Annotated in this window: 57 protein-coding genes, 1 tRNA gene and 1 pseudogene (1 of these 59 running past the window's edge); 26 read left to right on the forward strand and 33 right to left on the reverse strand. The window is 32.6% G+C overall.

Annotated features, from left to right (window positions below; translation table 11 throughout):
- Positions 1-134: 134 nt before the first annotated feature.
- Genes LQU93_RS05675 through LQU93_RS05695 form a run of 5 tightly spaced genes read right to left on the reverse strand, consistent with a single transcriptional unit; the run spans position 135 to position 7,718 of the window.
- The gene (locus LQU93_RS05675) at positions 135-980 is read right to left on the reverse strand and encodes a class I SAM-dependent methyltransferase (protein ID WP_229932918.1); all 846 of its coding nucleotides are present in this window, start codon (positions 978-980) and stop codon (positions 135-137) included.
- An 11-nt stretch (positions 981-991) separates the two neighbouring features.
- Complete coding sequence (locus LQU93_RS05680) at positions 992-2,146, reverse strand: MFS transporter (protein ID WP_229932919.1); 1,155 nt, start codon at positions 2,144-2,146, stop codon at positions 992-994.
- Positions 2,139-3,905 carry an ABC transporter ATP-binding protein gene (locus LQU93_RS05685; RefSeq protein ID WP_229932920.1) on the reverse strand — a complete coding sequence of 589 codons (1,767 nt, stop codon included), beginning with the start codon at positions 3,903-3,905 and terminating at the stop codon, positions 2,139-2,141. The genes LQU93_RS05680 and LQU93_RS05685 overlap by 8 nt, the downstream gene beginning before the upstream one ends.
- On the reverse strand, positions 3,895-5,637 hold the full coding sequence (locus tag LQU93_RS05690) for an ABC transporter ATP-binding protein (protein ID WP_229932921.1): 1,743 nt from the start codon (positions 5,635-5,637) through the stop codon (positions 3,895-3,897). The genes LQU93_RS05685 and LQU93_RS05690 overlap by 11 nt, the downstream gene beginning before the upstream one ends.
- An 8-nt stretch (positions 5,638-5,645) precedes the next feature.
- The gene (locus LQU93_RS05695) at positions 5,646-7,718 is read right to left on the reverse strand and encodes a TonB-dependent receptor (protein ID WP_229932922.1); all 2,073 of its coding nucleotides are present in this window, start codon (positions 7,716-7,718) and stop codon (positions 5,646-5,648) included.
- A 109-nt stretch (positions 7,719-7,827) separates the two neighbouring features.
- Here LQU93_RS05695 and LQU93_RS05700 point away from each other — a divergent pair, with 109 nt between their 5' ends.
- Complete coding sequence (locus tag LQU93_RS05700) at positions 7,828-8,787, forward strand: helix-turn-helix transcriptional regulator (RefSeq protein WP_229932923.1); 960 nt, start codon at positions 7,828-7,830, stop codon at positions 8,785-8,787.
- Between the two features lie 60 nt (positions 8,788-8,847).
- Here LQU93_RS05700 and LQU93_RS09940 read toward each other — a convergent pair whose 3' ends face one another.
- From LQU93_RS09940 to LQU93_RS05725, 6 genes are all read right to left on the reverse strand, one after another.
- Positions 8,848-8,970 (reverse strand): hypothetical protein, encoded by a 123-nt coding sequence (locus LQU93_RS09940; protein WP_268250048.1) that lies wholly within the window; start codon positions 8,968-8,970, stop codon positions 8,848-8,850.
- 566 nt (positions 8,971-9,536) lie between these two features.
- Positions 9,537-11,258, reverse strand: a complete 1,722-nt coding sequence (locus tag LQU93_RS05705; RefSeq protein WP_229932924.1) for an ATP-binding protein — start codon at positions 11,256-11,258, stop codon at positions 9,537-9,539.
- A complete protein-coding gene (locus tag LQU93_RS05710) occupies positions 11,258-12,871 on the reverse strand; it encodes a fatty acid--CoA ligase (protein ID WP_229932925.1) in 1,614 nt (537 codons plus the stop codon). Before LQU93_RS05710 ends, LQU93_RS05705 begins: the two co-directional genes overlap by 1 nt.
- 8 nt (positions 12,872-12,879) lie before the next feature.
- Entirely contained in the window at positions 12,880-14,178 is a 1,299-nt protein-coding gene (locus LQU93_RS05715) for an OmpP1/FadL family transporter (protein ID WP_229932926.1), read from the reverse strand.
- Entirely contained in the window at positions 14,171-15,022 is an 852-nt protein-coding gene (nfo, locus tag LQU93_RS05720; RefSeq protein WP_229932927.1) for a deoxyribonuclease IV, read from the reverse strand. The genes LQU93_RS05715 and nfo overlap by 8 nt, the downstream gene beginning before the upstream one ends.
- The gene (locus LQU93_RS05725) at positions 15,022-15,489 is read right to left on the reverse strand and encodes a hypothetical protein (RefSeq protein WP_229932928.1); all 468 of its coding nucleotides are present in this window, start codon (positions 15,487-15,489) and stop codon (positions 15,022-15,024) included. Before LQU93_RS05725 ends, nfo begins: the two co-directional genes overlap by 1 nt.
- Positions 15,490-15,653: 164 nt before the next feature.
- Between LQU93_RS05725 and LQU93_RS05730 the strand changes: the two genes are divergently transcribed.
- The 7 genes from LQU93_RS05730 (at position 15,654) to sodB (ending at position 21,430) form a co-directional block, all read left to right on the forward strand.
- A tRNA-Glu gene (locus LQU93_RS05730) sits at positions 15,654-15,728 on the forward strand.
- A gap of 96 nt (positions 15,729-15,824) precedes the next feature.
- A complete protein-coding gene (locus LQU93_RS05735; RefSeq protein ID WP_229932929.1) occupies positions 15,825-16,463 on the forward strand; it encodes a carbonic anhydrase in 639 nt (212 codons plus the stop codon).
- Complete coding sequence (locus LQU93_RS05740; protein ID WP_229932930.1) at positions 16,460-18,283, forward strand: mechanosensitive ion channel domain-containing protein; 1,824 nt, start codon at positions 16,460-16,462, stop codon at positions 18,281-18,283. Before LQU93_RS05735 ends, LQU93_RS05740 begins: the two co-directional genes overlap by 4 nt.
- Before the next feature lie 33 nt (positions 18,284-18,316).
- Positions 18,317-18,484 (forward strand): hypothetical protein, encoded by a 168-nt coding sequence (locus LQU93_RS05745; RefSeq protein ID WP_229932931.1) that lies wholly within the window; start codon positions 18,317-18,319, stop codon positions 18,482-18,484.
- A gap of 3 nt (positions 18,485-18,487) precedes the next feature.
- Entirely contained in the window at positions 18,488-19,555 is a 1,068-nt protein-coding gene (locus tag LQU93_RS05750) for a GGDEF domain-containing protein (protein ID WP_229932932.1), read from the forward strand.
- Positions 19,552-20,595 carry a GGDEF domain-containing protein gene (locus LQU93_RS05755; protein WP_229932933.1) on the forward strand — a complete coding sequence of 348 codons (1,044 nt, stop codon included), beginning with the start codon at positions 19,552-19,554 and terminating at the stop codon, positions 20,593-20,595. The genes LQU93_RS05750 and LQU93_RS05755 overlap by 4 nt, the downstream gene beginning before the upstream one ends.
- Before the next feature lie 211 nt (positions 20,596-20,806).
- Positions 20,807-21,430 carry a superoxide dismutase gene (sodB, locus tag LQU93_RS05760; RefSeq protein WP_229932934.1) on the forward strand — a complete coding sequence of 208 codons (624 nt, stop codon included), beginning with the start codon at positions 20,807-20,809 and terminating at the stop codon, positions 21,428-21,430.
- A 23-nt stretch (positions 21,431-21,453) separates the two neighbouring features.
- On the opposite strand, the gene LQU93_RS05765 is transcribed toward sodB, so the two are convergent.
- From LQU93_RS05765 to ruvC, 9 genes are all read right to left on the reverse strand, one after another.
- The gene (locus tag LQU93_RS05765; protein WP_229932935.1) at positions 21,454-22,398 is read right to left on the reverse strand and encodes a hypothetical protein; all 945 of its coding nucleotides are present in this window, start codon (positions 22,396-22,398) and stop codon (positions 21,454-21,456) included.
- Positions 22,399-22,685: 287 nt separating this feature from the next.
- On the reverse strand, positions 22,686-23,018 hold the full coding sequence (locus LQU93_RS05770) for a YnfA family protein (protein ID WP_229932936.1): 333 nt from the start codon (positions 23,016-23,018) through the stop codon (positions 22,686-22,688).
- Between the two features lie 128 nt (positions 23,019-23,146).
- On the reverse strand, positions 23,147-23,872 hold the full coding sequence (locus tag LQU93_RS05775) for an NAD-dependent epimerase/dehydratase family protein (RefSeq protein ID WP_229932937.1): 726 nt from the start codon (positions 23,870-23,872) through the stop codon (positions 23,147-23,149).
- A 291-nt stretch (positions 23,873-24,163) separates the two neighbouring features.
- Entirely contained in the window at positions 24,164-24,850 is a 687-nt protein-coding gene (ung, locus tag LQU93_RS05780; RefSeq protein ID WP_229932938.1) for a uracil-DNA glycosylase, read from the reverse strand.
- A 57-nt stretch (positions 24,851-24,907) separates the two neighbouring features.
- The gene (locus LQU93_RS05785) at positions 24,908-25,558 is read right to left on the reverse strand and encodes a tRNA threonylcarbamoyladenosine dehydratase (protein WP_229932939.1); all 651 of its coding nucleotides are present in this window, start codon (positions 25,556-25,558) and stop codon (positions 24,908-24,910) included.
- 16 nt (positions 25,559-25,574) lie between these two features.
- Entirely contained in the window at positions 25,575-26,207 is a 633-nt protein-coding gene (locus LQU93_RS05790) for a protein-L-isoaspartate(D-aspartate) O-methyltransferase (protein WP_229932940.1), read from the reverse strand.
- 16 nt (positions 26,208-26,223) lie between these two features.
- Positions 26,224-26,724 carry a hypothetical protein gene (locus LQU93_RS05795; protein WP_229932941.1) on the reverse strand — a complete coding sequence of 167 codons (501 nt, stop codon included), beginning with the start codon at positions 26,722-26,724 and terminating at the stop codon, positions 26,224-26,226.
- Complete coding sequence (locus tag LQU93_RS05800; protein ID WP_229932942.1) at positions 26,714-27,736, reverse strand: ribonucleotide-diphosphate reductase subunit beta; 1,023 nt, start codon at positions 27,734-27,736, stop codon at positions 26,714-26,716. The genes LQU93_RS05795 and LQU93_RS05800 overlap by 11 nt, the downstream gene beginning before the upstream one ends.
- Positions 27,737-27,800: 64 nt before the next feature.
- Entirely contained in the window at positions 27,801-28,271 is a 471-nt protein-coding gene (ruvC, locus tag LQU93_RS05805) for a crossover junction endodeoxyribonuclease RuvC (RefSeq protein WP_229932943.1), read from the reverse strand.
- Positions 28,272-28,380: 109 nt separating this feature from the next.
- On the opposite strand from ruvC, the gene dnaA reads away from it, so the two are divergent.
- The 16 genes and pseudogenes from dnaA (at position 28,381) to LQU93_RS05885 (ending at position 43,895) form a co-directional block, all read left to right on the forward strand.
- A complete protein-coding gene (gene dnaA, locus LQU93_RS05810; RefSeq protein ID WP_229932944.1) occupies positions 28,381-29,700 on the forward strand; it encodes a chromosomal replication initiator protein DnaA in 1,320 nt (439 codons plus the stop codon).
- A gap of 131 nt (positions 29,701-29,831) precedes the next feature.
- Positions 29,832-30,899, forward strand: a complete 1,068-nt coding sequence (gene dnaN / locus LQU93_RS05815; RefSeq protein WP_229932945.1) for a DNA polymerase III subunit beta — start codon at positions 29,832-29,834, stop codon at positions 30,897-30,899.
- 12 nt (positions 30,900-30,911) lie between these two features.
- Positions 30,912-33,233 (forward strand): DNA topoisomerase (ATP-hydrolyzing) subunit B, encoded by a 2,322-nt coding sequence (gyrB, locus tag LQU93_RS05820; protein WP_229932946.1) that lies wholly within the window; start codon positions 30,912-30,914, stop codon positions 33,231-33,233.
- Positions 33,233-34,606: an EAL domain-containing protein gene (locus tag LQU93_RS05825; protein WP_229932947.1), complete on the forward strand. Its 1,374-nt coding sequence runs from the start codon at positions 33,233-33,235 to the stop codon at positions 34,604-34,606. Before gyrB ends, LQU93_RS05825 begins: the two co-directional genes overlap by 1 nt.
- Before the next feature lie 10 nt (positions 34,607-34,616).
- A complete protein-coding gene (queF, locus tag LQU93_RS05830) occupies positions 34,617-35,261 on the forward strand; it encodes a preQ(1) synthase (RefSeq protein WP_229932948.1) in 645 nt (214 codons plus the stop codon).
- Positions 35,261-36,508: an HD domain-containing protein gene (locus tag LQU93_RS05835; RefSeq protein WP_229932949.1), complete on the forward strand. Its 1,248-nt coding sequence runs from the start codon at positions 35,261-35,263 to the stop codon at positions 36,506-36,508. The genes queF and LQU93_RS05835 overlap by 1 nt, the downstream gene beginning before the upstream one ends.
- Before the next feature lie 6 nt (positions 36,509-36,514).
- A complete protein-coding gene (locus LQU93_RS05840; protein WP_229932950.1) occupies positions 36,515-36,937 on the forward strand; it encodes a Sua5 YciO YrdC YwlC family protein in 423 nt (140 codons plus the stop codon).
- A gap of 170 nt (positions 36,938-37,107) precedes the next feature.
- Positions 37,108-38,465, forward strand: a pseudogene (gdhA, locus tag LQU93_RS05845) (NADP-specific glutamate dehydrogenase).
- A gap of 308 nt (positions 38,466-38,773) precedes the next feature.
- Positions 38,774-38,887 carry a DNA methyltransferase gene (locus LQU93_RS05850; RefSeq protein WP_418884066.1) on the forward strand — a complete coding sequence of 38 codons (114 nt, stop codon included), beginning with the start codon at positions 38,774-38,776 and terminating at the stop codon, positions 38,885-38,887.
- A gap of 243 nt (positions 38,888-39,130) precedes the next feature.
- A complete protein-coding gene (moaC, locus tag LQU93_RS05855) occupies positions 39,131-39,598 on the forward strand; it encodes a cyclic pyranopterin monophosphate synthase MoaC (protein ID WP_229932951.1) in 468 nt (155 codons plus the stop codon).
- Complete coding sequence (locus LQU93_RS05860; protein WP_229932952.1) at positions 39,573-39,839, forward strand: HP0495 family protein; 267 nt, start codon at positions 39,573-39,575, stop codon at positions 39,837-39,839. Before moaC ends, LQU93_RS05860 begins: the two co-directional genes overlap by 26 nt.
- Positions 39,840-39,847: 8 nt before the next feature.
- The gene (locus LQU93_RS05865; RefSeq protein WP_229932953.1) at positions 39,848-41,092 is read left to right on the forward strand and encodes a hypothetical protein; all 1,245 of its coding nucleotides are present in this window, start codon (positions 39,848-39,850) and stop codon (positions 41,090-41,092) included.
- A complete protein-coding gene (gene ruvX, locus LQU93_RS05870; RefSeq protein WP_229932954.1) occupies positions 41,089-41,472 on the forward strand; it encodes a Holliday junction resolvase RuvX in 384 nt (127 codons plus the stop codon). Before LQU93_RS05865 ends, ruvX begins: the two co-directional genes overlap by 4 nt.
- A 203-nt stretch (positions 41,473-41,675) precedes the next feature.
- The gene (locus LQU93_RS05875) at positions 41,676-42,233 is read left to right on the forward strand and encodes a YceI family protein (RefSeq protein WP_229932955.1); all 558 of its coding nucleotides are present in this window, start codon (positions 41,676-41,678) and stop codon (positions 42,231-42,233) included.
- Positions 42,234-42,481: 248 nt separating this feature from the next.
- Entirely contained in the window at positions 42,482-42,985 is a 504-nt protein-coding gene (locus LQU93_RS05880; protein WP_229932956.1) for a hypothetical protein, read from the forward strand.
- Between the two features lie 346 nt (positions 42,986-43,331).
- Positions 43,332-43,895: an outer membrane beta-barrel protein gene (locus LQU93_RS05885; RefSeq protein ID WP_229932957.1), complete on the forward strand. Its 564-nt coding sequence runs from the start codon at positions 43,332-43,334 to the stop codon at positions 43,893-43,895.
- A gap of 579 nt (positions 43,896-44,474) precedes the next feature.
- On the opposite strand, the gene LQU93_RS05890 is transcribed toward LQU93_RS05885, so the two are convergent.
- The 6 genes from LQU93_RS05890 to LQU93_RS05915 all read right to left on the reverse strand — a co-directional run bounded on the left by LQU93_RS05890 (position 44,475) and on the right by LQU93_RS05915 (position 49,460).
- Entirely contained in the window at positions 44,475-45,137 is a 663-nt protein-coding gene (locus LQU93_RS05890) for a hypothetical protein (RefSeq protein ID WP_229932958.1), read from the reverse strand.
- Positions 45,101-46,018, reverse strand: a complete 918-nt coding sequence (locus LQU93_RS05895) for a disulfide bond formation protein B (protein WP_229932959.1) — start codon at positions 46,016-46,018, stop codon at positions 45,101-45,103. The genes LQU93_RS05890 and LQU93_RS05895 overlap by 37 nt, the downstream gene beginning before the upstream one ends.
- Before the next feature lie 9 nt (positions 46,019-46,027).
- Positions 46,028-46,195 (reverse strand): hypothetical protein, encoded by a 168-nt coding sequence (locus LQU93_RS05900; protein ID WP_229932960.1) that lies wholly within the window; start codon positions 46,193-46,195, stop codon positions 46,028-46,030.
- 420 nt (positions 46,196-46,615) lie between these two features.
- On the reverse strand, positions 46,616-48,340 hold the full coding sequence (locus tag LQU93_RS05905; protein WP_229932961.1) for a response regulator: 1,725 nt from the start codon (positions 48,338-48,340) through the stop codon (positions 46,616-46,618).
- Positions 48,341-48,438: 98 nt separating this feature from the next.
- The gene (locus LQU93_RS05910) at positions 48,439-48,651 is read right to left on the reverse strand and encodes a hypothetical protein (RefSeq protein ID WP_229932962.1); all 213 of its coding nucleotides are present in this window, start codon (positions 48,649-48,651) and stop codon (positions 48,439-48,441) included.
- 74 nt (positions 48,652-48,725) lie between these two features.
- Positions 48,726-49,460 (reverse strand): hypothetical protein, encoded by a 735-nt coding sequence (locus tag LQU93_RS05915; RefSeq protein WP_229932963.1) that lies wholly within the window; start codon positions 49,458-49,460, stop codon positions 48,726-48,728.
- A 380-nt stretch (positions 49,461-49,840) separates the two neighbouring features.
- On the opposite strand from LQU93_RS05915, the gene LQU93_RS05920 reads away from it, so the two are divergent.
- Both LQU93_RS05920 and LQU93_RS05925 read left to right on the forward strand, forming a co-directional pair.
- Entirely contained in the window at positions 49,841-50,512 is a 672-nt protein-coding gene (locus LQU93_RS05920) for a helix-turn-helix domain-containing protein (RefSeq protein WP_229932964.1), read from the forward strand.
- 133 nt (positions 50,513-50,645) lie between these two features.
- On the forward strand, positions 50,646-51,254 hold the full coding sequence (locus tag LQU93_RS05925) for an acetate uptake transporter (protein WP_229932965.1): 609 nt from the start codon (positions 50,646-50,648) through the stop codon (positions 51,252-51,254).
- Here the strand turns inward: LQU93_RS05925 and LQU93_RS05930 are convergent.
- The 7 genes in view from LQU93_RS05930 to LQU93_RS05960 are tightly spaced (at most 21 nt apart) and all read right to left on the reverse strand, a layout consistent with a single transcriptional unit that may run on beyond the window.
- Positions 51,244-52,155: a DMT family transporter gene (locus tag LQU93_RS05930; RefSeq protein ID WP_229932966.1), complete on the reverse strand. Its 912-nt coding sequence runs from the start codon at positions 52,153-52,155 to the stop codon at positions 51,244-51,246. The two genes, LQU93_RS05925 and LQU93_RS05930, sit on opposite strands and share 11 nt — an antisense overlap.
- Before the next feature lie 10 nt (positions 52,156-52,165).
- Positions 52,166-52,828: a thiaminase II gene (gene tenA, locus LQU93_RS05935; RefSeq protein WP_229932967.1), complete on the reverse strand. Its 663-nt coding sequence runs from the start codon at positions 52,826-52,828 to the stop codon at positions 52,166-52,168.
- A 9-nt stretch (positions 52,829-52,837) separates the two neighbouring features.
- Positions 52,838-53,521: a DUF4230 domain-containing protein gene (locus LQU93_RS05940; protein WP_229932968.1), complete on the reverse strand. Its 684-nt coding sequence runs from the start codon at positions 53,519-53,521 to the stop codon at positions 52,838-52,840.
- A gap of 21 nt (positions 53,522-53,542) precedes the next feature.
- Positions 53,543-54,754, reverse strand: coding sequence for a threonine ammonia-lyase (gene ilvA / locus LQU93_RS05945; RefSeq protein ID WP_229932969.1), 1,212 nt, complete (start codon positions 54,752-54,754; stop codon positions 53,543-53,545).
- Positions 54,738-55,136 carry a CoA-binding protein gene (locus tag LQU93_RS05950; protein WP_229932970.1) on the reverse strand — a complete coding sequence of 133 codons (399 nt, stop codon included), beginning with the start codon at positions 55,134-55,136 and terminating at the stop codon, positions 54,738-54,740. The genes ilvA and LQU93_RS05950 overlap by 17 nt, the downstream gene beginning before the upstream one ends.
- A gap of 2 nt (positions 55,137-55,138) precedes the next feature.
- On the reverse strand, positions 55,139-56,236 hold the full coding sequence (trmA, locus tag LQU93_RS05955) for a tRNA (uridine(54)-C5)-methyltransferase TrmA (RefSeq protein ID WP_229932971.1): 1,098 nt from the start codon (positions 56,234-56,236) through the stop codon (positions 55,139-55,141).
- Positions 56,233-57,671, reverse strand: partial view of a Na+/H+ antiporter NhaC family protein gene (locus tag LQU93_RS05960; protein ID WP_229932972.1) — the 3' portion only. The gene runs 250 nt beyond the window's last position; the window shows 1,439 of its 1,689 coding nt (coding positions 251-1,689); the start codon falls outside the window, past its right edge — the gene reads right to left on this strand; the stop codon is at positions 56,233-56,235. The genes trmA and LQU93_RS05960 overlap by 4 nt, the downstream gene beginning before the upstream one ends.

The following is a 57,671-nucleotide window of genomic DNA, read 5'->3' on the forward strand; positions in this document are numbered from 1 at the left end:
TCCCATTTTATCGCTATACTTGCCTTTGCCTAAATTTATAGCTATGACTTCGCACTCATCATCTTTAAAGCTTTTAAATTTTAAATTCATCTGGCTTCTACCGCCGATATATGCTGCGTTTGGATTGCGTATGACTAAGATTTTACAACATTTAAGTTTTTCTTTTTTAGCTCAAATACAAACATCTTGTTTGCATTTACTATCTGCGGTATAAAACACCCAATAAATCCGCCAACTCCCCAGTGACTTTTATACATATTCATCATCTTTGCAGTTTTTATATGAGATAACTTATCACTCCACGCTAAGGCCTCAGAAATGTCATCAATACCGTAAAAATCAAACTTATTTTTCATAAATTTTATCACATCATGCCTACCCTTACTCATCTGTTTTGCCATAAATTTATTTAAAAAATCAAGCATGATCACCCCATCAAACCTCTCGCCTAAATTTCTAAAAAATCCGCTCATCATCTCATTATTAAAATACATCGCAATGCCCTCAAGTATAAAACAAAACTTAGCCCCCTTGTGCTTACTAGCAAGCTCGTCCATCCAAGCCGTTTCAAACATCGATGAGGCTATGTAGAAGTTATTTTTCGCTTTTGGTATGAGATTTTCTCTAAGTGTAATGACATCTGGCAAATCTATATCATAAAAATAGGCGTTTTTGCAAATCCCCTCAAGCCTAAGCGGTCTAGTATCAAGCCCAGAGCCAACTTGCACGATGACAACATTTTCATTTTGTAGATAAAATTTCACGGCCTCATTATCAAAAAATTTAGCCCTTATGACTATGCCGACCCTACTCATCTTGCTTTTGTTAAATTTAGTAAAATCATAGTCAATCCCGCTTACGACATCGCCTGAAAAAGCGTCACTTAATATAGGCTCATCGCTTTTAAAATCAAGACTTCGCATATATAAATTTATAAGCAAAGTTTCAGAAATGCCATCACTAAAATCGATTTTATACATAATGTTTCCTTTTAAAAATATCTATAAATTTTTACAAAATAAAAAAGAGTAATGAGAGAAAACACGCACGAACCTACCACAACCGTAGCGTATCCAAACAAACTCGCTAAAACCATGCCAAGGTAAAATGCAATAAACTGAAAAAACAAATTTGCACTGCTTTGGATAGAGTACTCACTAGCTAGTGCGTTTGGCGATTTTTGCATCATTATAGTTGAAAGCATCGTCATACCAGCCACATAAACGCTATACATCAACGCACAAACTAAAAGCACTTGATAGTATTTGGTGTAACCATTTAGCATAAATAAAATGCTTAATATGCTAAAACTTTGAAAAAATACTAAAATTATAAGGCTATTTTTTGCCCCAAATTTACCAATCAAAAATCCAGCCAAAACGCTTCCAAAAAAGCCAAATGCCATACCATAGATGTGAAGGACTTGACCGATAAGCTCTAGCTCCCAGCCTATATCAACAAGCATAGGATTTAAAAGTCCAAAGGCTGAGCATATGCCAATTGACTGTAAAAATAAAACGCTAAGCCACGCCTTTTTACCCTTGAAAAATAATATCATCTCTTTAAATTTCAAGCTTTCGTTAGTTAGAATTTGAGTATTTTCTTTATAAAATAATACATTTATCGCAGAAATCGCCGTTATCACAGCCAAAAAACACACAGTGGCATTCCAGCCAAATTTTGCGTAAATAATAAGCGTAAGTCCGTTGCCAACGATATGCCCTAGCATAGTGCCTGCAAATTTAGACGCATTTATCTTTTCTAGTCCGAAACTATCAGAAATTTTCATAAAAAACGCATTTGAAGCGACTGTGCTACCCATACTAATAAATGATATCATTAATGCTAGCAAGATGATACTAGCTAGGTTTTGCCCGATATCCAAAAAGCTAATCACAGCCAAAATCGCCACCACCAAGCACTGAGCTGCGATGATTATCTTTTTGTATCTGCCGTTTGCGATTTTATCGATTAAGGGCGCAAACAAAAAGCCAAAAACAAGGCTAAATCCCATAAATCTCAAAAGTCCAACTTGTTCCAAGCTCATGCCATCTTGCCTAAGTATAGCGATAAGCCCCTCGCTAAAAAAGCCGATACTAATATACTGAGCGATACACAGAGTGCAAATAAGCGAAGCTTTATACATCATTGCTCGATATTTTCCAGCTTTTTGCACTTTGGGTTGATTGCCACATTTGATAATATTTGCCAGTTGTATCTTTTATAAGTTCATCGTGAGTGCCTTTTTGAACGAGCCTTGATTTATCAAAAACTAAAATTTGATCCGCTTTCATTATCGTTGATAGGCGGTGAGCGATGATGAGTATGGTTTGATCCTTGACAAGGGCATTTATCGCCTTTTGCACTCCAGCTTCACTTTGCGTATCAAGTGCGGCTGTTGGCTCATCAAGCATGATGATGGGAGCATCTTTTAGTATGGCTCTTGCTATACTTATGCGTTGTTTTTCTCCACCACTTAAATTTTTACCCATATCGCCAACCACGCTATCATAGCCATCTTTTAGCCTAGATACAAACTCATCGCAGTTTGCACTAATACCAGCTTGTTTTACAGCATTTTCATCGGCGTTTAAATTTGCCATTAAGATGTTGTTTTTTATGCTATCATCAAACAAATAAACATCTTGAAACACCACAGAAAGAAGTTTAAAAAGATCATTTTGTGGGATATTTTTTATATCAATTCCACCTATTTTTATGCTTCCTTGATCACAGTCTGCATATCTCATCAAAAGCTTAGTTATCGTGCTTTTACCACTCCCACTAGCTCCTACGATAGCGGTGAGCGAGTTTTGCGGGATTTTAAAGCTCACATTTGTTAAAGCGTTTGCGTTTGATTTTTCATAAGCAAAACTTACATCATCAAACTCTATGTCAAAATTCTTAGGAACTGAGTGTGGCTTGCTAGTTTGTAGCTCTTTTAAATTTAGTATCTCATTTGTATGCTTAAATGCCATGTCTATTAGATCAAAGAGCGACGCAACGGGCAATAAAACAGACATCGGCTCTATCACGCTTGAACTTATCACAAGCACTGCTATCACCACGCCCACACCAACTAGCTCAGCTTGATTTAGATAGACCCCAACACATAAGGCTATCATCATAACGCCAATGCCTATAAACCCAAAGGCTATCGTTGGCAAGGCACTTATGTTGGCTGCTTTTTGCTGTATGAGCTTTACATTTTCTATGCTTTTGTTTAAATTTTTTGAGTTTGCTCCGACTAAATTTAGTGAGCGTAAAACGCCGATACCTTGGATGTATTCGATGATTTGAGATTCGAGCTTTGCATTTGCTTTGATAAACTCATCTTTTTCCGCGATGGCTAGTTTTCGCCTTAACTTATAAAGCCAAAAAGCTATGGGAAAAGCTATGGCAACTATCAAGGATAGATAAGGTGCGTAAAAAAGCGAGACTAAAAATATACTAATAGCTATGATTACAGGCTCTAAAAACATAGAAGGTATCATATTCATAAACATCACAGCCTCATCAACGCTACTTGAAAGCATGGCATTTAACTCGCCTGTTTTATATCTTGTTAGCGTTTGAAGTGGTAAATTTGTAAGCTTTTTACCAAGCTTTTTACGAAAATCATAGCCAACATCTATAAACACACCACCATGATCATAGTCTGCACTTTTAAATTTAAACACCATAAAAAGTAAAAATACCACGCTCATAATGGCTAAAACGATAGTTAAAATTTTATGATTATTTTGCGTTAAAGCTATAAAAAACTCAAAAAAACAGAGCAAAAACGCACTCTCAAATAAGATCGCTAAAATGCTACTAAATAGGCTTTTTTTATAGGCCTTTTCGTGGTTGGCTGAAATTTGCAAAAATGTCTTGTATAAAGATAGGATTGATTTAGTTTGCATTTTTGCCCCTTATGTTCCAAATTTGTGCGTCTTGATAGGTTTGCCAAAGCTTTTTATACTCACCATCTTGCGTGATTAACTCATCATGAGTGCCATTTTGGCAGATACTAGCATTTTTAAAGACAAAAATTTCATCCACACAAGCTATCGTTGATAGGCGGTGAGCGATGATGATGGCTGTTTTGTTTTTTATCAAATTTGATATAGCTTTGATGATTTGCTCCTCGCTTAACGCATCGGCAAATGCCGTAGCTTCATCAAGTACGATGATGGGAGCATCTTTTAGTATGGCTCTTGCTATGCTTATGCGTTGCTTTTCTCCGCCACTTAAATTTGCTCCTCTTTCGCCAATTACACTATCATAGCCGTTTTCAAGACCCATGATAAAATCATGTATATTTGCCGCTTTTGCAGCGTTTATGACCTCATCTTTTGTTGCGTTTGGCTTTGATTTTATGATATTTTCATATATCGTTTCGTTAAACAAAAAGACATCTTGAAATACAAATGAGATGAGATTGTTTAGATCTTGCATAGCTATATCTTTGATATTTATACCACCTATTTTTATATCACCCTCACTTACATCATAAAATCTTGGTATCAAGGTAGCTGCCGTGCTTTTACCAGCACCGCTTTCGCCTACAAAGGCGATTATTTCACCGTTTTTTACATTGAAATTTATATTTTTTAAGGCAAACTCATCTTTGTTAGGATATTTAAAACTTACATTTTTAAACTCTAAATCATAGCCATTTGGCACCTTTGGCAAAGGCGAGATAAAAAGCTCTTTGGTATTTAAAAACTGCATTATGCTAAGTGCTGCGGCGTTTGATTTCATTATGAAATTTCTAAGCATCATAAGTGGCATAAACACACTAACAAATCCAGTGCCAACGAGCAAACAGCCTACAAAATCGCCAAGCATTAGTGAGTTATTAAGATAAAATATTGCTCCGGCAACGCTTAGTGCAAAATATGTCGGCAATGGGCTTAAAACAGCTATTGCTAACTTAGATGAAAGGCTAGAAAAGCTAAGCCACTCTTTAAGCGAGTCTGCATAGTTTTTTAATGCTTCATCGTATTTATTAAAGCTATTATCGGTGTTTGAAAACGTGCGAACCACAGCCATAGCTTGGATAAATTCAATTATCGAAGCGTTTATTAAAGCTGTTGCGTCATCGTATTTTTGCCTATATTTTGTATTATCTTTAAAGGCAAACATAAGTATAAATCCGCCTACAAAAAACACTCCAATGCTAACCAAAAACATCCTATAATCAAGCCACAAAAGTGCGATCATACTAGCCACTGGCAATACGCTAAGGCTACCAAAATAAGGCGTAGTATCAGCCACATATGAGTGAAGCTCTTTTACATCATTTAGCATGATTTTTTTAAGCTCACCTGTGCCTAGGCTTATCACATCTCCATATGGGATTTTAGCCATCTTTGATGAAATTTTAACCCTTAAAATTTGCTCTAATTCAAACGCGGCTTTATGCGAAATACCAAAGCCAAACATTCTAAGCAAAAGCTCAGCTACAACAAACACTCCAGCCAAAACAAGCAAGTCTATCCTTATCTCATTTTGCACTAAATTTGAGATGATAAGGGCAAAAAGGCAAAAAGCTAGGACTTTTGATATGGCTGAAAGTGCCGATAAGATAATGCCTAATACTATCTTAGCTCTGACTGGCAAGATAATCTTAGATAGTGCTTTTTCTTGCATATTAACCCCTAAAATGAGTATCTAACTCCAAGCCCAAATTTTCTAGGGTCGTTAAAATGCACCATACCGTATCGTCCAGAGTGCTCCATATAGCTTTGCACGTATTTTTCATCTGTTATATTTGTCACATAGCCATAAATATCAAAGTCTTTAAATCTATATCCGATTCTTGTATCAGCACTCAGCCACGCTTTTTGCTTTTGTGAGTTCATGGCATCAAAATACGTATCTCCCTTCGCATTTGCATCTAGCCGTGCATAAAATCCACTTGGATGAGCGTAGCTTATGCCAAATGTTGCGCTGTATTTCGGTGAGTATTGTATCTTTTTGCCTTTTGCAATTTCATTTCCGATATACTCTTTGTATTTTGTGTCTAAAATAGCAAATGAACCGCTAATGTCCACCTCGTTATTTAGTCTATAAAGTGCCTCAAGCTCTACGCCTTTTGAAGTCGCCTTGCCGCCGTTATCAGTTAGATATAAATTTGGTGGAACTATTGAGTATGTGTGAATATCTTTTATGTCCATATAAAATGCACTTAATGAAAATCTTAGTGCGTTATCAAAGGCATTTCCGCGAATTCCAAGCTCATAATTATTGCTTGTTTGTGGTTCGAATTTATTTTTTGGATGATCTTGTGTTGAGAAGTAGTTATGTCCGCCCGCCAAATAGCCCATAGAGTAGTTTGTAAATACGCTTAAATCATCATTTAAAGCATAAACCACGCCAAGTTTTGGTAAAAATTTACGCCACTTAGCTTCATCTTTATAGTCATAATCAGCCATGCCCAAAGCAGGGTTTGGCGTTTGATAACGCATTTTTAAATCCATATCTTTTTTGATCTGCTGATACCTGCCACCAGCACTAAGTGTAAGTCCGTCTATAATCTCATAATTTGCCAAAGCAAACACAGCCATGGTCGTGGCATCAAACTTAGCTGGTGCATCTTGTGCATTTGACATGCCAGGACCCATAGAAAACTCCTGTCCCATTGCTTTATTTTCGGTTTTTTCTTTTTCGAAATAAACCCCAGCTACCCACTTAAACCTATCATTGCCCAAGCTGTTTAAGCGTAACTCTTGCGTGATGGTATCTATCTTTACATTTTGCCATTGTGTTAAACCGTCGTTTAAATTTCCAGCACCATAATCAGCGTCATACATACCATTAGCAGTCGAGCTTTTGTGTGTTGTTAGCGACGTTAGCTTTATCTTGTCAAACTCATACTCAAGTCCAAGTGTTTGCGCAAATGACTTTGAATCAGTTGATGAAGGCATATCAAAATTTGCATGTTTTGCTTGATCTCTTGTTATCTTACCTAAAAATCCTGTCCCACCCTTGTAAAAATAATCCTTTTGCTTATCCGCGCTTAGAGTTAGTCTTAGCGTTAGCCTATCGAGTGGCTTTGCTGTAAGCATTGTGTTAAATTTATAGTTTCTGTTTTTATTTGCTTTTTTATCACCATTATAGTCGTTTTTTATCCAGCCATCATCACTGCTTAAAACTCCGCCTAAATTTAAAAAGAGCTTATCGTCTATTATCGCACCATTTGCGTTTGAACTAAGGTTTAGATAGTTATACGAGCCGTATTCCGCTCCCAAATTTCCACTCCACTCATTTTGTGGTTCTTTTGTGATGATGTTTATTACGCCACCGATTGAGTCCTTGCCATATAATGCCCCTTGTGGTCCTCTTAGAATTTCAACTCTTTCTACATCGGTTAAAAATGCGTTGTAGTTGCCATAAGTGCTACTTTGTGGAATCCCATCTATATAGACAGTTATTGGATTTGAGTTTGTAAAATCTGATTGATTAATGCCTCGAAAATTTACGCGAGTTTTTGATATAAAGACAGATGAGTTTAAGTTTGGCACCTCTTTTATGATGTCATTTACGCTTTTTATACGCCTTTGTTCTATGATGTCTTCATCTAGCACGCTAATGCTTTGTGCGACATTTTTTATATTTTCTTCCATTTTATTCGCACTTACTATAACTTCATTTAGTTTTACATCACTTGCACCAAAAAGATATACGCTAGTTGCTATAGATAGAGCAAAAACAACCTTTGCGTTTTTCATAACCACTCCTTTTAAATAAATTTTAATCGCCATTTTACTATAATAAGATAATTGTTATCAATATAATAATTAACGCTAAAAGGATTATTTTTAACGCAAAAGGGATAAAATGGCTAAAATTTTAGATATAGTTGAGTTTTTAAGTAAAACTAAGCAAGATGTAGCCCCTATAAATGATAAAAATTTTGGCTCTTCTTTTTTTGCAAACTCGGACATTAAATACAAAATAAGCTTTTTTAACACAGGTCATAATATGTGCTACTGCGAGTATGAGTGTGCTTGTAATAAGGATATATCGCTTTATATGCAAGAAGAAAGTGGCTACTCTTTTATATGCTTTAATGTAGGCGATACAGCAAGTGCATATGGACATAATAAAAATAAATTTCATCTAAAACCAAACGAGCTTTGGATAGGTAAAATAAATGCTGATTTTAATGGATTAAACCATTATGAAGGCAATAAAATTTATAAAAATAAAGCCATAATGATAAGCGATGAGCTAATGAGAGAGTTTGAAATTTTTAAGAGCTTATCTTGCAGGGATGATAAATTTAACTTTATTTCAAGTCAGATAATACAGTCGCAAAATATGATTTTAAATGATATTGATAATGCAAAATACTATACTGGAAAACTAAAAGAGATCTTTTTAGAATCAAAAATTTTAGAGCTTCTTTATAAAACCTTAGCTCAAAATAATTTGGATTTTACAAGTTGTGACACGAAATACCTTATAAAAGCCAAAAATATCATGCTTGAAAATCTACAAAATCCACCCACTATAAAGGAACTAGCCCATCTTTGTGCGACAAATGAGTTTAAGCTAAAGAAGGAATTTAAAGCCCACTTTGGTACTACCATACACGCAATGCTGCAAGATGAAAGACTAAAAATCGCCAAAGAGCTTTTAGTAAAGGGCGATATAAATGTCAGTGAAGCCGCAAATATGGTAGGATATGCAAACCTCTCGCACTTTGCAAAGATTTTTAAAACCAAATTTGGAGTTTTGCCAACACAGGCTATAAAGCAAAGAAGTTATTATATTGTGGATAGAATTTGTTCTTAAAGTATGTTGTAAAAAATATAAAATTTAAAAAGTGTTAAATTTTACGGCATTTTGCCATACTTACATAGCACAAGCCATATAGACATTGCCATCTTGTTTTAATATAGCATCTATTTGCGATACAAAGTTAAAAACTTGCCACTTACCGCACTTGCTACGACCTTTTAACTTCACATAGGACAAAAAGTATCTTTGTTAATCTCGTTTTTAAATTTTGAGATATTTTAGCATTTAGATGTCATTAAATTAAAATTTCTACTTACACTCATAAGTAAAGAAGTAAAAACATTTTAAAATTTAACAAAATTTATTTTTAGAAATTTAAAAACAATATAAATTTTAAGCCCCACAAACCCAAAAATCCACTAAATCACTCTTTAACTGCTATACTATAAATTAAAAACAAATACATATATAAAGTTTTTAAAGTCTCTTAATAAATTTTATAAAATTATAAAGTATTTTTTACTTCACTAAGCTCATAACTTTTTAAGAAGTAAATGCTCGCATAAATGATATAAAGAAGGTTATACTAAGTATGGGTGCTAAGTAAGTTTATAAAAATATAAAAAGAGATAGTTTTTGTTATACTTGTTTTTAAATGTTGATAATTAAGTAAAAAAGTGTGAGTTTAATAACAAAGAAAACTTATATCAAGTTTTCTTTAAATTAATAAAAAATGGGGTTGGGTTTAAGTTTATTAAAAATTTGAAAATCCAACGTCTAGCTAAAGTGATAAATTTACTAATTTAGCGAAGTAGCCCTACTCGCTTCTCATCGCCAAATGCAGAGCTTAGCTCTCGCTCAATACTTACCTTAAAGTCATCCATGCAAAATATCGCATCATCTTTAACAGCCACTTTTAGTGCCGTATTTTTCATAACAAGCACTATTTGTGCACCGCTTAGATTGTGCTCGGCTAGTTTTTCTACACTAAATCCATCTTCAAAATCAGCATTTTCCGGCAAAACCTTACGCCAAATCGCCAAACGCGACTTATAATCTGGCTTTTTAAACTCTATTTTATAGTCAAAACGCCTAGAAAATGCACTATCAAGACTTTCTAAAAAATTTGTCGTAGCTATTAGCACACCCTCAAACCGCTCAATCTGCTCTAAAAATATATTTTGCATTTGATTATGCATCTTATCGACACTCCCACCGCCACCTATGCGAGTGCTTAAAAACTGATCGGCTTCATTTAATAGCAAAACTGGCTCTGATTTTGTTCTTTTGCATATGTCTTTATAGCTATCAAAAATTTTTCTTACATTTTGCTCACTCTCGCCAACATATTTGCTTAAAATTTTAGAACAATCAAAGCTTAAAACCTGTTTTTTAAGGCTCTTAGCCAGACTTACCGCACTCATTGTTTTGCCAGTTCCAGCCTCGCCGTAAAATATCACTTTTGCATCTATGCCTTTGCGATTTTTAATACCCCAACTATTTAAGCGAGATAGCACTTTTTTATCTACTTGGCGAAGTATTGTGTTTAAAAGCTCTTTGGTTTTTTCGTTTAGCACAACATCATCAATGCTCGTAGTTGGCTCAATTAGTTCAAAAATTTCTTGCTCTTTTACCACATTTTCAAGTTTGATTTTTTTATCATTTTTTGAATTATTTGGATGCATTATGGATTGTAAAATTTCCTCATTTATAAAGAAATTTTTACTTATCGTTGAAAATGCACTATATATCTCATCATACTCTATAAGTCCGCTCTCAACGAGCTTAGAGCTATCATCAAGTAAAGTTTTATTTTTCATCCTATCAAATTCATCATCGCTAACTAACCCAATTAACGAGTTAAGTTCTCTTGAGTTTTCAAAATCATTAATATATTCAAGTCTTAAAAGCGTTAAAAATATCAATTGCTCTTTTTCATTGAGTGCATGTTCTTTGAAAATTTGCTCTACACTTATGTAAATTTTGCTTAACTCTAAACGTGATTTTATATGATTTTCAAGTCTTGTTATCTGCGATTTAACACGCTTGTTAGCCTCACTTTGACTTAAAAAAAGTGAATTTTTCTCATACAGCTCAACTCTTAAAAACTGATCTTTTAAATAACCCAAATGATCATCATAAGCTGAAATTTCAGGCAAGTGCATGTCTAAATTTCCATCTTCTAAAATTTTTAAAAAGCTAGGGCTTAATGAAATTTCTGTATGCAAAAGCGATAAAAGCGTAGCATGATTTGGCTTATTTTCTGGCTTAAAAAGTCCTATACCTTGCACTACCCAGCCATTATCTATTAGTGATTTTAAATCAGCTAAATAATTTAGATGATTGTTGTTTTCTGTGCCAAAAACAAAACTAAGAGTTTCAAAAACACTAAGCAACCCAACGCCTTGCACATATGATTTTGCAAGATGTTTTAAAATTTTAATCTCATTTTCATTTGCGTTAATTATCGTTTCGACCTGAGAATTTTCTGTTTTCGCGTTTAAAAACTCTAGCAAATACTGCATTAAATTTTATCCTTAATCTGCTCTTTTAGCACACGTTTTAGCACTTTGCCAGTTGCGTTTCGCGGAAGCTCTTCTGAAAAATATATATTTTTAGGGATTTTGAAATTTGCTAGATATTTTTTCAAATACGCTCTTAGCTCTTTTTCTTCAATATCCATGCCTTCTTTTAGCTGCACAAATGCCACCACCTCTTCATCAGCATGCTCATCACTTATGCCAATAACCGCACACGCCTCGACCTCTTCGCGCTGATAAATTACCTCTTCTATCTCTCGTGGATAGATGTTAATACCCTTTGAGATGATTAAATCTTTTTTGCGATCTACGATGTAGATAAAACCATCTCCATCAACCCTACCTAAATCGCCCGTTTTTAGCCAACCGTTTATGATAGTATCGCTATTATCAAGACCATAATAACCCCTCATAACACAATCGCCTTTTACAATTATCTCACCGACCTCGCCAATGCTTAGCTGCATCATCTCATCATTTACTATTTTTATCTCATAGCCATCAAGTGGCTTACCAACGCTTAAAAGCTTTTGCTTTTCTAATAAATTTGAAGCCACAACCGGAGAGCATTCGCTAAGTCCATAGCCTTCTATAAGCTTTGCACGTGGAAATTTTTGTGTAAAATCATCGATGGTTTGTTGTGCTAATGGTGCTGCACCGCAAACAAAAAGGCGAACTTTGTTAAACCATTTAAAATACCATGGGATTTTAGCCTTTCCTATGGCTGTGTAGATAGCTGGAACCCCTAAAAATATTGTTGCACGTTTTAATAGTGTCTGTTTTAAAACATTAGAGAATGGAAACACCGATTTTACAAGTATCACAGAGGCACCAACGTGCATAGGAAGCACGACCATGGTAGTAAGTGTAAAGCTGTGAAACATCGGCAAAAACACGACAAATCTATCTTTTGAACTAGCCTTAAACCTATTTGAAACGCCAACGATATTTGAATAGATATTTTTATATGTTATCATTGCACCTTTTGGTTTGCCAGTCGTGCCTGATGTATAAATAATATGACACAAATCGTCTAAATTTGCCTTACACTCGTGAGAAATGGCATTTGGAAATTCAAGCAACTCTGCAAAACTAACATGCTTAATATCATCGCTAAACTCACCACCCAAATACAAGCTCTCAGCCTCTTCTTCATATGTCTTATCAAGTGGAGCGGATTTGACAAAACCATTTGGGACGTCGCTGACCCATATGAAATGATGTATGCCAAGCTGGTTTGCCTTCTTAAGCTCTTTAGCATACGAGCTTGAAAGTATCAATACCTTTGCTTCGCAGTCTTTTACTATATAGCTTATCTCGTCAAATTTTAAAAACGTATTTATAGGCACAGCTACTGCACCAAGTGCAGTTATGGCGTAATAGCTTATGATAAACTCTTGCGAATTTGTAACCAACACAGCCACTTTATCGCCGTATCTTATGCCAATACTCTCTAAATATCCAGCCACCCTATCCACTTTTGTTTTTAACTCGTCATAACAAAGCTTTATCTTATCGTCATATATAGCTACGGCATTTGGCTTATCTTTTGCGATTTGAGTTAAATTTTCATACAAGTTTTGATATTTATATCCCATATTTTTACCTAGAATTTATATTTTATCCCTGTTGATAATATCCAAATTTTAGCATCACCAAAATGTCCATTTAAAGTTGTAGGTTGTGGTGGCATTGAGAATTTCTGATCCTTTATAGCCTTCACACTTGCACTGCTTTTTTGTCTATCTTGATACAAGCCACTAAATGCAAACTCTAAATTTTCACTAAATTTATAGTTTATACCAGCTGAATACGCATATGATTTGGTATCAGGCAAATCAAAGCTAACACTATATGGATTTTTAGCCGCTTTTTGATCATAAACAAATCCAGCCATCAGGCGTATTTTAGGATTTAGCTCATGTGCGATACCGAATCTAAATGTATTTGTATCGCGGTAGTTTTTTTCTATTTTTTTATCATAAAGCCCGTAAAAGATAGGATTTTTTGGAGCATTGTCATACTCAAAATCATATCCATTAAACGAAGACCAAAATGTTCTTTCATAGGCAAACATAAATGTAGTATCATGTAGTTTGTAAGCAGTTGCTAACTGAAGTTGTGCTGGTAGTGGGATGTTTACCTTCGTTTTGCCATAAAAATCAAGCATACCTTTTAGCATCTTGCCATTTCCTGCACCGCCGCCATTTGCCTGAGACTTGCCATTATAATCAGAGCGTGTTTTGCCACTAACCTTTAAACTAACTTTTGAACGATATGTAACAGCAAACGAAAGCTCATCAGTTGGCTTATAAGACAATGCTAGGTTATAGCCAAAATTTATACCATCTCCATGCACGTGGCGGTATCCATTGCCATAAAGCTCAGTAGCAACAAAGCCCTTAGTATAAACCGCTCTAGCACCTAGTGCTACGGCTAATTTATCATTTATCCTATATGCTACGGTTGGATTTAACTCGACTGCTTTTAGTTTAAAACGTTTTCCGCTAAATGCCGCATCTTTACTACTCCAGCCAATGCCAACTCCAACAGGTACCGCCAAACTCAAGCCAAAACGCCAATTTTCATAATGCTCTGGCGATACAAAATGAAAAGTCGAAGCCATGGTGTCAAATTTCTGAGATTTAAACTCTCTGCCATCATTTGTGTGAAATTTAACCGGATGGATGTGAAACCAAGCAAGAGTATTTTCAAAATAGTGCCTAGAATCATACATAAACATCATATTTGCAGGGTTATAATACGCAGCATCTGGACCAAAATTTACAGCGACGTTACTTGCACCAAGTGCTAAACCATCATTGCTTTGCTCTGGTATCTTGTATCCAGCAGCATTGAGCATACATGCACTTAAAATAGTGCCTAACATAACCTTTTTAAACATTTGTCTCCTTTAAGTTTCTTAAAATTTCAATCTCTTTATCCCAAATACTCTCATCAATCGTCTCTAAAACAAGTGGTATTTGTCCTATATTCTCATCATTTATAATATTTTTAAATGCATCAATACCCAAATACCCCTTACCAATGCTTTCGTGACGGTCTTTTTTAGAGCCAAGCTCGTGTTTAGCGTCGTTTAAATGCATACCACAAAGATATTCATATCCAACAACAGCATCAAATTCTTGCATACTATTTTTGTATGCTTGTTTGCTTCTTAGATCATATCCTGCCGCAAAAGCGTGGCAAGTATCTATGCATATGCCTATTCTATTTTTGTCGCTAACATTTTCGATAATGTAAGCTAAATGCTCAAATTTATAACCTAAATTCGAACCTTGACCAGCGGTATTTTCAATGACTAATTTAACATTTTGTGTTTTGTCTAAGATTTCATCTAGTGATTTTACAATCAAATACAAACACTCGCTCTCACTTAGTGCATTTAGATGCGAACCTGGATGAAAATTTATCATCTTTAATCCAAGCTCATTAACACGCTGTATCTCATCTATAAAGGCATTTATCGACTGCTGTCTTTTTTCATCGTCGTAGTGTCCTAAATTTATCAAATAACTATTGTGTGGCAATATATGCTCTGATTTTATGTTCGCTAACTCGCAGTTTTTCTTAAAGTATTTAATATTTTCAGATGTTAGGGGTTTTGCATTCCATTGACGTTGGTTTTTTACAAATAAAGCAAAGGCGTTTGCCCCAATTTTTTTTGCATTTAGCGGTGCGTTTTCTACACCACCACTCGCACTTACATGTGCTCCAATAAATCTCATCACAACTCTTTTAAAACTATTTTTATTTTATTTTTTGTGTCGATAAATTTGATATTACCAGCACAAATTTCGTATTCTATAAAATTCTTTTTTATATTTTGGTTAAATCCGCATTGTGTTTTTATTAAACTATCTTTATCAAATATCGGCTTAGCTGTTAAAATTTCTGCCAAAAGTCCATCATAATGTCTTGCTAAAAAAAATCGTTCGTTAAATTTGCTTTGATTTAAGCAACTTTGATTTAGACAGATATTTTTTGAAATTTTAATATCAGCTGTATTTACACCAAAGCTATAAATTTGCATATTTAAAAATTTATCATGAACGTGCAAAAATGCCACGTCACTTATCTTAATCATCGGTGAAATTAGCGTTGCATGGTAGCTTTTAGTATATATTGGTGGTTTTTTATCCGCACATCCTACAAAAAAAACTATCAAAAGCAAAGCATATATAACTCGTTTCATTAAATATCCCTTTTATGCAAAAGCAGATATTTTACCAAAATTTGCTTATAGTATTATTTGAAATTTCAATTATCTTGTGTTTTTGATAATCATCATAGAATTTTTATAAATTTAAGTAAATATTAAGTATCATTGATATATAATCCCAATTCAACTTCACGGTTGGCCCATTCGTCTAGCGGTTAGGACATCGCCCTTTCACGGCGGTAACACGAGTTCGAGTCTCGTATGGGTCACCACTTTTATTATATTTTCCGATTTTTTATTTTTTGTTGTTTTTGCATTGCTTCACTTCTTTGAATTTTTGCTATAATACCTAATTTTTTGGAGAATAAATGCAATCAGTTTTAGAAAAAGCGGTAAATTTCATGGAAGAGGGCTTTAAGGAGCATGAAGAGCTATTTAAAAGCCTACAAAACAAACAAGAGCCAAAAGTCTTATTTGTGTCATGCACAGATTCTCGTGTCGTGCCAAATCTCATTACAAAAAGCCTGCCAGGTGATTTATTTACTATACGCAATATCGCAAACATCATACCACCATACCGCGTAAGCGACGAGTTTTTAGCTACAACCTCAGCAATAGAATATGCCATAAGCATATTAAAAATAAAAACTATAATAATATGCGGACACTCTGATTGTGGTGGATGCAAAGCACTATATGAACCTGATGAAAAGTTTAAATCAGCACCAAATTTTAAAAGCTGGATTAGGCTTTTAGAACCGATTAAAAAGCAAGTGCTAAAATTCTCATCAGACGATCCAGCCAAAATGGCATGGCTAACAGAGCGTTTAAATGTAATAAACTCGATTGAAAATTTACTAACCTATCCAGATGTAAAACAAAAATATGAAGCTGGTGAGCTTGATATATATGGATGGCACTACATCATCGAAACTGGCGAAATATTTAGCTACGATTTAAAAACCGAAACATACAAACTACTAACAGTAGAAAGCAATAATTCATGATAAAAATTTTACTTTATTTTGTGCTTATATTTTCTGTGTCAAACGCCCAAACACAACTAGAGCAAAGCGATATAACACAGATAGTAAATTCAATAAATAAAATAAATTCTCAAATAGAAATTTTAAGTATAGATGACAACTCTACAAATAAGCTTAGTATCGACACTCTTTCATATGAAAAATCAAAGCTTTTAGAGCAAATCCCAATGTCAATCATGGCGATAGATTTTTCATCAAAACAAGTGCAAAATTTTCTCTCTCAAAAAGAAAAATTGCAAAAAAATGTAGCAAAATATAGCACAAATAAACAAAGTCAAAACTATATCAAAAACGCACTTGAGCTTGAGAAATTTAACTTAAATGAGATATTTTACACTAGCATTATCAAGCTTGAAGAGATGTTTAAAGACGCAGCAAAGCTATCAAGTATAAAAAATTTATTAACCAATTCAATAATTGAGTTAAAAACGCACAAATTTAATTATATCAATGATATAAAAGACACCATGATAGACGAAGACGCTCAAAAATTAGCAGAGCTAAGGATTTTTAAAAAAACAGCTGATGAAATTTTAGTCTATTTAAAAAACAATGCCGAACTTCTAAGCTCGAGTTTTTCAATAACAAGACTTAATCTAAATACCGCTGTAGAATACATAAACAACAAAATTTCGCTAAAAAACAAAAATATAAATTTAGGCAAAATTTTAGTCATTTTTGTTGTATTTGTATTTTTTGTATCTTTAACTAAAATTTTATCCAAAATCACATACTGGGTCGTATTGTCTGTGTTTGCAAAAAATGCCAATGCCAAAACCATAAAAGAGCAAATCCTTGATATTATAAAGCTTCCTATTTCATCTTTGCTGATTGCATATGCACTCAAAACTTGTATGTCACTTACATACTATCCAGCACCTATGCCATTAAATATAGCAAACGCTTTTATTATATTATACATCTTGCTTGGGACATGGCTAGTTGCTACTATATTAAATGGCTATGGGATGCTGATAATTAGCGAAGTTGCTAAAAAAAGCGGACGCAAAGAGATCGTAAATCTAATAATAAAAATTGTAAATTTTATCGTTTTTACGATTGCTATATTGCTTGTGCTTTCGCGTCTTGGATTTGATATATCAGCCATTATCGCTTCTTTGGGAATAGGCGGTTTGGCGGTTGCGTTTGCAGCAAAAGACATCATAGCAAATTTCTTTGCATCGGTTATGCTTTTATTTGACAACTCATTTTCACAGGGTGACTTAATCGTATGCAATGGCATTGAAGGCACGATAGTAGAAATAGGACTACGCAAAACAACCATCAGAAGTGCCGATAATGCACTGATTTTTGTGCCAAACTCAACACTTGCAGGAGATGCGATAATTAACTGGTCACGACGCAAAGCGGGGCGAATTATAAATATCACGATTGCACTAACATATGATTCTAAACCAGAGCAACTAAGACAGTGCATAAACGATATAAAAACTATGCTACACACTCATCCTGAAATTTCAAGAGAGGATAATGGCGGCGCATTTGGTGGCTCAAGCAGGTTTAGATTTCGTGATAACATAGTAAGCATTAATGATTTAGCTGGATACAAAAACGCCATTTATGTATCACTTGATGCACTAAACGATAGCTCCATAGATATAGCTGTTACGTGTTTTAGCAAAGCAGTAACAAAAGCTGAATATGTAAAAACAAAAGAAGATATTTTGTTTAAGATAATGGATATAGTCGCACAAAATAATCTTGAGTTTGCCTTTCCTAGTCAAAGCCTATATCTACAAAATAATCAAAATATAGTATAATAAAGCCTAAATTACTACAAATAAGGATAAAAAATGGAAAATTTTGACGACGAATTAGAAGATTTAGATTATATCGATGATGAAGATAGCTCATATAATAGCTATAATTACACATATGACGATGATGATTACTCATATGATGATGATGATTACTCATATGATGATGAAGATGATGAAGACGTGGAATATGAAGAATACTAAAAGATGAATAGACTAGACATAAATCCAAATAACTATAAATCTATACAAGACATACACTCATCTTTATTAAACATTCTTTTAATAGCTCAAGCAATTGGATTTATGTTTATACTTAGCACAAATAGCTTAATTTACATAGCTTTAATCATATGTATTTTAATCACACTATATATAAAAAATGAAAAATTTCTACAAAAAAGCAATTTAATAGCAACATGGTTTCACACAAATATTTTATTTATAGCTGTTGCTTGCACGATGCTTTATGGCAATGATGCTGGGTTTATATACTTGTTGGTTGGACTTGTGTTTATTAGTTATTTTTGTGCGTTTAATACAAGAATTTTAACCTATTTAATAGCTACATTTGAAATTATTGTTGCTGTGTTGCTTTATGTGATTAGTCAAGACAGAACAGACAATATACTAAATAACAACATATATAATTTAATGCATATTGGATGCTTTGTGGCGACATTTTTTACAATTTACATACTATCAAGTTACGCAAATATAATTACATCACATGGTTATCAAGACATCAAAAAAGAGCAAAACACTCTAGAAAAACTTAGTCAATACGATCAACTAACTGGGCTGTTAAATAGACGAAGTATGCAAAAGATCATAAAAACAAAAAACAAACAAGCTGTTGCAGAAAATATAAAAACAAACAAAGTTGTAATGATAGGCGACATAGATGACTTTAAGTCCGTAAATGATACGTTTGGACATCTATGGGGCGATAGAATAATAAAAGATGTCGCAAGTGTTTTAAAAAATTCTTTCAGGCAGCACGATCTAATATCTCGCTGGGGCGGAGAAGAGTTTTTAATAGTTCTTACAGACACAAATATTGATTTTATTTATAGCATCTCTAACAGACTCCTTCAAAATATAAGTGCAATACGGCTGCCAAACAATACTCCTGTTACTATGACATTTGGAATGATTATACTTATAGATCAAGTAAATTTTGACTTTGATTATGTATTAGAACGTGCAGATAAACTACTATACAAGGGCAAACAAAGTGGCAAAGATCATATAGAAATGGAAGTAATAAAGTGAAAACAGAGTATAACCACTTAAGAGTAAAAATTTACGATATTTTTATAACTACCATTTGGCTCGTGACATTTTTTCATTTAGCTTACTTTGTATTATTTTATATTATTTTTATACCTAAGCTTATTATTGTAGAAATTTTCTCTCTTTTTATATATGCTTTTATAATAACCATAATCAAAAAAAATCCACATTCACTTAAAATCGCTTCTTATGTTTTTCAAGTAGAGGTCACACTTCACACTATAATATGCATATATACTCTTGGATTTGGTGCTGGATTTGAGTTGCTATTTTTAGCATTTGTTTTGGTAAATTTATTTATAAGTATTGGCTATGCTAGCATAACTAAATTTCTTACATTCTTGCAGGTAGTTCTTTTTATACTTTGTTATTATATCATTCCAGATACAGATATACTTAGTAGTTTTTGGACTAAATTTTTATATGTTTATCATATAATATTTATTTGCATACTTGCTATAATTATATCTTATATGCTAGAACTTGCAAACAGACTAGCATACTTAAATATACAGCAAGATCGAGATAAGCTAAAAGACATATCAGAACAAGATCCACTAACTAAACTATCAAACAGACATGCTTTACAAAATTTTATCAGCGAAAATTTAGTCAATAAAAATTTTGCCCTTATAATCGCAGATATAGACGACTTTAAATCCGTAAATGATACATTTGGACACAGTGTAGGTGATATGGTTCTTGTTAGAATTGCAAATATGTTAAAAAATATATTTAGACATGAAGATTTTGTATGTAGATGGGGTGGGGAAGAGTTTTTGATTATCATTCACGATGTGGATAAAAATAGTGCCGTAAATATCGTAAAACGCGTATCACACATGCTAAATACTACATCATTTAAACATAATGAAAATATCATAAAAACAACGATGACATTTGGAATTTCATATTATGATGGATATAGTGAGCTTGATTTACAAAAAATGATAAAACATGCCGATGATTTGCTATATAAAGGAAAAACAACTGGTAAAAATAAAATAATGCTTGATTAATACTTAAAAAGTATTATTTAATGCCAGTATTAAAAATTTCTCTTTTGTAAATGTCAATAAAGATTTAAATTTAAGCAGTCGGTTAAAAGAGTTAGATTAGAGTTAGGATACGACTCATAAAATTTACTAACGCAAGTAATAAAAAATATTAATTAATTATTTAGATAAATTAAACTATAATCACGCCAAAATTTAAAACAAAGGAAACAAAATGTTTAAGTTAAGAGAGCTTCCGTTTAATCCAAGCACAAACGCTGTCGTAAGTGAAAAAACCTGTGAGTATCATCACGGTAAGCATCACGCTACATATGTAACAAATTTAAACAATCTAATTGTCGGCACTGAGTTTGAGAATGCATCATTTTATGACATACTTTTAGGTGCAAAAGCTGGACTGTATAATAACGTTGCACAAGTTTATAATCACGACTTTTATTGGGATTGTATCGCTAAAAAAAGTGAGCCAAGTGCTGAGCTAAAAGCGGCTATTGAGGCTGAATTTAGTGATTTTAAGGCTGAATTTATTAAAGCAGCAACAACGCAATTTGGCTCAGGATGGGCATGGTTAGTATATAACCCAAACACATCAAAACTAGAAATAATCCAAACATCAAACGCATATACACCAGTAAATGATGGAAAAATTCCATTGCTTGTTGTTGATGTATGGGAGCATGCATACTACATAGATAATTTCAATGCTCGCCCAAAATATCTAGAAACTTTTTATGAAAATATAAACTGGGAATTTGTATCACAAGCATATGAATGGGCAAAAAAAGAAGGACTTGGCTCGGTTAAATTCTACACCGAACAACTTCACGCAAAAGCCTAAAAAATCAGTCTAGCCATAAGCGGCTAGACACTTTTATCCACTCCAATACTCTCATCGAAATTTTTACTTAATTGGCTAAGTAGATTTGAAATTTTATCACTGCCATCATCTTTAAATAGCATTTTATAGATAAAATCTTGAGTATCTTTTGAGACATTTAGCATTATATTTTTAAACTCTATCTCATTTTGTGCGATTTTTATTTTAGCTTTTACTAAAATTTCACTATCTTTTGCTCTATTTTCTAAAATTTCACCAACCTTTTGACTCATATCATCAATCCACTGATTTTGCTGATATATCTCGTCTAAACTCAAAGTTCCATCTTTATTTTTATCCATTATTAGGGTTTCGTTTAGAGTCTTTTCTATGCTTATAATATTTTTCTCATGATCTTCATATGATAGATGAGTTGCAGTCTCGTATCTATTTGCAATCCAGGTCATAGATTTATCAGCACTTATTACGCCATCTTTTTCTTTGCTAAAAATTTTAGTTTTAGTGCTAAAATCCGTCTTTAAATTTGCAATCTCGTTAGCATCTATGGCTCCGCTTTTATCTATATCGGCACTTAAATAACCTCTAGCATATGCTATCTCATTAAACCAACCGCCCACAAACGCTTCAGCGTCTCCTGTTAGTATATACTCTGCATTTGCTGTCTTATAAACATCATCTTTAAAAATAGCACTTAACGTGTTTAAATTTTCATCGCTTAATCCTATTTTTATATTAATTCCTTTTTGATTATTGCTAAGATAAACGATATTATCATACTCTGATTTTTCGCCTTTAGCCCAACCTTGAGTAATATCTGTCAAGGTATTTAGAGATTTTTCGACCTGTTTTAATTCATCTTGATTTAATTTATTTGTGACTAAATTTGAAGCTTTAAAAACTTGGATATTTTTAAAATTTTTACTATCTTTATATAGTGCAGTTTGAATAGAAGTCTTATTAACAATCATATTAAATCCTTTTAATTAAATGTTAAATCCTATAACACCATGCAAAACACTCTATAATACAATATGCACTTATAGCATAATTGATATAAAATGTCAATTTCTCAGATGTTAAAATGCTATCTTAACGAAATTTGCACCACTATTTCAATAATCACTAACACTATATTTATTACAAAATATTTTGCTTTTGCACTTAGACTTTGGATTTTAAGTTAGTAAATTTCGGTTATTTTTAGACTTTATTTTATAGCCTTCATCTTAACTTAATTATCTATTTTTTACGCATTTTAGCCATTATTTAAACTAGGATATATGATGATTAAAGCACCGCAAAGTGCAATAATAGAGCCTATCAGATCGTATCTGCCAAACTCTTGCTTTTCGATAAAATTTAGCCATAAAAGTGAGCATATGATATATATGCCACCATAAGCTGCATACGCCCTACCTGCAAACTCACTCTCAACTCTCGTAAGTACAAAAGCAAATATCACAAGCGAAACGACGCCAATGCCTAAATACCACACTGGTTTGTCGTTTTTAAAATACTCCCAAAACATAAAACAACCTAAAATTTCAAAAAATCCCGCCACTATGTAAAATATAATCTCTGTTATCATTATTTTATCTTTTATTATAGATTTTGCTAAAAATTCTTAAAATTTCTAACCTAGTTTCAATGTCTTTTAATAATTTATTTTGCTGTTTAAGTAATTTTATAAGCATTTATTTTATAAATGCAAATTTGTTAAATTCTAAAATTTTCATCCCAACCAAGTATGGTTTTTGCTTTGTCATTTGATGTTATATTGTCTGTATCTACGATATTAAATATCTCATTTTGTTTGCATTGCAAAGCCAATACTACTGCCTTTGCAGCCGCATCAACATGCACACTAGCATAACCTTTAAATGGTATATCAAAACCAGTGCCTTCACCATAAATTAGTCCATTTCTTAACACAATAGCACACATGCCACTACCTAATACTTGCTCTTCTAGACTAGCCACAGCACGTGAAGTCTCACCATAGGTTGTATCATTAAAATTTAAAAGCTGACTTTGCTCTGTATATGGCATATCTCCTGGCTCATAAATAAAACCCAAACTTTGTGCGATGATAGTTTTTACTCCGCTTTGTTTTGCTGCTTCGATAAGATTACGAGTACCTTCAGTGCGAATACGTGCATTTCGTGCTAAAACCTCATCCATTTTTCCTGCATAATCTAATCCATCAGGCAAATCAGTGAGTTGGTGCATTAAAATTTCACAACTTGCTTTCTTCATCTCTTCTTTTAGTTTTTGTGTGTCAAAAACATCAAGCACTACTGGTTTTATGCCGATTTGCTCTAGCATTTGTGCTTTACTTTGGCTTCTAGTTGTGCCATATACCTCGTAGCCTAACTCTACAAGCATTTTTGCCACTCTTATACCAATCACTCCACTAGCACCAGCCAAAAATACCTTTTTCACTAAAATCCTTTCAAAGTTTTTTGGTTGAGTATAGCATAAATTTATCCATGATTGTATTAAATTTTACGCAATAAAGGTTTAAAATACCTATTTTCTAATACTTGTAATTTCATAGAAATGGCATTAAGTTATCGTATCGCACATTTATCGTTTTTTAAATTTCATAAAAATTTTCATTTAATTTTAATTAGAAAATAATTTATATGATACGAAATTTTAAATAATTTATTGGTTAATGCAGTGTAATTATTATCATAGATTTTAAATCGTAATTGTGGTTTAAGTTTATATCTAACTATTTAGATCCCAATTTATAGGTGTTTTGCCATATTTTATAAGATAGTCGTTTGCCTTTGAAAAATGCCTACAACCAAAAAATGCCCCACGAGCTAATGGGCTAGGATGTGCAGCAGTAAGCACCAAATGACGATTTGGATCAATTAAGTTGGCTTTTTTTATAGCAAAATTTCCCCAAAGCATAAAAACTATATTTTCACGCTTTTGGCTTAAAATTTTTATTACCGCATCAGTAAAATTTTGCCAACCAAAATTTGCATGTGAGTTTGGCTGATTTGCCGTTACGCTAAGAGTAGCATTTAATAGCATCACGCCTTGAGCCGCCCATGCACTTAAATCACCGTGATTTGGAGCTTTGATGCCTAAATCAGTCTCAATCTCTTTATAGATATTTACTAGACTTGGTGGCACTCTAATCCCCTTTGGCACAGAAAAACTAAGTCCCATCGCTTGCCCTGCTCCATGATAAGGATCTTGCCCTAAAATTACAACTTTAACATCATTAAATGGCGTTAAATTAAAAGCATTAAAAATCAGATTGCTTGGCGGATATACGATAGCATTTGCTTTGGCAAAAAGTAAATTTTGCTTAATAATTCCAAAATAAGGGCTTAAAAATTCATCTTTTAGCTGCTCTTTCCAGCTGTTTTCTATCTTAACTTGTTCTAAGTTTATTTGCATTTTATCCCTTTAAATAAAATATACAAAATTTTAAATTTTGCTAATTTAAAGCATATTTTAAATGTTTTTTAAAATTTTACGCACAGCAAGACTTGCTAAATTTAGCCCAAATACAGCCGTCACACCCATAAAACTCCCAAGCACTTTACACCTTGGCTCTTCGCTAGAAAAAACAACATCAAACTTGCCTTTAAACCCAGCTTTTTTAAGCTCACTTCGGTATTTTCTAGCCATTGGATCGCCATAAGTTTTAAACACATCAGCAACTTGCACTTTTGTAGCATCTATTCGTTTTGCACCGCCCATTGATGCGATTAGTCTATCACTTGTAGCCAGTGCTAAAGCAATCTTAGCAGGGATATCATCTATCGCATCTACTACAATATCGTAGCTTTTAAAATCATGTGTAGCGATAAACTCAGGCGTGATTAAAGCCTGTATGCCTTTGACATTTTCATAGCGTTTGTCAAACTCACCTACTTTTACCGCACCAACAGCTTCACTATAAATTTGACGATTTTGATTTGTTATATCAAATACATCTTTATCCACACAAACTATCTCACCAACCCCAGCTCTAGCCAAAGCATCTACACATATACCGCCAACTCCGCCAACTCCGCACACTAAAACTCTTGCATTTTTAAGTTTATCAAACTCATCGCCAAAAAGCCAACGCGAACGTGTATATCTATCTATATTATCCATAACAATCCTTTAAATTTCACGCCCTACCGTTTAGAAGTGGCACAAACGCACACTCATCAAAACATATCTCTTCATAGTCATTTTCACTATGTTTTATGTATTTTGTGATGTATTGCTTATTATTTTTAACCATTGGAGCTACTAAAATTCCACCAATTTTTAGCTGTTTAAATAGCACTTGTGGCACCTGCATACTAGCGGCTGATAGCAAAATTCTATCATATGGAGCATAGCTACTCCAGCCATTTGTTCCATCATCATACCTTACAATTACATTTCGTGTGCCAAGTATTTCAAAGCGTTTTTTAGCCGTATTTGCCAACTCTCCTATACGCTCCATACTAAAAACCCTATGTGCTAATTTAGACAAAATCGCAGCTTGATAGCCGCTTCCACAGCCGATCTCAAGCACATTATCCACGTCCTCACACTCAAGTGCCAAAGTCATTTTTGCAACTGTCAGTGGTGAGCTTATCCATTGATTGCCAGCTATAGGTTGTGCATTTAGTGTATAAGCCTGAGCTACATTTTGAACAAAAATTTCTCTTTGAGTTTCGCAAATGGCGTTATAAACAGCAGGGGTTAATTCTATCTCATCGGCTATCTCATCGGCTAAACGTTTGCATTTTATGCTTTGTAAATTTGTCATCTTATTCTCATTAAATTTATTTTCCAAAGACAAAAGTCAACTCTTTTGGTGCGTGACAGCCATTTGGACTTTTTATGTTTATGTCTGTTCCACCAATTTGCGTATTTGCTTGCAATATCACATAAAATGCCGTTAATTTATCACTTCTTTCTGACTTTTCATCTTTAAAGACCCATATCTCTTCTACTCTTAAATTTTTCTCATCATAATCCAAGATACGCACCTGTAAAAGATCATCTTGAGTAAAACCGCATGCAGCTATGGTTTTAAAGATATCATTGTATAAGATAAAATCATTTAGAGCGTATGAGCGTCCTTTATACTTGCCAGCAGGCACTTCTTGATAAAATACCGCTTTTTCATCTTCTTTTACAAGCTCTAGTTTATAAGGCGAGTGTTTTTGTGCAGATTTTATATTTATATCATTTATAATACGAGCGTGATTGATACCAGTACATGCTGTTAAAAGTAGTGCAAATAGTATAAAAATGATAAAATTTTTAATCTTAAAAATCATCAAAACTTAAACTTCCTTTTGAATAATTCGTAACCTTTGCCTCAAAGAAATTAGATTTTTGATCGTTAAATTTCGCAAACTCATCAACCCATTTAATAGGATGTTTTGCATCATATATCTTTTTTAATCCGATAGCTGTTAAACGCTGATCTATTAAATAATGAATGTATTCTTCGATAATATCATCAGTAAAGCCCATGATTTGATTATTTGTGATGTATCTACCCCATTTTATCTCAAGCTCACCGGCTTTTTTAAACATGGCATATATTTTTTCTTCAATAGCTGGTGTAAATAGATCTGGACGTTCATTACGGACTGAATTTATCATGTTTTGAAATAAAAGCAAGTGAGTTATCTCATCACGCTGAATAAAACGTATCATCTGAGCTGAACCTAGCATCTTGCCAGCACGTGCAAGAGCATAAATCGCTGTAAATCCACTATAAAAATATATGCCTTCTAAAATTTGATTAGCAACCATTGCAAGTAAAAGTTTCTCATCTGTTACCTCACCTGCTAACTCTTCATAAACGCTTGAAATATAGTCATTTTTCTCGCGTAAAACTTCATCATGTTTTTCCATTTCGTATATTAAATCCGTATTTTCACATATCGCTTCTACCATAACCGCATATGATTTAGAGTGATTTGCCTCTTCGTATGCTTGACGTGCCAAACAGGCATTTATCTCAGGTGCAGTGATGTATGGATTGATATTATCAGCTAAATTATTTGTCTGAAAGCTATCCATGGAGATTAATTGACTCCAAACTAAATCATACATGCGTTTTTCAGCGTCTGTTAAATTATAAACATAATCCCTAACATCACCTGTTGTATCGACCTCTTTTGGAAACCAAGTATTTGCTTCCATCAAATCCCAAAGCTTTAATGCCCATTGGTATTTTGCTTTAGTAAAGTTTAAAATTCCATGTGGATTTCCATTAAATACACGCCTATCGGTTAAAGTTTCATTTGAACTTGGATTATAAATTCGTTTTCTTTGCATTTTTTACCTTTTAAATTTTTGCGTGATGATAGCTAAAATTCTTTTTATATTTTATTAAATATTGTTACATTTTTATATTATAAGAGTGAGTTAAAGCAACTGCAATAGCATCTGTTATATCAAGGGGCTTTATATCTTTTGTAATGCCTAAAATTTTTTTCACCATAAATGCAACTTGCTCTTTTTGTGCTTTTGCTTTACCAGTGACAGCTTTTTTTATTTGAAGTGGGGTATATTCTGCAAAATCACCATGAAGTTGTAAAATTTTAAGACTCAATGCTCCACGAAACTGAGCTAATTTTAATACTGTCTTTGGATTGTAAGCAAAAAATATATCTTCAATCGCAACAGAATCAAAGCTGTGATTTTTAAAAATCACATCAAGTCCTTCACATAACTCAGTGATTTGATACTGAAGTGTATTTTGTTTGATTTTAATAAGTCCAGCTTCAACCAAGCTCGTTTTTTTAAGGCTTTTCTCAACTATTGCATAACCGCAATTTTTAGATCCTGGATCTATTCCTAAAATTTTCATCACTTCCTTTTCACAAGTTTTTCACATGTTATTCACATTGTGAAAAAGTTAAAATTTATTAATTTTTTGCTATTATAGAGAGTTTATTTTAATACAAAAAGGTTTAAATTTGCTTATAGATGAAATTTTAGAGAGTTTAAGTAGCCAAATCTCAAAAAAAGAGTATGAAAGCTATATTAAACAGCTTAAATATAATGAAAAATCATCAAGCGATGATATCATAATATTTAATGCTCCAAACGAACTACTAGCAAAATTTATTTTAACAAGATATTCTGAAAAAATCGCATATTTATACGAAGCAAGAACTGGTATAAAACCAAAAATAGAAGTGTTAGTTTCATCAAAAACAACAAAAAACAAAATAAATAAAGTCGATATAAAACAGATAAAAGCACAAAATACATCGCTTGATCCAAATCTAACATTTGAAAATTTTATAGTTGGTGAATCAAATCAAATAGCATATTTAAGCTGCAAACAAGCCGCACAAAATCCTGGCATGATTTATAATCCAATTTTTATTTATGGCTCAACTGGACTTGGAAAAACACACTTGCTTCAATCTGTTGGAAATTTTTGTCAAAATTTAGGCAAAAGTGTAATTTGCGTAACTGCTGAAATTTTTAGAAACGATTTTATAAATTATCTTAAACTAAATACAATGGAAAGATTTAGAGAAAAATATAGAAATTGTGATGTTTTGCTTATAGATGACGTTCAATTTTTGAGTAAAAGTGATAGAACTCAAGAGGAATTTTTTCACACATTTAATGACCTATACGAAAAAAAATCACAAATTATAATGACATCAGATCTTCCACCAAAACAACTTAAAGGCTTTGAAGAGAGACTTGTATCTAGGTTTGAATGGGGCTTAACAACTGATATTGTTATACCTGAGCTAGAAACAAAAATAGCCATAATTCAAAAAAAATGTGAATTTAACGACATACATCTAAATAACGATGTTATAAACTACATAGCTACAAATTTAGGCGATAATATCCGCGATATTGAAGGTGCTATAACAAATATAAAAGCTTATGCAAAACTCATGAATGCTGAAATAACCATAGACTTTGCAAAAAATGTCGTAAGAGATCAGATAAAAGAAAAACGTGAAAATATAAGCCTAGATCAGATACTAGAAATCGTTGCAAAAGAGCTAAATGTCAAGCAAAATGATATAAAAAGTAAATTACGCGTATCTAACATAGTTGAAGCAAGAAGAATAGTAATATATTTAGCTAAAAATTTAACACCAAATTCAATGCCAAAACTTGCAAGTTATTTTGATATGAAAGATCATAGTGCTGTTAGTCACAATATTAAAAAAATAAATGAGCTAATGAATACAAACGAAATTTTCCGTCTTAGAATAGAAGAAATCAAAAATAAAATTTTAAAAAAGGATAAAAAATCGTGAAAAAAAGTGAAAAAAAAATAAAATTTATTCACGTTAAAAATATCAAAATTTCAGGCTTTTGTGAGTGTTTTCACATTTTCACTACATCTACTAATAATACAAAAGAAATTTAAAAATAAAAAGGAGAAAAAATGAGAGTATTTATAAACAAAAACGTTCTTGAAAGTATCATAACAAATACAAATCCATACTTAGAAAAACGTGATTTGTCAGCTATAACTTCTCACATAATTATACAAGCAAAAGATAGTGTTTTAAACATCAAAGCAACTGATTATGAAATAGGCTTAGCATATAAATTAAGTAATGTTAAAATTATAGATGAAGGAACAGCAACAGCAAATGGTAAAAAACTACTTGACATAATAAGAAGTTTAAAAGATGATGAGGTCCAATTAGAAACATTAAATAACTACTTATATATTAAACAAAAAAACTCAAAATACAAACTTCCTATGTATAAATTTGAAGACTTTCCTGAGTTTCCTACAACCCAAAATAAAAATAAATTTGATGTAGATGCTGTAATGTTTGGAAGAAGCCTTAAAAAGATAATCCCAAGTATAGACAACTCAAATCCAAAACACGAACTAACAGGTGCTAAAATAGATATCAAACAAGATTTAATAAATATAGTAGGAACTGATACAAAAAGATTATCAGTATTTTCACTACAAACACAAACTCAAAATGAATTTAGCCTAATAATCCCTAAAAAAGCTATTACAGAGATGCAAAAATTATTTTTTGACAAAATAGAAATTTTCTATGATGAAAATATATTAATAGCACAAAGCCAAAATTTTGAGTTTTATACAAAATTAATAAATGGAAAATATCCTGATTATGATAAAGTTATACCAAAAGAGATAAAAAAGAGAATAAAATTAAATCGCGATAAAATGATAGAAGGCATAAAAACCATATCTATGCTAAGTGATACAATGAAAATAACAATGAACTCACAAACTATTAATTTTGAAAGTGTAATTGAAGATAATTCAGAAGCAAAAACACAAATAGATTGTGAAACTGAACTTGATGAAGAGATATATTTTGGTGTTAAAAATAAATTTTTACTAGATTTCTTATCAAATATAGAAGATGATGAATTTTATTTAGAATTTAATAATAATAACTTACCATTTGTATTAACATCAAAAGAGTTAAAAACGGTTATTATGCCAATAAATATATAAAAAGAGAAAAATATGAGTGAAAAAATATATAACGAAGGTAATATTAAAGTTTTAAAGGGTCTTGAAGCTGTTAGAAAACGTCCAGGAATGTATATTGGTGATACGAATGTAAATGGACTTCATCATATGATTTATGAAGTTGTTGATAATTCAATTGATGAAGCTATGGCTGGATACTGTGATACCATTGATATTGAAATAACTCGCGAAGGTAGTTGTATTGTTACTGATAATGGTCGTGGTATCCCAGTAGGTATGCATCCAACTGAAAATTTACCAGCTGCAACTGTTGTTTTGACAGTTCTTCACGCCGGTGGTAAATTTGATAAAGACACATATAAAGTTTCAGGAGGTTTGCACGGCGTTGGTGTGTCTGTTGTAAATGCACTTTCAAAAAAATTAATTGTTACAATTAAACGTGAAGGAAACGTTCATAGACAAGAATTTAGTAAAGGTATTCCACAAACTGATTTAGAAATAATTAAAACAACAAATCGCACTGGAACTCAAGTTGAATTTTGGGTAGATGATGAAATTTTTGAGGTAACTGAGTTTGATAAAAATATCCTTACAAAAAGATTTCGTGAGCTCGCTTATCTTAATCCAAAAATAACTATAAATTTTAAAGATCAACGTGACGGTACAAATGAGAGTTATCACTTTGAAGGCGGACTTGAGAGTTTTGTTACTGATATGAATACAAAAGAATCTGTTAGTAAAGCTGTTAGTTTTAGTGGTGGAGAAGAAGACGTTATAGTTGATTTTGCACTAATGTATAACGAGACTTATAGTGAAAATTTACTAAGCTTTGTAAATAATATAAAAACACCAGATGGCGGAACACACGAGGCTGGATTTAGAGCTGGTTTAACTCGTGTGATTACAAACTATATACAAGCAAATGCAGCTGCTCGTGAAAAAGATACCAAAATCACAGGCGATGATATTAGAGAGGGTCTTATAGCAGTTGTAAGTGTAAAGGTACCTGAACCACAATTTGAAGGACAAACAAAAGGTAAGCTTGGCTCAAGCTACGTAAAACCAATCGTTCAAAAGATGACATTTGAAGTTCTTTCAAAATATTTTGAAGAAAATCCTATTGAAGCAAGAGCTATAATGAATAAGGCTTTAATGGCAGCACGTGGACGAGAAGCAGCTAAAAAAGCGCGTGATTTAACACGTAAAAAAGATGGGCTTAGCGTAGGAACTTTGCCTGGAAAATTAGCTGATTGTCAAAGTAAAGATGCAACTATTAGTGAGCTTTATTTAGTCGAGGGCGATTCAGCAGGTGGTTCAGCAAAACAGGGTCGTGATAGAGTTTTTCAAGCAATATTACCACTAAAAGGTAAAATTTTAAACGTTGAAAAAGCAAGACTTGATAAAATTTTAAAATCAGATGAAATCAAAAATATGATAACTGCTCTTGGTTGTGGTATAGCAGAAGAATTTGACGCTGAAAAACTTCGCTATCATAAAATAATCATCATGACCGATGCTGACGTTGATGGTAGCCATATTCAGACTCTACTTTTAACATTTTTCTTTAGATTTTTAAATCAAGTTGTAGAAAATGGCTATATTTATCTAGCTCAGCCACCACTTTATAGGTATGAAAAGGGTAAAAAAGAGGTTTATTTAAAAGATGATAAAGCATTAAATGAATTTCTTATTCAAACTGGTATTGAGGGGATGGAATTTAAAAGTATAGGAACAAATGATTTAGTTGATTTTTTAAAGGTTGTAGCAGCGTATGACTCTGTATTAAACGAATTAGGAAAGAGATTTAATCTATTAGTTGCATTAAGATATATTATAGAAAACCCTGACATTATAGCCAAATCATATCCTGAGATGTTTGAAATTTTAAAAAATTTCCTTACTCAAAAAGGGTATAACATACTTAATTCATATGTCAATGAAAATGAAGCTAGAATTTACGTTCAAACTGAAAATGGATTGGAAGAATTTTATTTAAATGACAATTTATTTGCAAATCCACTTTTTGAAGAGGCATTACATATTCATAAAAAAATAATTGAACGTGATATAGATTTTGATGGACGAGATATAATAGAGGTCTTAAAAGAAGTTACAGATAATGCCAAAAAAGGCTCAAATGTAAAAATTCAACGCTACAAAGGTCTTGGTGAGATGAACCCAGATCAGCTTTGGGAGACAACGATGAATCCTGAAAATAGACGATTATTACAAGTAAGTATAGCTGATGCTCAAAGTGCAAGCGACACGTTTAATCTATTTATGGGTGATGAGGTTGAACCACGCCGTAACTATATCCAAGAGCATGCTAAAGATGTAAAACATCTGGATGTTTAATGAATAAAGCACAAAATGCAGAGCGTTCTTATCGGTTTAATATCGCTATTAGAATAGCTTTGCCTTTTATTGTCGCTATTATATTTTCATCATATATTTTATATAAAAATGGCAGCATAGGCGATAACGATATGGTGCTATTTTTTATACTTATAATTAGTTATGTTTATTTTACAACATATATGATATATCAAAGTTTTCAAAATACATTTTTAGATAGTGTTACGAAAGTATATACAAGAGATAAAATTTTAAAAATTATAGATTCTAAAGTTAAAAAAAATAGGGATTTTAATAATTTAACACTTTTAAATTTTAAAAATATTGGTGATATTTCAGATAGATATGGTGTTGATTTTGGTGATGAAATTTTAATTCAGTGTGTTAGGGAGTTAGAGAAATTTTTAGATGAAAATTCGATAAAATCATACTTTTTAGGTAGATATAGTAGTAGTTATTTTTTACTTTATACTAATGAAAATTTACCAAAAATTAGACATTTAATTACAATTTTTAGCAAAAAAATTAAAAATGAAGGAGTAAATAAAAAAGAGATTATATTAAAATTTGAGATTAAAAATATATCTTATAGTGACTTACAAAAGAGTATAAATTATTTAATAAATAGAATTAAAGATGTAAAGATAATAAGTGATGATATAGATGAGTTTGAAAGTGATGTTATAAAAAGCATAAAAAACAAAAATTTTAGTTATAAAGTGCAGAAAATAGCTGGATTTAAGGATGAAAATTTATATTGTGTTATACCGAGTTTAAAAAGTGAAAATCATGGCAATATATCAAAATCTAAAATATCAAATGTTATGTTTAAATATAATATGCAAGTAAATCAAGATATTGCAATATTTTCGTCATTTTTTAATAGTTTAGTTAAAAATGTTAATAATAAATTTATAATTGAAATTTCAATGCAGAGTTTAAACAGTGTGAAGTATTTGGAATTTTTAAAAGAGTTTATTGATGAAAATAAAATAGATGCTTCAAATATTATAATTGAGTTTTATCCTGATGATAAAACAGAGCATTTAAATAGATTATCAGAAATTTTGTTTGAATATAAGAAATTGGGTTTTAGGTTTGCGATTAGCCATTTTGGTGCAAATAACGCATTTTTTGCGTATTTTTTAAATTTAGATATAGATTATATCATATACGATGTAAATATATCTAAAAATTATAAAGATACAAAAGTAGCAAATACGTTTTTAAAATTGAATGAATTAGCAAGGCAAATAGGCATAAAAACTATCTTAAAATTTGTAGATAGGTTTGATATGTTTGAGTTTGCAAAAAATAATAAAGTTGATTTTGTTCAAGGTTTTTATATACAAAAACCACGAGAATTAGTTTAAAAGGAAAAATATGAGTGAAAATTTACAATTAACCGATACACAACAAATGAAATACGGTGAGCGTGAGATAAAAGAATTTGATGTAGAAAAGGACTTAGAAATATGGCCAAACAAACATCAGCGTGATTACACAATACGCATAACTTTACCTGAGTTTTGTTGTCTTTGTCCACGTTCTGGTTATCCTGATTTTGCAACGATTTATATTGATTATATACCAAATAAATGGGTTGTAGAATTAAAAGCTATAAAATTATATATAAATAGTTTCATGAACCGTAATATAAGCCATGAAGATAGTATAAATGAAATTTTTGAAGTTTTACAAACAAAATTAGAGCCAAAATTTTTAAAAATAGTAGGAGATTTTAATCCACGTGGTAATGTTCATACCGTTATAGAGATAACAAATAAAGTATTAACAAAACAGTCTGAGATCTCAAATGAAATAAAATGTGAAAATTATCGTGCTGGTGCTAGGCGTATAGATGAGCGTGAAAAAGATAAAAAACGTGATAATTCTCGCTCTTTTGATAACAAAGATACAAAATCTGCAAAAAGTGGCGATAAGAAACATAACGCAAACAAAGATGGTTTTAGAAAGATAAGTTTTCAAGGCGATAAAAAACCAATAGTTGTTAAAAAAGATAGCTAATGATAAGTGCAAAACTAATAGAACATATATTTAAAGCAGCGTCTATTTCGCGTTGGAATGACTATCCAAAGATGACAAATTTAGTCGAGCTTGATAAACAAGCTCATAAATTTATCATCGCTTATTTTATCGCAAAACTTGAAAAAGATGTTGATATAAACTATATAATTGAAGCTGGAATTTTTGAGTTTTTATCTCGTGTGGTAGTTACTGATATACGTCCTGATGTATTTCATCATATACAAAAAACAAAACGTGAGCAAGTAAATACATGGATAGTCAGTGAGCTTGAAGAACTTTGTATTAAGATTGATGATGGTAAATTTTTTATTAGATTAAAAGATTATTTATTAAGCGATGATAAAACGCATGAAAAAGAAAAACTTATCCTAAAAGCTGCTAGTTATCTATCTACTAGGTGGGAATTTAGCATAGTTTATCAAACAAGCCAGTTTTTAAGCGATATAGACGAATTAAAGCGAAAAGTCGAAGAAGAGCTTGAGGATTATTATGAATTAATTGGTGTTCGAAAAATCGCAATGAATCAAAAACTTGCTCGTTTAGTTGATTTAAGTGGTCGGTTAAGATTTCAAAAACGCTGGGCTCAAACGCCACGCATACCTGAAACTGCAGTGCTTGGACATATGCTAGTGGTTGCTATACTTAGTTATTTTTACTCGCTTAAGGTTAAAGCTTGTGGTAAAAGACTAGAAAATAATTTCTTTTGTGCTTTATTTCATGATTTACCAGAAAGCCTTACAAGAGATATTATAAGCCCCGTAAAATACGGCATAAAGGGCTTAAATGAGATAATAAATGAGTATGAGATTAGACTGATTGATGAGCAAATATTGCCATATGTGCCAAATTCGTATAAAGATGAGTTTAGCTACATTCTAGGAATTAGACAAAATAATGAAGAAATTATTAAAGATGAGTTTGAAAATCGTACATTCGAAAATAAAATTTTACCATTTGATGGAACACTTGAAAATGTAAATGAAGATAAATTTAACGCAATTGATGGCAAGGCATTAAAATATTGTGATAAACTTGCAGCTTACATTGAAGCTGGTATATCTATAAGCTACGGAGTAAAATCAAAAGAGTTAATTGAAGGTTTTAAAGGCATGTATGATAATTTCAAACAAAAACCGAAAATTGATGGCGTAAGCTTTTATGATATATGCGAAAATTTCAATGAGTATTTTAATGTCGGCGAATATGCAAAAGGCATAAAAGCTTGAAATTTCATGATATATCTAGCACAGACTGATACAACAGCTGGATTTTTAAGCGACGATAAAATCCAGCTAAATAGGTTAAAAAATCGTCCAGACAATCAAGAGTGTATAATTACAACGTCAAAATTTCAAAATTTACTTAAACTAACTCGTATCCCAAATATACATAAAAATCGCATAAGAAAGTCTAAATTTTCTACATTTTTATATCCAAATTCTAAAGCTATAAGGGTTATAAAAGATCATAAACATGCAAAATTTTTGTCTAATTTTGACTGGCTTTACTCTACTTCGGCAAATTTACATGGCAAGAATTTTGATTTAAAATGGGCATTACAAGTCGCTGATATAGCAGTAGATAGTCACTTTAGTGAAGAAAAGTCATCTAAAATTTTTAAGATTTCAAATAGTAACATAAAACGCCTAAGATAAAATTATAAAACGAAGTTTAAGCGAAAAAAAATATTAGGCATTGTAAAATACGTTCATCATTTTAAAATTTGATATTTAGTATTTATAAAAGTTGCTTTTTGCAATTTTTATAAATATTGTAAATTTAACAAATCTTAAAATTTGCAATATAACTAAACAAAAGGAAATACATGAGTGCTTACATTAACCGCGTTTTAGAAGGTTTGAAAAACTCAAACATAGGTCAGCTTACGTTTATTCAAGCAGCTACTGAGGTGCTATATAGCCTAGAGCCACTACTTCAAAGAGAGAATAAATATGAAAAACATGCGATTTTAGAGCGTATCACGATACCTGAACGTGCAATAAGCTTTCGTGTAACTTATGTCGATGATAATGGACGACCGCAGGTAAATAACGCTTATAGAGTGCAGTTTAACTCAGCAATTGGTCCATATAAAGGTGGTCTTAGATTTCACCCAACTGTAAATCTTGGAGTTTTAAAATTTTTAGGATTTGAGCAAATTTTTAAAAATTCATTAACAGGCGTTGCTCTTGGCGGTGGAAAGGCGGAAGTGATTTTGATCCAAAAGGCAAAAGTGATAATGAAATCATGAGATTTTGTCAAAATTTTATGAGTGAGTTGTATCGCCATATCGGCAACACTACAGACGTCCCAGCTGGTGATATCGGTGTTGGCGGACGTGAGATAGGATATATGTTTGGACAGTATAAAAAATTAACAGGATTATATGAGGGCGTTTTAACAGGCAAAGGTGTAGATTGGGGTGGCAGCTTGACTAGGACTGAGGCTACTGGATTTGGCTGTGTGTATTTTGTAGAAAATATGCTAAGAAAAGTCGGACAGGGTTTAGATGGCAAAAAATGTGCTGTTTCAGGCTCTGGTAACGTAGCAATTTATACAGTGCAAAAACTAGCCGAACTTGGTGCAAAAGCTATCACTGTCTCTGATTCAGATGGCTATATTTACGATCCAGATGGTATTGATTTAACACTTTTAAAAGAGATTAAAGAGATCAAACGTGCAAGAATAAGCGAATATGTAAAAACTCGCACAAATGCTAAATTTACACACGTTAGCGAGTATAAGCCTGGAACAAATGGCGTTTGGTCTGTGCCGTGTGACGGGGCTTTTCCTAGTGCAACTCAAAATGAGTTAAACCTAGAAGATATAAAAACACTATATGCTAATGGATGTCGTTTTGTTGGAGAGGGTGCAAATATGCCAAGCACACTTGAAGCGATCGATTTTATGCTATCAAAAAAGGATTTTTATTTTGCTCCTGCTAAAGCTGCAAATGCTGGTGGTGTCGCAACTAGTGGACTTGAGATGATGCAAAATGCTGGTATGGCAAAATGGAGCTTTGAAGAGGTCGATACTAGGTTAAAAGGTATTATGAAGCATATTTTTGAACTTAGCTATGAAACAAGTGCTGAGTTTAATCAACCTGGAAATTTAGTTCTTGGTTCAAACATAGCTGGATTTAGAAAAGTCGCTGATGCGATGATAGATCAAGGATATGTATAAAATTTATCCCCATTTTTGGGGATAATTATTTTAGTCTTTCATAAATTTTTTGTATTAATTGTTTTTTATTATTTGAAATCTTTTTGTATAATTTTAAGATGATTTATAAATAAGGCTTTTATCAAAATTTCATGTTTTTTGTTTATTATTAAATCTACGTCTGGTGTAAATTCATATTATATTGTGTTTGCAAATACTTGTTATATCTAATATCTTTATACTACAATGCTTAGCTGAGCTTTTATATTATGAAAATTCTATTTTATTTTAAATAGTGTATTTTATAATACTTAGTAATTATAAAATAAATTAGTTCAGGCACAACTGGTGTGGCTAGTTTGGAACTTGGGCGTAAGTTTATAGGCATAGAAAAGGAAATTGGTTTTTTAAAAATATCAAAAGATAGAATCTTAAAAGTATAAACTTAGATTTAAAGCCCTCTTTGGGGGAAAGAGGGCTTGCTACAAAAAGGAGGTTTTCTTGTTGGACAATGAAATACTACTATTTTGTTTAAAATATAAAAATAACTTTAAGTTAATAGATTTTAATAACGCTTAAAATGCTGAATTTTTGGGCATGAAAAAGTATAAAATTTTTAAAATTTTGTTATAAATTTTCATAATTTACTTAAATTTCTTGTGATATAATGCCAAAAAAGGATAAAAATGCTAACACATTTAGACGAAAATGATAGACCAAAAATGGTAGATGTAAGTGATAAAAATATCACACAAAGAGTTGCTACTGCAAGTGGCATTATAAGCATGAGCGAGGAGGCTTTTAAACATATAAAAGATGGCACAGCAAAAAAAGGTCCAGTCATACAAACAGCTGTAGTTGCTGCTATAATGGGTGCAAAAAAGACAAGCGAGTTAATTCCGATGTGCCATCCGCTAAATATACTTGGTGTAAATTGCGATATCGCGGAGTTAAAAAATGCGATAAAGCTAACTGTGAGCGTAAAAATAGATGGTAAAACAGGTGTCGAGATGGAAGCACTAACTGGTGTGAGCGTAGGGTTATTAACTATTTATGATATGATAAAAGCAGTTGATAAGACAATGGTAATAAGCAATATCATGCTAGAGAGTAAAAGTGGAGGTAAAAGTGGCGAGTATATGCGATCTAAATAATCAAAAACCAAATATAAACTATCCAACATTTTGGGAGTATAAGGCGATATTTCAAGCAGAAACGGACGCAAACAGCGTGGCAAAAGAGATTATAAAAGATAGAGAATTTAAACTAAGCTTTTCAAAAAATAGCAAAGATAGCAAGTATAAAAGTTATTCAATAAGTGTTTTGGTTTTTAATGATTTTGAGAGACTTCAGATTTTTAGTGCATTAAAAAAAGTAGCAAAATATGTATTATAGGGGATAAAATGAGCGAAAAATTACAAAAAAATCTTAAAAATTACGTTGAGAGCAATGGTGTGTTAATTAGTATAAAGGCACTTGCAAATGAATATTTTAAAGAAATTTCTGATTTAAATAAAGATGAATTAAAAGATGAAATTTTAACTCGTATGCAGATACTTTTGCAACATTTTAACTCGCACAATCTAACAAATACCAAAAATTTACGCTCAGCCATGGAGGGCATAAATCAAGCATTAGTAGGTGCCAAAGAGAAAGAGTTGTATAAATTGCTTGATGAACAAGATAGTATCGCTAGGAAAATTCGTATAAAACAAGATGAGATAAGAAATACGCTTGTTATCTCATATGAGAGTGCTGAAAGACTGATGCAAGAAAGCAATGCAGAGTGTAAAGATGAAGTGCTTGGTTTAATCGGTAGTGCAATTATACGCGAAACAAGAATGCTTGGAATTTTAAAAGAAAGCTCACAAAATGCGTTTTTAACTACGATAGAAAATGGTATAAATATACACGAAACAATAAGTCAAATATCCAAAAATATGGCGTATTCATCGATACTTCAGGGTGAGTTTAGCCGCGATAGGATAATCGAGATATCTCGCACTATCATACTTGCAGCAGCTGAGGTAGCAAATGAAGGACATATTTTTGCCAACGTCTTGGTAGATGGTGCGGTAGTTGGGGTAAAAGATGGTATAAGTTTGGCCGTGGCTAAGATAAAAGATGATGCGAAATTTGCTCCAAATGAAGTAGTTGATGATGCTAGATTAAAAGAGCTAAAAAATATCGATGAGAGTTTTATAAATATGCTAAAAGAACTAGAAACCAAGCTAGAAGCACCAGCTAAAGATGAGATAAAAATACTACTAACAACTACTCTAGACAGCTTAATGGCAAAGCTAAAACGCATAAGCGAACAAGCAAATGAGCAATTAAGTGAGCGTATAAATACAATAAAGGAAAATCCAAATATAGCTGAACTTATTAATGGTGCAAATGATAGATTAGAAAAACTAAAATCGGCATTAAATGAGCGTGAGTGGCTAAAAGGTGAGATAGGGGATAAATTTGAAACTATCAAAAAAGAGCTAGATGAATTAGAAAAGAAAGCAAGTGTAAAATTTAGCGAAGTAAAAACAATAAACATCAAAGAAGAAGCCAAAAAAATGGGTGATAGGGCGTATAAATCAGCTAAAGAATTTATAGCCAAACTTAAAAAAGATGAGCCAAAACAGGACAATAAGTGAGTAAAATCATCGCTATTGATGTTGGTTTAAAACGCATAGGAGTGGCATTTGCATACCGCGATGTAGTCTTGCCGCTGTCTCCTGTGCTACGCAAAAATCGCAATCAAGCTGCACGTGACATATCAAATTTATTAGTAGAATATGATGCTGAAATTTTGGTCGTTGGTGTGCCACTTGGTGGCTCAAGCGAAGATGAAATGAGACGTAGAATAGAGCATTTTGTATCACTTTTAAATTACGGCGGTAAAATCGTGTATGAAGATGAGGCATTTTCAAGCTCCCAAGCCTCTGAGATAATAGCTGATAAGCGTGATGGACACTTAGATAGTGTCGCTGCAATGGTGATATTAAAACGCTATATGGATAAAAAGGCAAAATAATATGCAAAGACAAATTTTAGTGTTTGTAAAATCATAAAATAGCTTTTATAAACAAGTATTTAAATCTAAAATACATAATTTTATAGTATTAGATGTCATAACAATTTGAAATTTTAGATTTCATATAAAAATATTAAATAATAATTTTTATTTACTTTTTTATATTAAAATCGCCGTGACAATTAATAAAAAAAGGATATCAAATGAGAAAAATTATAATATCTAGCTTGATCGCTTTTGGATTTTTAACTGCATTAAGTGCTTCTGAATATAGTATAGATACCGCTCATAGTTCAGTTAGTTTTAGTATAAAGCATATGAGTATAACAAAAGTAAATGGTAAATTTACATCTTTTGCTGCTATTATAGATGCTGATAAAGACGTATTAAACAGACTTGAGGCGGTTGTAAAAACAGCATCTGTAAATACTGAAAATAAAAAGCGCGATGATCATTTAAGACAAGATGATTTTTTCAGTAGTGATAAATTTGCTGACATGAAATTTGTTATGAAAGAGTTTAAAAAAGACGGTGATGATGCAAAAATAGTTGGCGACTTGACTATAAAAGATGTAACAAAAAGTGTTGAGTTTGATTATGATTTTGGCGGAGTAGCTGATGTTAATGGTAAGGAAAAAATTGGTTTTAGTTTAGAGACTAAAATAAATAGAAGTGATTTTAATTTCGCTCCACAAACCCCAAATGCAATGTTAAGTGATGAGATAAAAGTAGTTATTGATATTCAAGCTGTCGCAAAATAATCCCCTTAATATGCGAAATTTTTATTTCGCATATTTTATATTTACACTTTCATTTACATTTATCATTTTTTACTTTAATCATGTTTAATAAATATCAATGTTATAATATAAATAAAATATAAATTGGTTAGTTTAAAATTAATAAATTTGTTTCATTTTTTAACAATTTATAGTTTGGTGATATTAAATTTTTAAAAATCTATTTTTTATTTATTAAAATTATATTATTATTAGGTTAAGGAATTATGATGAGAACTTTATATTTGATATGCTTTTGTGTGTTTTTTGATAATTTGTTTGCATTTGCTTATGATTATTCCTATACTTTCAAAGAGCCATATAAAAGCTTTATAATTGATTTTAAAAAATGTAGTGCAAAAGAGCACGATTATGAAAAATTTTGCGAAAATATGCGTTTTAATATCGAGATTTTAAAGGCAATGTGCGACGGTAATGATGCTGATGCATGCATGGAACTTAGTGAAATTTTTGGCTCATCGATGCCTAAAACACAATTTAGCAATACTCAAGATATGGCAAAATATGCTAGATTAGCTTGTGAGATTAGTCCTAGTGTTACACGATGTAGAAATGGTGGATTAAAAGTGCTTTTTAGCATACGTGAGCAAAACAATAAACAAAGCATGATAAAATTTAAAGACCTAGCCTCTTGGTTGCTTTCTAGGTCGTGCGAATTAGGTGATTTTGATTCTTGTGAAATGCTAAAGTTGCTACCGATTATATTAAATTGATTTTTACTCAACAAAATTCAGTCTATTTTCTAATTACGATTTTGTCTTATTACTTGCGAGTTTTCTTGTTAATTTTAATAATTTTCACTTTATTAATTTTTGTAGCTATGAGTAAAAGTGTTTATTGTGAGTTTAAAAGTAAATTTAAATGAAAATTTTGCAAAATTGTGAGTATATAAAAGTAATTTTTAAAGATATTACTAAAATTAAGTGTAAAATTTTTACTTAAATTTATATTAGTAAGATAAATTTGTATTTAAAATCTTAGCTAAGTCCTAGGTGTAATATCTTTCTAAATGAAAAGGGTAGAATATGAGTGCTTGATTCAATTAAATTTAAAAGAATAATGAATGAAAAAGTTTTAGTTTCAGCTTTAGTTGCTGGTGTTTGTGCAAGTGCTGCGTTTGCAGAAGGTGCTTTTGTGGGTGTTAATGCAGGATACGATATTCGCTCACAGCTAAAAGCAGACGGAGATAAAGTAAAAGATAGCAGATCTACTATGGGTTTAAAGGCTGGTTATGATTTTGATACTTTTAGAGTTTATGGTAGCTACGAGTATGGCTTTGAAGCAAAAGATAGCATAGATGGATCTAAACTAAAATACAAAACTCATAAATTCTTATTAAATGCCGACTATACACCTGAAATTACAACCGATCTAAAACTTATCGTAGGTGGTTATGTCGGTGCTTCTCATCTTAAATTTAAGGCTTCCGATAAAGATAGCGCTGGTAAAGCTAAGGATACGGCTCCTATAATCGGTTTAAGATTAGGTGTCCAATACAGTTTAGATGCAAATAATGCTATTGAATTTGGTGTAAAAACAGATTATGCAAAACATAAACGCGATGGCAATAATGTTAAAAATACAAACACTGGTCTTTACTTAGGCTATAACTATAAATTCTAACACAAGTCGGCATTTTGCCGACTTTACTTCAAACAAATTTTAAACTCTCGTTATCGCAGTGGTTTTAATTTATAAATTTTATAGGCTCATACAAGCGAAGTGGAAAAATACTTTAAAATTTCACGAAATTTATTGAGAGAATTTAGAAACTATATGTATTTGTTTTTCATCGATGTATAGTAGTTAAAACTCCTTTAAAAGTTTTTAATTTGTTTTGAATATTTTATGATACTAAATAATTTTTATTTAATTAGCCATAAAACTCCAAACAATAAAACAAAGCTATAAAACAAAAGAATGCAGTTATTTTATTTACTCACTCAAAAAAGCATAACTAGACCTATTTTAATCTCATCTAAACTACCAAACAATCAACTTAATGGCAAAAATTTATAAAGAAGTAAATTACAAAATGAAGCATATCTCAAACCAACTCCGCCTTAAACAAAAAACAATTTTATAAAATTTAACATTGTAAGTTAAAAAGGACACAAACAAGGCTTTTATAGCCCCACTTGTGTCATTATACTATTTTTTGATAATTAGCTTTTATTGCTTGTCGTAACTCCTATATTTGTTTTACTCAGGCTTTTTTATCTGCACGATTACGACTTTGTCACCGTCGTGAGTGAGTGCAAAAATACTATCATTTTTTATCGCAAGTGCTGAAATTTCGCCCATTTTAGGCATCGCATAAGCATCAATTATCTTAGCTGTGGCAATGTCGATTAACACAAGGGTGTTGTAATTTTTTGAATATGCATAAAATACGCCCTCACTAATGCTTCCAGCCGTGAAATAATAATCCTTAATATCCATGCTATCTTTAAGTTCTAATGCTGAACTTAGTGGTGTTTCAGAACTTAAAAGCCTATCTTTGTTGTTAACTTTAATCAAAATTTGCCCCTTAACTCTATCATTTGGCACACTTAGCATATACATACTATCGTTAGCTGCCGCAAGTGTTAGGACATACTGCTTTTTAGCTCTTATGGTTAAAAGTGCTGGACGGTCGCGATACCATGGCATTTCAAGCCCACCAGAAGTCTGTCTAAAGCTATTCCACTCTTTATACGCATCGATTTTGTCTTTATCTGTTTGACGCACGGCAAAAATTGTTTTATTAAAGCCAGTCGTTACAAACATATCACCAACAAATGTCGATGCTACAGCTTTTTGGATATTTCTGCCGTTTGGTTTATCGATTATGGCGTAAGCAGTTTTTGTAAAATTTGCGTCCATAAAATACACACCACCTTCGGTATTTGATATATAGCAAAGGTGTCATTTTGTGCATTGTATGCAAGACCGCTTGCCACACCCTTACCCATAAAGCCAGTTATGGCAAAGTCAAGCTCTTTTTGATTTAAAATTTCAGGTGCTGGTTTTACGCTTACAAAGGCACCATCTTGTGGATTTGTGCTAAATTTCAAGCTGATTTGGTTGTTTTCACCAGCGATAAATGGTTTTTCAACGACATTTGCTCCAACAAATGAAAGTGGCTTTTTAAGTCTGTCCCAAACCCCGGCAGTCCAAGTATTATTTAGGCTGATTCTCTCTGGATCGCCCTTGCCACTATACGGCGGATAACCAGCCGAAATTAAAGCCTGAACTGCATTTGAAAGCACGACGATAAGGCTGATAAAAATCACAAATTTTGAGTAGGTATTTAGTGCTTTTACCTTTGTTTCTTTTCTAAAAAGCCCCACTGCTACGGCTTCATCTTTTGCAAATAGCATCATAAGCCCCATTGCTACGACAACAACCCAAAAGACCAAAATCCCCCAAGTATAAGTATGAGCGCCGAAAATATCGCCACCAAAGCCCATTCCAACATCTCTGTAAATGCTAAAGCTAGAATGCCTTAACGTCATAAAAAGTCCATATGCCGCACCAAAAAGTATAAATGCCACATATCTAGCTCTAAGTCCATATCGAAGCACTAAAATACCACCCACGCCGATCACAATCATGCCAATACGCTCCCACCAGCACAATGTGCAAGGACCCTCGCCTATAACATAGCCAAGATAAAAATTTGCAATCTCAACAGGAATAGCCAAAACCAAAAGCACTGCCGTAGTCATAATAAAATCAAAATTTTTCTCATTTAAAATTTTCATATTATCTCCTTAATACGATGCAAAAGGCAAAAGTGAAGTCCAACTAGCTATGAAAAACATCACAAAACAAATCAGTGTTCCTATGACAAACGAACCAAACGCCAAGCACTCTTTTTGTGGTTTAAATAGCACCACAATCAACGAAAGTGCAAAAAATATCAGAGATAAAAACTCCATAATATTTCTTTTATTTTGAAATTAAAAATCAAATTGTAAAATAAATAGGGTAAATTTAAACTAAAATTTAATATTTTATTTACAAAAATTATCTAAGGTAGATCTATTTAAGTTGGCTTGTGTAATGCATCAAAGCAATGCTTATAAAATACCAAATATTTATGTTTTAATATTTAATCATTTTTATCATGCAAATGCCGCTTAAATTTAATAAAACCATGACATCAAAGACGCCAACAAACAACCTATGTAGGTTATGTTAAATTTGTGTTTATTATTTTATAAGTGATAGCTAAGATTTATGATATTAGTTAAATTAAATGTGCTAAGACAAATTTAATTTCATTTAACTGCTACAAATTTATATGATAAACGACATAATATATTTTAAATCACCTAAAAGGCTACTAGATATTTATTTTATGCTCTTTTATCTACTTTTTGATATAGCTTGTCTTTTTCATCTATTTTTGGGATATGTTTTTCTAAGTCCTTAGCAAAGCTTAGATTGTAAAGCTCTTTTGATGAGATTGTTTTATTATCACTTAGAGTAAGCAAAAACTGATTGCTGTATTTGTTCAAGACGGATTTTATGAAATTTACGCCTAACTCCTTTAGGGTCTGAAATTTTTCACCTTGTTTTATGCCGACTGTGCTAAAATCAAGCGTATTTAGCTCTATCTCATCCATATTTTTAGCGTCTAAAATTACACTTGCTCTGACACCATTTTCATATTCTAGTAGTTTGCCTGTGTCTGAGTATAGCTCAGTTACTATTAGCTCTCTGCCACTGTCAAATCTTAGCGTGTATGTGCCATTTGTGTTGCGTTTCATAGCTATTACGCTATCGCTATCGCTTAGACTTGCAGCGGCCTTGTTTGCGTCTGCTTCAAAGGCTCGTTTTACCTTTTCTAAATTTTGTGTGCTAAATTTTAGCCCTGTTGCTTTTTCAAACTCATTTTGCATAGCGATCATAAAGCTTGATTTGCTCACACTTAGCTTTGAGATTAGCTCATCGGCACCTTCTACGCCGTATTCTTTTAGGTTTCTGCTTAACGTTGCGACATTTTGAATATGAAAATCTTCTTCTATTTGATAATCATTATAAAATTTCATAAAGCTATCTTTTTGATATGCAGAGTAGCTATCGTGATCTTTGCTATAATTTACGTCTGAAATATAATTAAACTCGCTTAGTCTTAGCTTACCATCAAAGCCCATTTTTTCATATGCTAGGTTGTTAAAGCCTGACATTGTTTGATTATTTATGCTAACCCAGCCATCTTTATCAGCGTATGTGTCAAAAAATTTATCAATACTTTCGTTACTTAGTTTTTCGTAGCGATTTTCGGTGGAAAAATTGGTGTAGGGGTTTGAGCTATAGTAAAAAATTCGCTTATCCACTGTTTCATCGATAGCGTTTTTATCCGGTTGTTTATACATTTTATCTATCTCTTTTAACGACTTATTAACCGCATCATTATCAATAAATTTTGCTAGATCTATACCCATGCCATCGGTAGCATCAGCTAGTCTCATTATCCTTTCGTTGCCATCTTTATCGTATCCTCTTACTTTTAGCTTTGAGTATAGTTCGTCTGAGCCGTTTAGCACACCATCGCCATTGCTATCGAAGTTAAAAAGCAAGACATTACTCGCTAAATCTCCTATACCAAGCTTGTCATTATCATCATAAAGGTCTAAAAACACCTTCACATCACCGTAAGCGGTTGAGAGTGTAGATGAGTGAGTGCTAGGCGTGAGAGTGTCTTTTTGGATGCTAAATTTGTAAGAAAGATTTAAAATATGCGAAATTTCGTTATTTGAAAATGCAAATGAGTTTGGACTTTTAAAATATGCGTTGCCAAATTTTTCATAATTTATTGCTTTTTTTACTCTTTGCAATGCTTTAAAATTAGATGGATCTTGAAAATCTGAAGAAATTAAATTATCATAGCTTTTTGTTATGTTTGTTTGAGTATGTGCGGATAATAAGCCAAGTGCCATTTGTTTTAGTTTGGCTTGTTTTTGTGGCAGTTCATTCTCGCTAATAGTTAATTTGTTTGTGACGCCTTGGATATTTAAATTTAAAGATAAATTTACGGCTTTTATCATTGGATTTTTATCAATGCTTGTTATATTCATTTTAAATCCTTTTAAAATGTGATGTTTTTCACATCGACAGAATTTTAAAAATCTTTAGTCAAAGAATACAAGAAGCAAATTGTTTCTTGTGTTTTGTCTTATCTTTTTTCGCGAATGTCCGTGATTAAACCAAAATCTGGTATGCTATACACACGCATTGTGTCACTAGGAAAATTTAATTTAGAACCGTTTTCATCAGCAATATTTAGATCGTGAATTATCCTATTTAATAATCCAAAATCTAATTGTAGCTGTGTGTTGTTTTGAAACAATTGCATAGACGATACATCTTTATCTATACCCGAAAACATATCTATTTTTGTATTCCAAAAATAATTTTGTGTATTTAAAAGCGTATAAAATTTAGTGCCATTACATACATATTCTAAATTAAAATCATTAATGTGTCATCACTAGTAATATCTAAGCTAACACTTGGTTTTGGGTTTGCATTTTTGTCGCTATCTATTGGTGCGATTTGATGTTCGTTTTTGCCAAATGATGTTTTACCACTATTTAAGCCTTTCCAGCCAACTTCATATTTTTCAGCTTGTTCGTTTGCTTGAATATATACAGGCTCATCCGTCGGTATTGGCTTGTTTGTTCTTGCTTGACTTACTCCACCAGTTAGTCTTGTAAATTCGGCATTTAAATAGACATCTTTATCAATATAAACTTTCATAAAAGGCTTATTATTTCTTAAAGTATCTGTAGCTCTGTCGCGGTTTATTCTATTTAAAAACACAATTTTTGCATTTTTATCTTTTAATATAGACAAAATATTTGGTTTTAGCTCAATTTTAGCACCTACGCTATTTGATGACCATAAAGTAGTTTCATAAAAATCAATCGCACGGCAATTATAAGTCTGTCCACGCTCACCTTTACAACGAAAATCATTGTTTGTCATTTTTGTATCATTCACAAAAGGCAAACTTGGGTCATTTTGTGTTTTATTTGCTAGTATGTAAAAAAGCACTTTATCTCCACTGGATATTGGTAAAACAACATCTGTATCATTATTTATGTTTGGACTACCATCCATTGCTATATAGCCAAATGCCGCAGAACTAAGCCCTGCAACTACTGCTAGGCTAATTAAAATTTTTGAAATTTTCATTTTTTATCCTTTAAATAAGTATGAGTGTTAGAGTTGTTATCTCCAACGCTAATTAAAGCACTACAACCAAAAATGGAAAGTGCAACAAATGCCAAAATAACCAAATCCTTCATAATTCACTCCTTGAATTTATTCAGCTTTAACGCTACGCATACTATAATCAAAGACTTACTAGATCTTTGGGTGGTATGCGAAATACATATTTTTTACATATCATCCTCCTTAAAATTATTTTTGTTTGGTTGAAATATCATTGAAATTATGTAAAAATATTGATTTTTAGCCTAATTTCAGATATAATTACCAAAACAATGTCGGCATTATACATAAAAAACATGTATAAGTCAATAGTAAAAACTTAAAATTTAGGTTAAAAAATTATGAATACACAAAATTTAGGTGAAAAAATACGAAATTTACGCAAAAATCTTGGTTTTAGCCAAAAAGATTTTGCTAAAAAAATAGGCGTATCATATGGGTCTTTGCAAAGCTATGAATACGGCGAAATAGAACCAAAAAGGCATATTATAAATACTATTTGCATCACATTTAACAAGCCATTTAACTACTTTTATGAAAATGAAAGTATAGCAGAGCTTATCCAAAATACTAAAAATCAAAAGCAATACAATCTAAATTTTTACAAAGATGTAAGAGCTAGTGCAGGATATGGGGCATTTAGCGATGATGGCATAGCGGTAAAAATCCCGGTAAATACACAATTTTTAAGCGAAATTTTACAAGTTGAGCCACAAGAATACGACATTATCAAAGCAACTGGCGATAGCATGGAGCCATTTATCAAAGATGCTGATTTAGTCCTAGTCGATAAAAAGGCAACTCCACAACACGGCGATATCGTAATCGCAATGCTTGATGAGTGCTTGTATGTTAAAAAATATCTAATCGACCCTATCAAAAACGAGATAAAACTCACATCGTTAAATAGCTTTTATCAAGACATCATAATCACCAAAGATGATCTTGATAAAGTGCGAATAATAGGTAAAGTAAGGGCAAAATTTAACCTTGAAACGACAAATTTCAAATAGATTTTAAATTTATATGCGATATTAAAAAATATTTGCAAACAGCCTTAAAGCTAAGCTTTATGTTTGAATTATTGACAAAAAATTAAAATTTTGTTAATCTTAGAGTTTATTTTAAAATTTTAAGGAGCTAAGTATGGAGCAAAGAGAAGTCAAGGTTGCAACAGCTGATCCATCGGCATTAGGATTGTTTGGTTTGGCGATAGTTACACTAGTGGCGGCATCACAAAAACTAGGCATTACAAGCGGAACTTCACTGGTCATACCATGGGCGATATTTTTAGGTTCGTTTGCACAACTTTTTGCCTGTGTAAATGATGCAAAAAAGCTAAATGTATTTGGCACAACGGCATTTGGTGGATACGGATTGTTTTGGCTTGGGGTTGCGATGACGTGGCTTATTCAAAATGGAGTTTTTGGCGACGCAATGAAAATGACTGCTGATAGCACACAACTTGGGGTAGCATTTTTAGGCTATTTAATCTTTACTATTTTTATGACAATTGGTGCGTTAGAAACTACAAAAGTGCTATTTGCCATCTTTGTTTTGATTGACTTTTTATTCCTTGGACTTACGTTATCATCATTTGGCATAGCAACTCACGCGATGCATGAATTAGCTGCTTATTCTGAGCTTGGTATATCAATTTTAAGCTTTTATGCGTTTGGTGCAAGTGTTTTAAATGCACATTTTGGACGCGTTTTCTTGCCGCTTGGTAAGCCTTTTGGAATATTTAAAAAGTAAATTTTAGCATCCAAACACCAACAAAGAGCAAGATAAAACCTAAAATTTGCTCTTTGTTTATTGATTTTTGCAACACACCAAACAAACCCACCATATCAATGATGATCCCACCGACTATCATGCCAAAAAGCGACCACACAGACGCATTTGCCACGCCAATAATAGGCGTAATAATGGTGATAGCATACACATACAATGCTCCAAAAATACCACCAAAATAGATATAAAAAGGCTCTTTTGATAAGGTTATTTTTAATAAATTTTTAAAATTTCTAAGCACAAAAATAGCGATAAAACAAAGCACACTAAACGCAATACCAAAAGATATAAAAGCGGCTTTTAGCGATGAAAAAAGATGATTTGAAAGATTTGTATTAATACAGGCTTGAACGCTAAATGCAACGCCTACTAAAATACCAAGCAACCATAGTGCAGGATTAAAACTTAGTTTGAAATTTTTATCCTTAAAACATATAACGACACTACAACCAATAAAAACAAGAAAAAATCCCAAAAAATTAAATGCATTATAGTTTTTAATCTGCATGTCAAGTAAGCCATAAATGTCTATAATAACGCTAGAAACAATCTGCCCTAATACAAGCAAAACAATAGGCAAAATTGCCCCAAGTTTAGCAAACAAAAGTATAGCCGCACTAATTCCAAAAACGCCTAAAAATCCACCAAAAAAATGCCAAAATCTAGCATTCTCATAGTTCCACGCCATGAAATTTATAGAGTATCCATTAAGTAGTAGCAAAACGCAAAGCAAACTTAAGCCAATAAAAAATGAAACCAAACTCGCTAAAAACGCTGAAGTCACTACATTTTTAACACGCGAGTTTAGTCCGGTTTGAAACGGCAATAAAAAGCCGATAACAAAACTTAAAGCATAAAACATACAAAACGTATTAAATTTGCATTTTCATCTCAAGCCCATGTTGCCAAAACCCAACCTCAAGCCTAGTGACATTACCAAAAATCTCGCTTAAACGTGAAAATTTGCTTTCATTAACCACATTGCTATAACTATCGACAAAGGCTATAAACTCATCAACTTCACTTAAAAATTCATCACTTGAATACGTATCTATCCAAGCCTTGTAAGGGTGTGAGCTAGGTATCTTGCCAAGTCGCTGTTTGATATTTTTACCAATCACGCCGTATCCAACCGCACACGCCGCAAGTGCTATAAGCATATCTAAAAAATCGCCACTCTCGCCAACGCTTAGCATATATCTACTATAAGCCATATTTAATATACTCTCGTCAAAATCGCTGAAATTTTCAGTATCGATGCCTAGTTTTAGTATCTCTTGATGAAGTTGCATTTCGCCCTCGACGATGTAGTTTTGAAATTTCATCGCAAAGCGTAGCTCTGTATTTGTTCTGGCATTTATTGATAGTCTAGCGTAGCATTTTGCATAATTTATCAGATAGATATAATCTTGTTTTAAGTAAAACATAAAATTTTCACTGGGCAAAGTGCCATTTTCGATCTGTTTTACAAACTCATGATTTATATACTCATTCCAAATTTTAGCATTGTCATCAACTAGTCTTTTAAACAGCATTTTAATCCTTTACGCTACATTTTGTATTTGAATATTTGTGTTGTCATCGTCAAACTCAAAGCTAACCTGCACTGCACCAAAACTCTTAGCTATCGCTTCTAAGGTATCTTTGGCTGATTTGTGTATCTTGCTTTGAAGCTCTTTTATAAGCCTTACGCTCATCTTTTCGACTTCAGACTTAGCATCGTTTATCAAGCGATTTTTATCCTCTTCTCTAAAGCCACTTCCAAGCAGTCCATTTAACGAATCAGGAAGCAAAAATGGTATAAATTTTCCATCTTTTTCATCATAAAATTTCATGTCAGCAATTGAAAATTTATACTTACAAGGTGGCATTTTAACGTGATATTTTGAGTTTGAAATTTGCGTAATCTGAAGTGCTTGGCTGTTTAAATCATAGATAAAGTTTATCTCAAACTCAAATATCATAGATAGCTTTTTCTCGCTTACGAGCCATCTTAAATACTCCTTGCCGAAATTTCCAAAAGCATGGTCTGTTTTTGTGACGATCTCTTTGCTATAAACTTGAAAAACCGATAGCTCACCTATGCTTTTTAATTGCTCTATCTGGCTTATCATGCTTGTTTTTTCGCTATTATTTTTTATATTTTTAAGCTCTTTGTTTGCTTTAAACAAAGCATAAACAACACCTAGTAAGACTAAAGCAAGTATAAAAATCACAATCTCATTCATAACTGCTCCTTAAGGATTAAATTAAAATATCTGCTTAAACTCAAAACCGTTTTTGTTTAATAATTCAGCAACTATCTCTTGATGATCTTTGCCCTTTGTCTCAAGAGTGATAATAATACTAGCATCGCCATACTCAAGCTCAGTAGAAAAGCGATCATAATCGATTTTTACTATGTTGGCATTAGCTGCTTTTAGTGTATCAGTAAGAGCCAAAAGTGCTCCTGGCTTGTCTATCAATGTCACTTGGATTATCATTTTGCGTGCTGATTTGATTAAGCCTTTTTCGATGATGATTGATAGCATTTGAACATCGATATTGCCACCGCTTAATACTATGCCAATTTTCTCGCCATTTTTGTGATTTATTTTATCGTGCATTAGTGCTGCAACACCAGCAGCACCAGCTCCTTCAACTACAATCTTTTGACTTTCTAGTAGGTGCAGTATCGCCGTTGCTATCTCTTCATCATCAACTTGCACAAACTCATCTACACACTCAATGATATTTGCCAAAGTTATCTCACTAGCATCACGCACTGCAATACCATCGGCTATAGTGCGAACTGAGCTTGAGTTTATGCTTTTTTTGGCTTTGTAGCTATTAAACATAGCAGGAGCACCCTTTGCACCAACGCCAACGACTTTTATATTTGGATTTACCTGTTTAACACAGCTTGCAACGCCACTAGCCAAACCGCCCCCACCTACTGGCACAACGATGATGTCTAAATCTGCCACCTCATCAAGCATCTCAAGTCCCACGGTGCCTTGACCAGCCATAACATACTCATCGTTAAATGGATGAATAAAGCTCATTTCATGCTTTTTGGCATATTTTACTGCATATTCATATGCCTCATCAAAATTATTACCCTTTAAAATTATCTCCGCACCTAAGGCTTTGGTATTTGCAACTTTTAAAAGCGGTGTTGATTCTGGCATTACAATTACGGCTTTGGTGCTAAATTCACGTGCTGAAATTGCTACACCTTGAGCGTGATTACCAGCACTTGCAGCGACAACACCCCTTTTGCGTTCATCTTCGCTTAAATTTGCTATCTTATTGTAAGCACCTCGTATCTTATAAGCACCTGTTCGTTGCAAATTTTCCTCTTTTAAATACACATCAGCCGCACTTAATATACTTAATTTTGGCGAGTATGCAAATGGTGTTTTGTCTATAAAGCCACTAATTGTTCTTTTTGCTTGAATTATTTTATTTAAAAGTATCATTTTTTAGCCTTTGAAGTTCTATTTTTATGCATTTGTCTTGTATAAAATTTATAGCATTGTCTGCTGCGATTTGCTTTGCATTTTGATTTGTTATGCCAAGCTGCAACCATAGCGTAGGTATGGCACATTTTATGACTTCATGTATTAAATCATTGGCATATTCGCCTTTTCGAAACATTACGCAAATATCTATTTTGTCCTTTATATCGCTTAAGTTTTTATACGACTTGCACCCTAAAATTTCATCATATTTTGGATAAACTGGATATATATCATAACCATTGTGAAGTAAATATTTAGCCACCATATTACTAGCCTTGCTCTCATCTGGACTAAGCCCAACAATTGCAATTTTTTGTATATTTTTTAAAATTTCATCCATCATTAAAACCTTTTTAGCAAAACACCGCACTCAACATGATGTGTATTTGCAAACTGATCAAATACGCCAAATTTTAAAACTTTATGCGTTTTATTTAAATGCTTTAAATCGCGCTTTAAGCTATCCATACAACAGGATATATAGATGATATTTTCATAATTTTTAATAAACTCAATCACACTTTTGCTAAGTCCAGCACGTGGCGGATCAACTAAAACATGAGTGAAATTATAATCAAAAATGTCTATGTCTTTTAAGCGATTAAACTCTCGCTCTTTATTAAACGCACTCATAAGCTCATCTGCACTCATGCGTAAAAATTTAGTATTACTAACGCCATTTATCTGACAATTTTGCTTAGCGTTTGCGATTGAGCTTTTTGAAATCTCAGTTGCCAAAACTCTATTAAATTTAAAGCTTAAAGGAATGGTAAAGTTTCCATGTCCGCAGTAAAGCTCAAGCAAGTCATCGCTATCGCAAACGCATTCACCAGCCCATGAAATCATCTTTTCATTTATGGCTTTGTTTGGCTGAGTAAATGCTGTTTCGCTAAGTTTTAACTCAAATTTTTTGCCGTTTATATTTAGCTCATCTTTTAAATCAAGCTCATCGCTTAAAATTTTAACCTTACGCGAACGAGCCAAAATTTTAACCTCCAAAGCATCTGCTAAGTTGCGTATATCGTTTAAATAGCTTTCATCAAGCTTTTTGTGATACAAAAGGGTTATTAGTACTTCGCTGCTACTTTGCAAAAATTCAACGCCAAAAAGCTTTTGTTTTAAATTATCATTTTCTGAGATTTTAGACAGTAGCTTAGGCATAATAGTAAAAATTTTATCGCTTACTTTAAGGCACTCATCAATGCATAGCTTGCCACCATGTGCGTGATTCATAGTATAGCTTATCTTGTCGTTATCGTGCCATATGCCAAATTCTGCTCTTGTGCGATAGTGTGTAGAATTTGATGTGAAAAATTCAAACCCTCCATCATAAAACTCACCAAAATTTTCGCTTACAAGATCTAGCTTAAGCTTGACTTGTTCATCGTAGGGCATAAAAAGAGTGCATGAGCCACACTCTTTTAGATGTTTGCAATTCAAATTTTTCTTACCTCAACTTTTTGCCCTATAAAACGCACCAATGCCCAAGTGGCAAAAAGCCCAAGCGGCAAAGCAATCCAAACATTCACACCAAATGCCACAGGCAAATACCCAATGCCTATTGCCACACCACCAACGCTTAGTGCATAAACTATCTGAGTGCGAACGTGATCTATATGCGAACAACCTGCCCCCATAGATGATAGTATGGTTGTATCTGAAATCGGTGAGCAGTGATCTCCAAAAATGGCACCAGTAAGCACGGCAGAGATACTAACAATCATATACGCATGAAGTGCTTCGCCTTCAAGACCGGAACTAACGCCAACAGCATTTGCCAAAGGTATAGCAAGGGGCATGAGTATGCCCATAGTGCCGTAGCTTGTGCCTGTTGAAAATGATATAAAAGAGCCTAGTATAAAAATTGCAGTAGGTAAGATAAACTGCGGAGTAGCATCGCTAAGCAAAGCAACTAAATATCTAGATGTGCCAAGCTCTTTAATAACTGAGCTTAAACTCCACGCAAGTAGCAAGATAACAACTGTGATTATCATCGTTTTCCAGCCTTTTACCCACGTTTCTATAGCCTCTCTAACGCCAAAAATTTTACGCCAAACACCCATCGTAATAGCCACTATCGTAGCAAGTAGTGCTGATTGAAAGAGTGCAACAGATGCATCAGCTGCACCAAATGTCTCGCGAAATGTCTCAAAGCTAAACGGAGCTGCTTTGGCAGCCATTAATGCTTCACCCTCAAGTGAGCTAAGACCGCTAAAATAAAAGCTAACAAATGCACCAATAATTAAAGTAAAAATCGGCACAACGGCGTTTGAGCCTTGTAGTTTTATGCCCTCTTTTGGCTCAAGGGTTTTATCTTCTACATCTTGCATACTCACACGCGATGAATGCACCTCTCCAGCCCTGGCACGACGTTCAGCACTGAGCATAGAGCCAAACTCACGCCCCATAAACACAGTGCAAAGTATAAAAAAGAGCATAAAAATATTATAAAATCTATACGGAATTGTTTCTATAAAAATACTATATGAGTTTATGTTTTCAACGCCAACTAATCCATAGCCGTCTTTAATAAGTGAAATTTCAAGTCCAACCCATGTCGAAATAATGGCTATACCAGCAATCGGTGCAGCTGTGGCATCAATGATAAATGCCAGTTTCTCACGGCTTATTTTAAATTTATCTGTAATAGGCCGCATGATAGGACCTACTATTAAGGCGTTTGCGTAATCGTCAAAAAATATCACAAGTCCCATAAACCAAGTAGATATTTGAGCTCCTATGCCTGTTTTTGCACGTTTGCTAAGCCACAATGCAATCGCTTTTGTTCCGCCCATTTTAGTAACTAACGCAACCACACCGCCGATACATAATACCTGAAGTATAATTCCGGCATTCCAACTATCAGCCATAGAGC

Origin of the sequence: Campylobacter majalis (assembly GCF_905120465.1) — a bacterium.
Classification (GTDB): Bacteria; Campylobacterota; Campylobacteria; order Campylobacterales; family Campylobacteraceae; genus Campylobacter_A; species Campylobacter_A majalis.

Excerpts from the sequence above, each read along its gene's own strand:
- LQU93_RS05675 (WP_229932918.1), bottom strand. The coding sequence starts at position 980 with ATGTATAAAATCGATTTTAGTGATGGCATTTCTGAAACTTTGCTTATA.
- LQU93_RS05680 (WP_229932919.1), bottom strand. The coding sequence starts at position 2,146 with ATGTATAAAGCTTCGCTTATTTGCACTCTGTGTATCGCTCAGTATATT.
- LQU93_RS05685 (WP_229932920.1), bottom strand. The coding sequence starts at position 3,905 with ATGCAAACTAAATCAATCCTATCTTTATACAAGACATTTTTGCAAATT.
- LQU93_RS05690 (WP_229932921.1), bottom strand. The coding sequence starts at position 5,637 with ATGCAAGAAAAAGCACTATCTAAGATTATCTTGCCAGTCAGAGCTAAG.
- LQU93_RS05695 (WP_229932922.1), bottom strand. The coding sequence starts at position 7,718 with ATGAAAAACGCAAAGGTTGTTTTTGCTCTATCTATAGCAACTAGCGTA.
- LQU93_RS05700 (WP_229932923.1), top strand. The coding sequence starts at position 7,828 with ATGGCTAAAATTTTAGATATAGTTGAGTTTTTAAGTAAAACTAAGCAA.
- LQU93_RS05705 (WP_229932924.1), bottom strand. The coding sequence starts at position 11,258 with ATGCAGTATTTGCTAGAGTTTTTAAACGCGAAAACAGAAAATTCTCAG.
- LQU93_RS05710 (WP_229932925.1), bottom strand. The coding sequence starts at position 12,871 with ATGGGATATAAATATCAAAACTTGTATGAAAATTTAACTCAAATCGCA.
- LQU93_RS05715 (WP_229932926.1), bottom strand. The coding sequence starts at position 14,178 with ATGTTTAAAAAGGTTATGTTAGGCACTATTTTAAGTGCATGTATGCTC.
- nfo (WP_229932927.1), bottom strand. The coding sequence starts at position 15,022 with ATGAGATTTATTGGAGCACATGTAAGTGCGAGTGGTGGTGTAGAAAAC.
- LQU93_RS05725 (WP_229932928.1), bottom strand. The coding sequence starts at position 15,489 with ATGAAACGAGTTATATATGCTTTGCTTTTGATAGTTTTTTTTGTAGGA.
- LQU93_RS05735 (WP_229932929.1), top strand. The coding sequence starts at position 15,825 with ATGCAATCAGTTTTAGAAAAAGCGGTAAATTTCATGGAAGAGGGCTTT.
- LQU93_RS05740 (WP_229932930.1), top strand. The coding sequence starts at position 16,460 with ATGATAAAAATTTTACTTTATTTTGTGCTTATATTTTCTGTGTCAAAC.
- LQU93_RS05745 (WP_229932931.1), top strand. The coding sequence starts at position 18,317 with ATGGAAAATTTTGACGACGAATTAGAAGATTTAGATTATATCGATGAT.
- LQU93_RS05750 (WP_229932932.1), top strand. The coding sequence starts at position 18,488 with ATGAATAGACTAGACATAAATCCAAATAACTATAAATCTATACAAGAC.
- sodB (WP_229932934.1), top strand. The coding sequence starts at position 20,807 with ATGTTTAAGTTAAGAGAGCTTCCGTTTAATCCAAGCACAAACGCTGTC.
- LQU93_RS05765 (WP_229932935.1), bottom strand. The coding sequence starts at position 22,398 with ATGATTGTTAATAAGACTTCTATTCAAACTGCACTATATAAAGATAGT.
- LQU93_RS05770 (WP_229932936.1), bottom strand. The coding sequence starts at position 23,018 with ATGATAACAGAGATTATATTTTACATAGTGGCGGGATTTTTTGAAATT.
- ung (WP_229932938.1), bottom strand. The coding sequence starts at position 24,850 with ATGCAAATAAACTTAGAACAAGTTAAGATAGAAAACAGCTGGAAAGAG.
- LQU93_RS05785 (WP_229932939.1), bottom strand. The coding sequence starts at position 25,558 with ATGGATAATATAGATAGATATACACGTTCGCGTTGGCTTTTTGGCGAT.
- LQU93_RS05790 (WP_229932940.1), bottom strand. The coding sequence starts at position 26,207 with ATGACAAATTTACAAAGCATAAAATGCAAACGTTTAGCCGATGAGATA.
- LQU93_RS05795 (WP_229932941.1), bottom strand. The coding sequence starts at position 26,724 with ATGATTTTTAAGATTAAAAATTTTATCATTTTTATACTATTTGCACTA.
- LQU93_RS05800 (WP_229932942.1), bottom strand. The coding sequence starts at position 27,736 with ATGCAAAGAAAACGAATTTATAATCCAAGTTCAAATGAAACTTTAACC.
- ruvC (WP_229932943.1), bottom strand. The coding sequence starts at position 28,271 with ATGAAAATTTTAGGAATAGATCCAGGATCTAAAAATTGCGGTTATGCA.
- dnaN (WP_229932945.1), top strand. The coding sequence starts at position 29,832 with ATGAGAGTATTTATAAACAAAAACGTTCTTGAAAGTATCATAACAAAT.
- gyrB (WP_229932946.1), top strand. The coding sequence starts at position 30,912 with ATGAGTGAAAAAATATATAACGAAGGTAATATTAAAGTTTTAAAGGGT.
- LQU93_RS05825 (WP_229932947.1), top strand. The coding sequence starts at position 33,233 with ATGAATAAAGCACAAAATGCAGAGCGTTCTTATCGGTTTAATATCGCT.
- queF (WP_229932948.1), top strand. The coding sequence starts at position 34,617 with ATGAGTGAAAATTTACAATTAACCGATACACAACAAATGAAATACGGT.
- LQU93_RS05835 (WP_229932949.1), top strand. The coding sequence starts at position 35,261 with ATGATAAGTGCAAAACTAATAGAACATATATTTAAAGCAGCGTCTATT.
- LQU93_RS05840 (WP_229932950.1), top strand. The coding sequence starts at position 36,515 with ATGATATATCTAGCACAGACTGATACAACAGCTGGATTTTTAAGCGAC.
- moaC (WP_229932951.1), top strand. The coding sequence starts at position 39,131 with ATGCTAACACATTTAGACGAAAATGATAGACCAAAAATGGTAGATGTA.
- LQU93_RS05865 (WP_229932953.1), top strand. The coding sequence starts at position 39,848 with ATGAGCGAAAAATTACAAAAAAATCTTAAAAATTACGTTGAGAGCAAT.
- LQU93_RS05875 (WP_229932955.1), top strand. The coding sequence starts at position 41,676 with ATGAGAAAAATTATAATATCTAGCTTGATCGCTTTTGGATTTTTAACT.
- LQU93_RS05880 (WP_229932956.1), top strand. The coding sequence starts at position 42,482 with ATGAGAACTTTATATTTGATATGCTTTTGTGTGTTTTTTGATAATTTG.
- LQU93_RS05885 (WP_229932957.1), top strand. The coding sequence starts at position 43,332 with ATGAATGAAAAAGTTTTAGTTTCAGCTTTAGTTGCTGGTGTTTGTGCA.
- LQU93_RS05890 (WP_229932958.1), bottom strand. The coding sequence starts at position 45,137 with ATGGACGCAAATTTTACAAAAACTGCTTACGCCATAATCGATAAACCA.
- LQU93_RS05895 (WP_229932959.1), bottom strand. The coding sequence starts at position 46,018 with ATGAAAATTTTAAATGAGAAAAATTTTGATTTTATTATGACTACGGCA.
- LQU93_RS05900 (WP_229932960.1), bottom strand. The coding sequence starts at position 46,195 with ATGGAGTTTTTATCTCTGATATTTTTTGCACTTTCGTTGATTGTGGTG.
- LQU93_RS05905 (WP_229932961.1), bottom strand. The coding sequence starts at position 48,340 with ATGAATATAACAAGCATTGATAAAAATCCAATGATAAAAGCCGTAAAT.
- LQU93_RS05910 (WP_229932962.1), bottom strand. The coding sequence starts at position 48,651 with ATGTTTTCGGGTATAGATAAAGATGTATCGTCTATGCAATTGTTTCAA.
- LQU93_RS05915 (WP_229932963.1), bottom strand. The coding sequence starts at position 49,460 with ATGAAAATTTCAAAAATTTTAATTAGCCTAGCAGTAGTTGCAGGGCTT.
- LQU93_RS05920 (WP_229932964.1), top strand. The coding sequence starts at position 49,841 with ATGAATACACAAAATTTAGGTGAAAAAATACGAAATTTACGCAAAAAT.
- LQU93_RS05925 (WP_229932965.1), top strand. The coding sequence starts at position 50,646 with ATGGAGCAAAGAGAAGTCAAGGTTGCAACAGCTGATCCATCGGCATTA.
- LQU93_RS05930 (WP_229932966.1), bottom strand. The coding sequence starts at position 52,155 with ATGTTTTATGCTTTAAGTTTTGTTATCGGCTTTTTATTGCCGTTTCAA.
- tenA (WP_229932967.1), bottom strand. The coding sequence starts at position 52,828 with ATGCTGTTTAAAAGACTAGTTGATGACAATGCTAAAATTTGGAATGAG.
- LQU93_RS05940 (WP_229932968.1), bottom strand. The coding sequence starts at position 53,521 with ATGAATGAGATTGTGATTTTTATACTTGCTTTAGTCTTACTAGGTGTT.
- ilvA (WP_229932969.1), bottom strand. The coding sequence starts at position 54,754 with ATGATACTTTTAAATAAAATAATTCAAGCAAAAAGAACAATTAGTGGC.
- LQU93_RS05950 (WP_229932970.1), bottom strand. The coding sequence starts at position 55,136 with ATGGATGAAATTTTAAAAAATATACAAAAAATTGCAATTGTTGGGCTT.